This is a genomic window from Neorhizobium sp. 05N33 (genome assembly GCF_056397445.1).
Window position 1 is genome coordinate 57,205 of the sequence record NZ_JBFTNK010000014.1, and the last position, 57,537, is coordinate 114,741.

Here is a 57,537-nt window from a genome sequence, read left to right on the forward strand (position 1 = left end):
CTTGTCGCTGGTGCGGCACCACTTCCGTGGCAAGGCGGCGGTGAACTTCCTCATCCTCGCACCATTTCTCGTGCCGCATATCGTTCTTGCGGTTGGCATCATGCTGGTGATCGCACCGCTCGGCCTGCTGGATAGCTATCCGGGGATCGTGCTGGCCCATCTCGGCATCACGATCCCCTACACCGTCAGAACGATCACCATGAGCCTGATGGCCGTGGATACCCGTATCGAGGAAGCGGCCCTCGTCCATGGCGCATCGCCGCGCATGGTGTTCTGGCGCATAACCCTGCCGCTGGTACGGCCCGGCCTCATTGCGGGCGGCGTGATTGCCTTCCTCATCTCCTTCGACGAGGCGACGATCTCGCTCTTCATCGTGTCGGTCAAGGCTTCGACGCTGCCGACGGAAATCTACCATTATCTCGAATATTCCACCGATCCGCAGATCGCCGCCCTCTCCGTCGTCCTGATCCTGATCTCGGTCGGGGTCGTGATGGTGGTCGAAAAGCTGATTGGCCTCCGCAAGGCACTCTGACATGCTCGTTGAGACAACTGCCGGCACCATCGAGGGTTTTAATGAGAACGGCTACGCCGTCTTTCTCGGCGTTCCCTATGCGGCGCCGATCACTCCCGAACGGCGTTTCGCAGCGCCGCAGCCGGTTCCACGCTGGTCCGGGATCCGGTCTGCCAAGGCGCTCAGCGAAGTGTGCCCGCAGATCCCGACCTACGGTCCCGTGGGAAAGGCGGCTGCATCGACGCTCGAGTTCGGCACCGACTTCCTGACCGTCAACATCCGCACGCCGTCCGTCACCGGATCGGCACCGGTCCTGGTGTGGATTCACGGAGGCGGTTACGCTGTCGGTTCCGCCAATGAGGCGGTGCTGCAAAGTGGCGCGTTCGCCGCCAGCGGCCTCGTCGAAGTGACCGTCAACTATCGGCTTGGGGCGCTCGGCTTTCTGCATCTGAACGACGGCTCGCCGGACAATCGCGGGCTTCTGGATCAGATCGCGGCACTGGAATGGGTCCGCGACAACATCTCCGCCTTCGGAGGAGACCCGAAGCAGGTCACCTTTGCGGGTCGTTCGGCGGGGGGCTTTTCGATCGCGGCGGTCATGGCGATGCCCGCGGCACACGGATTGTTTGCCCGGGCGATGCCGCAGAGCGGCGCGAGCACCGGCATCTCAACGATGGACGACGCGCAGAAGCTCAACAGGCGCATGCTGGACTATCTACAGGTAACCGAAACGGAGCTTGCAAACGTTCCCTTCGAAAGACTGCTCATTGCACAGCGCGACCTCTGCAATCAGTCCTATGAAAATCATGATTTCGAGCGGGACGGCTCGGCCTCGATGCTAGGCGTGCCTTTTGTTCCGGTTGTCGATGGGGTCTCGCTTCCCGACCATCCGGAAGACGCAGCCGCGCGCGGAAAGACGGCCGGCGTCCCGATGATGATCGGCTGTACGACGGGCGAATACGTCACGCACGCGACAGCGCAGCCGGAAATGGATTTCGAACTCGCAGCCCGGCTGCTGCATCAGCGCGTGCTGCCTTTTGGGCTGACCGGCGTCGAGGTCGTCCGGCGATATCGTGAAGCTCTTCCGCAGCATACGGCGCGCGGCATCTGGAGGGCCGTCGGCGGTGACCTGGTATTCCAGAACCCTGCCACCCGGTTCGCGCGCCTCCATGCCGTGCATCAGCCGGTCTATAAATATCTCTATGGTCCCGTCGAGCCGGACGAGCTTGGCGCGCCACACGGTGCGGAGGTCGGTGAGGTCTGGTATCGCCAGGGGATGGACGTCAGTCATCTGCCGGCCCGCCAGTCCGTCAGCGATAGGGCCTTCGCGACAGCGGTTCACGACGTCTGGGTCTCGTTTATTCGCGACGCGGCGCCTGAGACGCCTGCAGGCAGGTGGCCGCGTTATTCCGGCGCCAAACCACAGGTCTTGCACATGGAGAAGGGCATATTCCACCTCCCGATCGATCCCTTCGACGGCCGAACCGCGCTTTGGGAAAGGCCGCCCGCCTGACCAGGTTTCCTTGGGGTGAGCCTGCCCCTTTATGGACTTTCGCTTCGATGATGGAGATTGCCGATCTTGTTCAATCCACCTCTAGCTTCCACTGAGCAAATCGACCTATGGGTGTTATCGGGCAATCCGAGCCGGTCTGAGAAGACAACCAGCCGGCTTGCAACAATTGCTGCGCTCTGCGGTCTTGCCGAATTCAGGATTTTGGATGCCCCCTGACTATCTGGATACGAAACAGCTCGAGGCGTTCGTTGCCGTGATCTCGATCGGCAGCATGACCGGAGCTGCCAAGGCGCTGGGCAAGTCGCAGCCGGTGATTACCCGGCTCATACAAGATCTTGAGCAGGAACTCGGATTTCCGATCCTGCATCGCAACGGTCCGCGGATAGCGCCGACGGAACATGGCGTGGCCTTCTTCGCTCAGGCGGAGCTGTTCTTGAGCGGATTGCGCACGATCAGCGAACGTGCCCGGACGATCGCAACAGCGCGGGCGACGCCCATCGAAGTGGCATCGATCCCTGCCATCGCCGCGAGCATCGTCCCGCTCGCGCTCAGCGACTTACCCGCGGACCAGTTTCCGGATCATGTCCATCTTCGAAGCACGTCGGCTGAAGATGTCGTGCAGGCGGTCGTGGCGCGAACCGCTGATATCGGCATCGCGAGCCTTCCGCTGGATAATCCGGGGGTGGATGTGCATTGGGTGGGCGAAGTGCCCTGTGTTGCCGTGGTCGCCGCAAACGATCCCTTGGCCGGCCTCGATCTGCTTTCCGCGGAAAACCTGAAAGGCCGCCGGCTGATCGCTTCCGCCAACCCCTATCGGTTGAGGATGAGGATCGACAAGGCGCTTGCGGAGCAGTCGATCGAGACGGGTGGAATTATCGACAGCAATGCGACTTATGTCTCGCTCGCGCTGGCTCGATCGGGACTTGGCGTGGCGATCGTCGAGTCCGTTACCCTCACGGGCCTCCCGGTCAAGGATGTCGTCATCCTGCCGCTCGCCTTCCACATTCCGTTCTACTGGGGCGTCATCACGGCAACCGGCGTACCGCTGCCTGCGACTGTTGAGCGGCTGATCTCCTCGATCGAGCGCCGGGCAATGGACGTGCCGCATTTTCGCAGGCTCAAAGGAATACCACCCGTTTAGGAAGCTGATGCCGATTTGGTGCTGAAGCGTCGTCTTCAGAATGCGTCGCTCAGGAGGATGCCGCAAACAAGTTCAGGAGATTTGATGCCGAGGTCGACTGAGAGAGATCCAGGAGATTGTCATAGAGATCATCGGTCGCCTGTCCGGAGCCCCAATGAACGCAATCGAAGAATTTGCTTCGCCGCTGGCCGGCGTCGAGAGGAACCTCGATCGATCCCTTGGCATGAAGCCGTTGGCTGGAGAGGCGCGTACCGTTCCGCAGTGTCACAGTCAGCACATGCGGAAGACGATCATGACCGTGCTCCTCGCCTGATGTGTAGGAATGCATCTCGATCCGCGGCATCAGCGCAAGGACGTCTGTCTGTCGGAGGGCGGCGGGCGCGAAGTCCGACAGGCTGAGCGTGTCCTGCAGCATCGCCTTTGCAAGGCAATACGGCATCGAGAAGCGAGCCTGCATCTCGTTCTCCGGCCGCGGATAAGCAAGATTGCGGGCGGCCGAAATCCCGACCTTGACGTCGATACGGTCGATATCACCGGCGCCCAGCTGATGCTCCTGTTTCAGGTCGAAAAGCGCGTCGATTGCTCGATGCGTCGAGGCGCAGCAGGGATGGCGCTTGGTGACAAGGCCGCGGGTTTCAATGACATGGGCTTCATCCAGCCGCCAATCTGTCCAACCTCGGGCTTCGCCGCCGCCAAAGAGATCCAAAAAACCCTGCGGTCGCTCGAGGATGTCGAGCCGGCCGCCGCTGCCTGACATCGCCAGCAAGGCGGCTTCGACTGCGTTGCGCGCTGCAATTCCGGCATGCAGCGGTTTGGCCAGGGTGCCGAACTGGCCTTTGGGACCGGATGCCATCGAGGTGGCCAGGCTCATGGCCTGCGCCGTCTCCTCGATGTTGGCGCCGAGCAGGCGCGCGACGCCGGCGGCCGTTCCGATCGCGCCGACCGTGGAAGTGCCATGCCAACCTCTGTTGTAATGGGAAGGATTGACCCCGAAGCCGACCGCCGCCTGGGCCTCGAGCCCAGTGAGATAGGCTTCCAGAAACTGCTTGCCGCTGATCGGGCGCTGCGGACGTAGGGTGGCGAGCAGGGCCGGCACCAGAACTGCGGACGCATGAGCCCGGGCGGGATGAAAATTATCATCGAAATCGAGGGCATGGGCCGCCGTGCCGTTTACAAGTGCCGCCACCGAGGGCGATGCGTATCCGCCCGTGACAAGCCATCCGGAACCGCCGCCGGATATCTCATTGCCGAATGCCGCGATAACCGCCGCTACGCTTGGATCCTTGCTGCCCGCGACCATGCATCCGAGCGTGTCGATAACCGCGTCGCGGGCGCGCTCCATGGCAAGAGATGAAAACTCCGTCCGCGCTGAAAGCTGCCGGGCGATATCGAGGAGGATCGTGGTCATTGACGGATGTCTTTCGCTGCGCTTGGTACACGGGCGAAAGTGTTCGACTTCGACGAAGGCCGCAATCTTATGCGGTTTTCGAATAAGTCTATCGAAGGAAGGGGTTCTCCATGGTGAAGGCGGCGATCAGCCTCAAGCATATCGAGGCCTATGACGCGATCGCCGCCACCGGCTCGACGGTTGCCGCAGCATTGGAGCTCGGCATTTCGCAATCGAATGCAAGCCGGCTGCTGCAGCAGCTGGAGGATTATCTCGGCGTTCGCCTGTTCGAGCGTGACAAGAACCGCCTGGCGCCGACGCGTGAAGGCCTGCAGCTCGGACCGGAAATCCGCGCCATCGCCGACCGCCTGCGTGTGCTTAAGACGGCGGCCATCGAATTGGAGAACGGGCGCTCCCGCGACATGCTGCTGAGGCTTGCTTTTCCGGCCAGTCTGTCGTCGAACCGGATACCTAAAATGATCCGAGATTTTCTTGCGGCCAACGGCCCGATGCGGGTGGAACTGGCCTCCGGCAATTATCTGGCGCTCGAACGCATGGTAGCCGATGGCGAAGCCGATATCGGTTTCGCGCGCCTGCCGCTGGCAACTCCCGGACTGCGGCAGGAAAAGCTGCTGCCGTCGCGGATCGTCTGCGTAGTGCATCGGGATCATCCGCTTGCCGAGCGGTCGTCGCTGACGATCGCCGAGCTGAAGGGCCACGATCTCATCGTCCTCAATCGCGAACGGCCCGTCCGCCATCAGCTTGAGGCGCTGTTCTATCAGCACGGCTTGCGACAGCGGCCGTTGCTGGAGGCGCATTCCGTCGCAAGCGCCTGCGCACTGGCCGCCGAGGGTCTTGGCATCGCGCTGGTCAGCGAACTGATCGCCCGCGAATACGCGGCACTGCCCTTGCGGTTCGTCGTGCTTGAACCGGAGCTGCCGGTCACATATTGCCTGCTCAGCGGCGAAAAACATCCGCTGTCACGGGCCGCCAGCCTGTTCCTGCAGAGCATTGCCGGCTGGTCGTGAGCGAAATGTTTTCCCACGGGGCACGGCCAACAATAGCAGGCAGCCGAAGTCGTCGCTGCACTACAAGCCGGCAGCGCGAATTGTCGACCGCTGGCGATCAATTGCCAGGCTGCGGGCTACCCTCGATAGGGCATCAAGCCGAATCCCGGCATCCGGGTTTGCGAATGCAGCATCGAGCGTGTTGGCATATCCATCAAACCTCGACAGTTCCTGGTCGAAAACAGCGGCCTCGACCGGTTCGGCATAATATGTTTCGGCGACTTCCTGCGCCGCGAGACCGAGCATGAAATAGCCGACCACGCGATCCGGATCGTCGATGGCGGCCTGCCCGGCGGCCACAGCCGCGGCGCGATAAGCGCGCACCGCATTGCCCTTCTGGCGGATGATGTCTGTGATGTTGGAGAACATGGGACCAGTTTCCTTCGCTGATTGGCCGCCGACTGACGTTTCATGGGGATTGCCGAGGAACTCATAGAGGATGGCTGTGGCGATTTCGAAATCGCCGATCTCCATCGCCTCCTGCGGATTATGCGATCCGTTGCGGTTGCGGATGAAGATCATGCCCGACGGAATGCCGGCCGCGGAAAAGACCGCGGCGTCATGCCCACCGCCGGACGGGATCAACGTCGGCTGCACGCCGACGGTTTCCGCCGCCTCGGTCAGTCGGGCGATCAGCGACTGGCTGCAGAGCGCCGGACTGGTCCATAGCGCCTGGCCAAGATCGAAACGGACGGCGCGTTCGTTCTCGATACGCGTCACGTGCTGGAGGACGAGTGCGTGCATTGCCTCCAGCATATCGCGGTCCTGGCTGCGAACGTCGAGGCTGAATTCGACACTGTCCGGAATGCGGGAGAGGGCATGCTTCTGCTGATCGGTTGAGACCATGCCGCTGGTAACGACGAGGTCGCGGCCCTTGGCGACGAAATCATGCCAGGCGGCGTCAAGCACGTTCAGGAACTCCGCCATTGCGAGCACCGGATCGTGCCGATAGGCAAGGGGAACCGCGCCGGAATGGCCGGCTTCGCCGAAACAGGAAATTTTCTTGAAGCGGAAGTTGCCGCGAATGCCAGAAACGATCGCCGCCGGCACATTACGCTCGATAAGCACAGGCCCCTGTTCGATATGCACCTCGACATAGGCTCTGACCGCCGAGCGATCCAGGAGGGGTTTGCCGGCCCGGATCGGCGCCATGTCGATGCCGACCGCTTCCATGTGTTCATCGAGTGTGCGGCCGTCGCTTTTGTGGCGAGCGGAAAGTTCATCCTGCGAGAGCACGCCGAGCAGCGCCTTCGAGCCGATGTAACATGGGCCGAACCAGGCGCTCTCCTCGCCGCGCATGGCGATGACCTTTACCGGTTCGGGGAAACGAGCGCCTTCGCGCTTCGCCCGGACGAGACAAAGCAGCCCGGCCAGCACGCCGGCAAGCCCGTCGAAATTGCCGCCGCTGGGGACGCTGTCGACATGCGAGCCGACGAGGACATAGTGCCCGGCCCCGGCATGTTGGGGCAGCGAGAAGACGAGGTTGCGACCGGCATCCCATTCCGTCACGAGGCCTTCCGAATGGGCGAAGTCGACCAGGAAATCCAGCGTTTCAGTCTCCGCCCTGGAAAAAGCCGGACGGCTCACGCCCTCGACATCTGCGGTACGCTCGGCGATCTCGGCAAACAGCTGGGCGGCGACACCGGCAAGGTCAAAGCATGCGGGTCTTTCGAGAACGGCGGCATTCATCACGCATACTCCGCAAGGGTAATGGCTTCGTCGGCGATGTCGACCGAACCGATCAGGGCGTCGACGGAGGCAAGGCCGCGTCTTTCAAGTTCCTGTTCGAGTTCGCCGATGAGGCGGGGCATGGTAATGGGACTGATGAACGTGGCGGTGCCCACTTGCACGGCGCGGGCGCCGGCGATCAGGTATTCCAGCACGTCGTCCACCGTCGAGATGCCGCCGCAGCCGATGACCGGGATGGAAACTGCCCGGGCACATTGGTAAGTCATGCGCAACGTAATGGGCTTCAGAGCGGGACCGGAAAGTCCGCCCATGACATTGCCGAGGCGCACGCGGCCGGTGGCGCTGTCGATCGCCATGGCAAGCATCGTGTTGGCGGTGACGAGTGCGTCGGCGCCGGCCGCCTCGGCCGCCTGCGCGACCTCCACCACCTCGCCGGTATTGGGCGAAAGTTTTGCCCAGAGGGGAAGGCCGGTGGCGGAGCGCATCTTGCGGATGACGTCGCCGGTCGGGCCCGGCCGCATTGCGAAGGCTTTGCCGTGATCCTCGACGTTAGGGCAGGAAATGTTGACTTCGATCGCCGCGACACCCGGCACGCTGACCTCTTCGGCGAAACGTGCGAATTCGTCGGCGGAATTGGCGGATATGCTGACCACCAGCGGCGCATCGTAGCCTGCATAGAACGGCACGGTGTTCTGCAGAAACCACTGAGCGCCCTTGCTGGGGATGCCGATCGAATTCAGCATGGCGCCGTTCACCTCGCAGACCCGCGGCACCGGATTGCCGGCGCGCTTGCCTTGGGTAATGGTCTTCGTCACGTGTGCACCCAGGCATTCGAGATCGAAAACCTCCGCCATCTCTTCGGAAAAAGTGCCGGATGCCGGCATGATCGGGTTCTTGAGCGTCAGCGCGCCGATCCGGGTGGTGAGGTCGGCCATTACAGCACCTCCTGGAGATCGAAGACCGGTCCTTCGCGGCAAACCCGGAGATTCACGGCGCCGTCCTCGCGCCGAAAAGGTCGCACGCAGGCCTGGCACATGCCGATGCCGCAGGCCATATGCTGTTCGAGCGCCACTTGTCCGCCAATGCCGTGGCGGGCGCCGATCTTCTGCAGCATGCGCATCAGTCGCGCCGAGCCGCAGGTGAAGAAAGCGTCGATGCCGCGGCTCCGGATCAGGTCCTCGATCAGGGGCGTCAGGCTTTCGGTATCCGAATTGCCTTCAGTATCCGTCACGGTGATGACTTCCGCGCCGAAGGAGCGGAAGAGGTCGGTCGACATCAGCAGATCGGGTGCGCGGGCGCTGCAGATTGCCGTCAGCGGCAGTCTGAGGCGAGCGCATTCCTGCGCCAGCGGGGCGAGTGTCGCAAGCCCCACGCCGCGGGCGATGAGCAACGGGCGGCGCCATTCTGGGCGGATCTCGAACCCCTGGCCGAGGGGACCGACGATGTTCAGGACATCGCCGGTTTCAAGGCCGGCCAGAGCGCCGGTGCCTTCGCCTGCGACCTTGTAGAGGAACGCGAGTTCGCCGTTTTCGCGATCGTAGGAATAGATGCTCATCGGCCGGCGCAGATAAGGATGAAACCGATCCGTCTGCGGGCAGAGCAGGTGAAAGAACTGCCCCGGCTGGCAATCCAGCACCGAACGCGGCGCGGAAAGCGTAAGAAGGCGATATTGGCCGTTTACCCATTCATGCGCTTTGACCCGGCAGTCTACCTCATGGACGGAGTGACGCACGGGAGCGGCGGTGGGAGCAAAATCGGAGACGACGCAAAGGCTTGCTGGCATGGCGGTGTCCGGAATCAAGAAAAATAATGCCCTCGGCGGATGGACCGCCTATCGGATCGGAATGTCGGTTGGTGGGCGACGTCGGGCTTCAGCACTTCGCCCTGACCGTCGCACGGAGTCGCTCGCCTTGGATCAGCGTCGGAGAAGGTGGCGGTCGGACATCATAGGGTGCTCCCTGCGTTCGGGGTCCAAAAACAGAGCCTATTGTGGAAATGCGAAAGCTGTCAAGACTATTCTCAAAAATGAGAATTATCGCATGAAGATTAACTACATTGCGATTATTCCAGTTTTTGTTTAAGGAGTCGAAGGTTTGGCAACAGGATGACGGGAGGAATCGCCTTGGACTTCGTGAGTTCCACAGAGGATGTCGGTCGTCGCCTTCGCGCGTTCCGGATGGGGGCGGGGTTTACCCCGGAGGAGCTCGCCGCCAAGGCCGGCGTTTCACGGGCTGCGATCTATCGCTACGAGTCCGGCAAGCCGCCGAAGGTGGATACGCTTGGCAAGATCGCTGATCTGCTTGGCGTCTCGCTGCCGACCCTGCTCGGCGTCGGCGTCGAGTATATTGCTTCTGCTGTCAGTTTTTTCGAGCGGATGCGCCAGCTTGAGGAGGATGTGGACCAGATCACCGTAATGTTCGGGCCGATCTCCTATCTGCTGACGACCGACCGCTATGACGAGCTTCTGCCGACCGTACTCGATGAAAGCATTCCTCAGGACGTCAGTGACCGAAAGACGGCGATCCGGGAAATCTCAGCTTTGATGGATATCCTGAAGGCCCGCAAGGAGACGTTCCGCAGGCGCAGCCCGAGCATCGTCAGCTTGGTTTCTGCCGCTGAACTGGAGGAGTTCGGCCGTGTGGGGTTCGTCGGCGCCCATGATCATCCGGGTGTCAGACTGTCGGAACGGCAGGCCGCCGCCCGCGCCGAAATCGAGCATATCGTGCATATGCTGCGGGAGCAGCCGATCGGCGTTCAGATCGGCGTTGTGATCGATTCCATGCCGGGCGCAAGCTTCCAGATCTTCAAGCGGGCCGACAGGGCACAGGTGGCGGTCAGCCCCTTCCGGCTTGGTTCGTTCGCCAATATCCGCGTTGGCGTCGCCACCATTACTGCGGCCGCGGAGGCGGTTCAGCTCTATGGTGGCATTACCGACCAGCTCTGGCGGCGTAGCCTCAAGGGCGATCAGGCGGCCGATTTCATCGAGAAAACCGTCCTCAAGAGACAGGCTGCTGCCTGAGTTCTATCAGGACGCGAAACACAATTGCGGACGCAATTTTGATACAAATCTCATCTTTGAGATTTTTGTTGCGCGCCTGAAAGTTTTGTGAAAGCTTGACGTCTTTCCGGGGCAGGCGGGCGGTCCACGGGGATTTATCTCCTCGCGGATCAATTGTTTCCCCAGCAAGGCAGGGAGTTTTTGGGTGGCGCAATCGGAGCGGATGATCGATATCGCGGGTGTTCACAAGACATTCGTGGCTGACCATGGGACGGTGACGGCGCTGGAGCCTGTCAGCATCGCCATCAGGGAAGGCGAGCTCATCTCGATCGTCGGGCCGTCCGGCTGCGGCAAGTCCACGCTCCTGCGGTTGATTTCCGGCCTCGACCAGGCGACCGGCGGTTCGATCACGCTCGATGTCTCCGGCCGCAAGCGCCCCGTCGGTTTTGTCTTCCAGGAGCCCGTGCTGCTGCCGTGGAAGACCATTGTCGACAACGTCCGTTTCCCGCTCGATACAGCCGGCGTTGCCAGGGCTCAGGGCGACAAGACCGCCCTCGACCTGATCAAGATGGTGGGGCTCGCCGGTTTCGAAAAGGCGTTGCCGCGCCAGCTGTCTGGCGGCATGCGCCAGCGTGCGGCGATCGCCCGCGCGCTTTCCGACGATCCGCCGATCCTGCTGATGGACGAGCCCTTTTCTGCCGTCGATCTGATGACCCGCGACAATCTCAACGACGAACTGCTGCGCATCTGGCAGTCGACCGGCAAGACGATCCTGCTGGTCACCCACAGCGTCGACGAAGCCGCCTATCTGGCCGATCGGGTGATGGTCATGACGGCCCGTCCGGGCAAGCTGAAATGCGTCCACAATGTCGAGCTTGCTCGTCCCCGTGGTGAACAGACCAAGCTCGATCCGGCCTATCATGCGCTGGTCGCCCAGCTGCGCCGCGATCTGCGGACGCCGGCCGGGGAGGGGCATTGATGAACAGGCGCTTTTCCGCGGCGGTCGACTACACGCTGGCGCTTGCCGTGCTCCTGTTTGTCTGGTGGTTTGCCACGGGGCCGATGGCCCTGCCGACCTTTCTTCTGCCGTCGCCGCTGCGCACCTGGAACGCGCTGGTCACCATTGCGCTCACCGGCGAGCTCTGGCTGCATCTCGGCTTCACGCTCCAGAACATCGTCCTTGGCCTAATCCTCGGCTGCATTGCCGGCATTGCGATCGCCTATATCATGACCCGCTTTCCGAAGCTCGCTGTCTGGCTCGACGGGCCGCTGGTCATCCTGCAGACGGCGCCGAAGATCGCGCTTGCGCCGCTCTTCGTCGTCTGGTTCGGCTTCGGCGTGCTCTCCAAGATCATCCTGATCTTTTCGCTGGTCTTCTTTCCCGTCTTCGTCGGTGCGGTCGCCGGCTTCCGCACGCTCGATCCGAAGATGAAGGATCTTTCGAAGCTGCTCGGTCTCAGCGCCGTGCAACGCTTTCGCCAGATCGAACTGCCGGCGGCAATGCCGGAGATCTTCGTCGGTCTGAAGATCGGCGCGGTGCAGGCGCTGGTCGGTGCGGTTCTGGCGGAATGGATGTCCGGAAAGGTCGGGCTCGGTTACCTGATGACCTTCGCATCGGCCACTTACAAGACGCCGCTTCTGTTCGCAGCCGTCCTGATGACCGTTGTACTCGGCCTGGTCCTGCATGTCGCGCTGACCATTCTCGAACGCCGGCTTCTCTCCTGGAAGGGTGCGAAGAATGGCTAGGACCAGCGCTGCCTTTCCCTGGAAGAACGGCCGCCCGCCGCATCTGCCTTGCGGTCCCGGCGACATTGCCGAAAACGTGCTGACGCCTGGTGATCCGGATCGCGTGGCGCTGCTCGCCGACATGCTGGAAGATGTGCAGGACTTCGGCCGCAAGCGCGAATTCGCCGTCATCACCGGCAGTTATGAAGGAAAGCGGCTGACCATCTGTTCGACAGGCATCGGTGGCCCTTCGACCGAAATCGCCCTTGTGGAACTCGCCATGCTTGGCGCCAGGCGTGTCATCCGGATCGGTGGCATGTCAGCGCTCGTCGCGGAATACACCGTCGGCTCCTTCATCGCGGTCGACAGGGCGATCGGCGATACCGGCACTGCCATGACATATCGGGCAGCCGGAGGCGAAGCAAAGGCTTCACCGCAGATAACCCAAGGCCTCGTCGCCGCCGCGGCCGAGTTGGGCCTGACCTGCCGACCGGGCATGGTCGCTTCGACCGACAGCTACTATTTCGGCCAGGACCGCCGTTATCGTCCGCTCGACGATGGCGCCGATATCTCCGCCAATTTCATCGACCGCTTCCAAGCTCAAGGTGCCGTCGGCGTCGAGATGGAGAGCGAGATCACGCTGACCGTCGGTGGGGCGATCGGCCTCGAAACCGGCTGCCTACTTGGTGTCCATGGAAATCGCGCCACCGATGATTGGCTCGACGACTATGAGGCAACCCAGCGAAACCTTCTGCGCATTGCAGGAAGGGCATTTTCCTCCACAGAATGGGAACTCGGGAGCCAACCATGATCCAGTTTCGCGTGACAACCGCGGCAAGCCTGCTCGCTCTTCTTACCTCGCCCTTCTTTGCTTCGATCGCGGGAGCGGCCGACAAGGTCGTGCTGCAGATCGATGGCGCAGCCGCCCCTTTCTACTCGCCGCTTTATGCCGGCGTCGACAAGGGCATTTTCGAGAAGAATGGCATCGAAGTCGAATTCATCTATGCTGCTGCCGCCGACATCCTGACGAACATCGCCGCCGGCAATGTCGATTTCGGTTTCCCGAACGGTGATGCGGTGGTCGCGGCTGCCGCTAACGGCCTGCCGGTCAAGGTCGTCCACACGACCTATCAGCGCGGCATCGGCGCGCTTCTGGCCAAGGAATCCAGTGGCATCAAGACCTACAAGGACCTGAAGGGCAAGAAGATCGCCGTTACCAGCCTTGCCAGCCCTAACTATCTTCAGCTCCAGGTCGGCCTCAAGCAGGCCGGCCTCAGCCTCGACGATGTCAGCGTCGAAGTTGTCGCGACCGGCGCCATCGTGCAGTCGCTTCAGGCCGGCCAAGTCGATGCGATCGTCTTCTCCGAGCTTCGCAAGTACAATCTCGAAGCCGACGGCACCAAGGTCACGATGATCCTGTCGAACGATTTCCTGCCGTCCTTCGGCAACGTCGTTGTCACCAGCGCGAAGAAGCTTTCGGCAAACCCGGATCTCGTGAAGCGCTTCACGACCGCCGTGACCCAGTCCTATGAATGGGTCATCGATGGTCATATCGGTGACGCGCTCGACATCTCGCTTGCCAAATACACGCCGACCTGGCCGAAAGACCAGAAGGCCATTCTGACGACCGCCTTCGAACAGACCTTCGTGCCGTCCGTCTGGCAGAGCGCGCTGACCAAGCAGAAGGGCCTGGGTGCCGCCGATCTGGCCGCTTGGCAGAAAAACGCCGATATCCTGGCGCAATACAAGGTCATCGACAGCGCCCCCAAGGCGGCCGACTTCGTCGTCGATCCGTCGACGATCGGTAAGTAGACATGATCCTGCGTGGCATAGCGGGTTTGATCGCAACCCTCGTCCTGTGGACGGCGATCGTCGTCATCTTCAGGGTTCCGGCATTTCTTCTACCGGGACCGCTGGAGGTGTTCGCCCGTCTGCTCTTCCTGTTCGAAAACGCCAAGCTTTTCCGGCACATCGGCGTTACGCTCACGGAGATCGTCGCAGGTTTCGTGATCGGGACGGCGGTCGGTATTCTTGCCGGAGTCGTCTTCGCGCGGCTTCCCCGGGTCGAACGTTTTGCCACGCCGCTCATCCTGCTGCTACAGACAGCACCGAAGATCGCGATCGCGCCCCTGCTGCTGTTGTGGCTGGGAATCGGGCCAACGCCCAAGATCGTACTGATCGCGATCGTCACCTTTTTCCCCGTCATGTCCGGCATGGTGACCGGTCTGCGTTACGGGGAAGGCAGTTTTCGCGATCTCGCCGCCGTACTGAAGCTCAGCCCCTGGCAGAGCTTCTGGCATATCGAGCTGCCGTCGGCGCTGCCGGCGGTGCTTGCCGGCATGGCGGTTGCAACGACGCTCGCGATGACCGCCGCCGTCATCGGCGAATTGATGGGCGCCAATGAGGGCATCGGCTATCTGCTGTCCTCCGGCCAGGAAAACAGCGATACTGCCGTCGTCATCGGCATGGTGCTCCTGCTGTCGCTGATCGGATGGGCCTTCTACGAGGTCATCGAACTGATCCGCCGCCGTTCGCTCGGCCGGTTTCAACTGAGCTGACGGGTTAGGTCATGGCGCGCGTTTTCCTCTGTGTCCTCGATTCCGTCGGCTGCGGCGGCGCGCCGGATGCGGCCCGTTATGGGGATGAAGGCTCGAATACCTTGCTTCATATTGCCGAGGCCTGTGCCGCTGGGCGCGCGGAAGAGGGGCGCAGCGGACCGCTGAGAGTTCCGAACCTCGACGCATTGGGATTGGGTGCCGCAATTCGGCTCGCATCGGGCAGGACGGCTCCCGGTCTCGGCGCTGCACCGATCGGTCGTTGGGGTGCGGCGCAGGAAATCTCTGCCGGCAAGGATACCCAGAGCGGCCATTGGGAACTCGCCGGCCTGCCGGTCACCCGTGACTGGCATTATTTTCCGCGCACGATACCGGCATTTCCGGATGATCTGATGGCCGAACTCGAAGCACGCTCCGGCATTTCCGGAACGCTTGCGAATTGCCATGCTTCGGGCACCGAAGTGCTCGACCAGTTCGGTGCCGAGCATATCGCAACCGGCAAGCCGATTGTCTACACCTCCGCCGACAGCGTCGTGCAGATCGCTGCCCATGAGACCCATTTCGGCCTTGAGCGTCTGCTCGATCTTTGCCGTATCGCCGCCGAAATCTTTCATCCGTTGAATGTCGGCAGGATCATTGCCAGGCCCTTCGTCGGCGAGGCGCCAGGCGCCTTTGTCCGCACCGCAAACCGCAAGGATTTCGCCATCGCCCCTCCGGACGGAACGATCTGCGACCGGGTTGTAGCCGCAGGCGGCGCGGTCCATGCGGTCGGCAAGATCGGCGACATCTTTGCCTACAAGGGCATTACCGACGTCTCCAAGGGCAGCGACGACATGGCGCTCTTCGAGCATGTGCTTGGCTGGTGCGGCCGTGCCGAGCCGGGCGATCTGGTCTTTGCAAATTTCATCGAGTTCGACAGTCTCTGGGGCCATCGCCGCGACGTTTCTGGCTATGCCCGCGCGCTCGAAACCTTCGACGCTCGCCTGCCGGAACTCACACGGCGCCTGCGCATTAATGATCTGCTGATTATCACCGCAGACCATGGCAACGACCCGACCTGGGCGGGCACCGATCACACCCGCGAGCGTGTCCCGGTGCTGGCGACCGGGCCGGGCATAAAACCCGCGGATCTGGGTATCCGCGGGTTTGGTGATGTGGCGGAGATGATCGCGGCGCATCTCGCACTGCCCAAAAGGGGTTGACTAGCCGCCGATGCCGAAGGTGGCTCCCCGCGTCGCCCAGCCGGTCATGCGGCGTTCTATGAAGGCGAAGATCATATACATGAGGACGCCCATGAGGGCGATGACGACAAGGCCTGCAAACACAAGCGGGATCCGGAAATTGGCGGACGCCTGGGTCATCAGCGTTCCGATGCCCCGGTTGGAGGCAAGCGTTTCCGAGATGACGGATCCGACAAATGCAAGCGTGATAGAGATCTTCAGCGACGCGAACAGGTAGGGCATGGAACGTGGAATGCCGACCTTGCGGACGATATCGAGTTGGCTTGCGCCCAGCGAGCGCAAGACGTCGCGCAGGTCGGTCTCGATGGTCGCGAGACCTGTCGCGACGTTTACCGCGATCGGGAAGAAGCTCAGCATGAACGCGGTGATCACGGCGGGTATGGTGCCTATGCCGAACCATACGACAAGGATGGGTACGATCGCCACCTTCGGCACGGAATTGAAGCCGACGAGCAGCGGGTAAAGGCTCGTGTAGGCGAGCCTGGACGATCCCACCATCACACCGAGAACCGCGCCGAATCCCACCGCGACCGCGAAGCCGATGACCGTCGTCAGCAGCGTCTGGCTCGAATGAAACCAGATGATATAGGCGTTTTCATAAAGGGCCGCCGCGATCATCGTGGGTGCCGGCAGGACGAAAGGCGGGATATCAAAGGCTTTGCAGGAGAGCTCCCACAGGACGAGCAGGATAACCGGCAAAGCCACAGGGCCGACACGTTCCAACATGCTCATCGTGCCTTTCCTGCTGGTTTTGCCGGTGCGATTTCAATCGGCATTCTTTGCGAGCGGATATCCGAGCGCAGGTCCATGACGTTTGCGTTGAACGCGGGATTCAGGAAGGTCTGCTCGCCTCTCGGTCGGCTGAACGCCGACGTGTCGACCGTCCGAACAACCCGGCCCGGCCTGTTGGACATGACATGGACGCTGTCGGCGAGATAAAGCGCCTCCCTGAGATCATGGGTCACCAGAATGGCGGTGAAATGTCGTTCCAGCCAGATCGCCTGCAGCACATCCCACAATTCCTCCCGCGTGAATGCATCGAGTGCACCGAAGGGCTCGTCGAGCATCAGCAGCCGCGGCTGGTGGATCAACGATCGGCAGAGAGACACGCGTTGCTGCATGCCGCCGGAAAGCTGCCACGGATAATGACTTGCGAAACTCTCCAATCCCACGATCCGCAGAAGATCCATGGCCCGGTCGACGAATTCCTGTTTCTTCGCACGGAACTGATGGCGCTCGGGACGAACGACTTCGAGAGGGAGCAGGACGTTTTCCAATGTCGTCCGCCAGGGCAAAAGATTCGGATTCTGAAACGCCATTCCGACGATGCTGACCGGGCCTGAGATTTCGTGCTGGTCGACCAGAACGGCGCCGGTGGTGGCGGGCATCAAGCCCGTCACCAATTTCATCAGCGAGGATTTCCCGCAGCCGGACGGTCCGACCACCGCCGCGAAGGACCCTTCTTCGACCTTCATATTGAGGCCTGATACCGCCGGCGTCTTGCCGTAAGAGAGGCTGACGTCAATCAATTCGACGAGGTTCTTCATCCGGGCCGCCAGAAATGTCGTTTCGGAACGATTTATGAGATGCTTGCTGGGAATTGCTTACTTCGGCGGCATCCGTTCAGCTGACGGCGGGAGGTATTCGGTCGTGTAGACCTTGTCGGCAGCGGGTGCCGCGATCTTGTAGGCGTCGCTGTTCGTCTTGATCGTCAGCGCCATGCGGGCAGGATCCACGTAACCGAGACCATTCGTTTCGAACGAAGGGGATTTCAGAACACCCTTGTCCAACAGGAATTTCAGGCGTGCCGCCTCGAGTTTGACGTCATAGAGTGGTTCGATTTCCTTCATCGCCTGCATGCCGGCCTCCGGGTTTTTCAGGAGAGCGATTGTGCCGGCGATCGAGGCCTTGACGAAGCCCTTGATGACGTCCGGGTGCTTGGCGATATAGTTCGGGGTTGCAACCAGCGCGCTGCCATAAAGGTCGAGCCCATTGTCGGCATAACCGAGCACGGTGATGTCTTTTTCCGGTACGCCAGCCGAAATGAGGTTGAAGACCGACGTCGAGGAGAAGCCGGAGATCGCATCCACCTGGCCCTGCACCAGCATCGTCTCACGCAGGTTCGGCGCGATGGTGACCCAGTTGATCGAGGCGGGGTCAATCTTGTTTGCCTGGGCAAATGCGCTGAACATCAGGCGGCTTGAATCGGCTTCCGGAGCGCCGATCTTCTTGCCGGCAAGGTCTGCAGGCGACTTGATGCCGCTCTTGGCTAGAGCAATGATCGAGTTGGGGGTCCTGTCGAACACCTGATAGAACGCAATCAGATACCGATCGGGATTTTCGGCATTGAACTTGATGAGCGAGTTGATGTCGGTGAACCCGATGTCGTAGGCGCCCGCTGCGACTTTAACGATGGTATCGCCCGAGCCGTAGCCCCGGTCCATGGTGACGTTCAGCCCATTGGCCTGGAAATCTTTATTCTTGAGGGCAAGACCCCAGATGGCATGGTTCCCCTGCAGGGTCCAATCCAGCGAGAACTTCACCGGCGTCAGGTTCTGCGCGATACCGGAAACGGCGGAGCTGACCAGTGTCCCTGCGGCAAGCAGGATTGCTGCAATTGCTTTCATCATTATCACGTCCCCTTTTTTGATGTTGTAAACGGGCTATCTCAAAATTTAGACGATGTCCATAATATTTAGACAAGGCATATAAAATGAAGTATCCCTCGTTCTCAATGAGGAGAATCGCTGATGTCGGAAAGGCGAACGATGCCAGCGGAGGAGGCCGGCATACTGAAGGATATCGGCCAGCGGCTGAATGCGTATCGCCTGGGGCACGGCCTGTCTCCCGAAACGCTTGCCGACAAGCTCGGCGTTTCCCGTGCCGCGCTTTACCGGGCGGAAAAAGGAGAGATCCTCAAGATTGAAACCCTCGTTCGCATCAGCCGTGTGCTGGACGTCTCTCTGCCCAATCTCCTGGGGGTAGGTATCGAATATGTGGATACCGCCTTGGGTTTTTTCGAGCGAATGCGTCAGATTGAGGCCGAGAGCGAGCAGATCATCGGCTTCTTCGGTCCTCTTTCGTATCTCCTGACCTCTCCCGCATATGACGAGATGCTCGCGCTTGCGATGGATGACCTGAGATCCAAGGACGACGAGACCGCGACGGCCATCGACAGGCTTCTGTTGGTCCTCCGGGAGCGTAAGGAAGCCTATCAACGCCGCCGCCCCCTGCTGGTCAACCTGATCGCAGCCTCCGAGCTGCGACGGTTTCTGTCGAATGGGCTGATTGGGCGCGATGATCTCTCAGCTTCGGACCGGCGAAATCGACAGTCCATGGCCAGGTCCGAGGTCAAACACATTGTCGAGCTCGTCAAAAAGCCGTCGATCGGCGTTCAGATAGCGGTTGTGCCCGGCCTTGTTCCGGCGACGAATTTTCAGATCTTTAGGCAGGCGGAGCGCTCTGTCCTCGCGATCAGTCCGTTTCGCCTTGGAGAACAGCCAAACGTCAGGGTCGGGGTCGGGATCATCACCGCATCGCTCGAAGGCGTGAAACTGCATGAGGAAATTGCCCGCAGGATGTGGGAAAGCGCCCTGAAGGGCGAGGATGCGATCGATCTCATCACCAGCATGATGGCTGAAACGCGCCATTGAAATGTTGCACAGGATCGATGTTTGCAGAACCGGGCGCCATCGATACGTCAGTTATTGAGCCTTTATATGATCGGAAAGTGAGTTTCCTTATGTCTTCGCCTTCAGCCATTCTTCTCGACCTCGATGGAACCTTGATCGACTCAGAGCCGGGCATCCTGTCCAGCTGCCGCGCGGCCTTGCGGGCTCTCGGCCATACGACAGATCCGGCAATGGACATCGCCTCGATCATCGGGCCGCCGATCGAAGACGTCATGCGCTATCTTCTCCAGCCATTCGGCGACAGTCGCGTGTCGGAAGCGGTCGAGGCATATCGTGAAGACTATGGGACGCGGGGCCTGCTGCTCAGCGAGCTCTACGACGGAATTGCAGACGCTCTTTTTGCAATGCGGGAAACGGGTGTGAGCTTATATCTGGCAACGTCGAAACGGGCGGTGTTTGCTCGGAAGATTCTTGAGAACAAAAATCTGGCTCCGCTTTTCGACGGCATCTACGGTTCGGTGCCCGGCCAGGATATCGACCACAAGCCGGAATTGATCTCCCACATTCTGGCGGAGAATGGTCTGACCGCGGATCAGTGCATCATGGTCGGCGATCGCAAATTCGACGTCGCCGGCGCTCATGCCAACCGCATGCGGGCGATTGGTGTCCTGTGGGGATATGGCAGCCGCGAGGAACTGGAGATCGCCGGGGCGGATCGCTTGATCGAGACGCCGGCCGAATTGATTGGCAGTCTTCGATGGTGACCCTGATGTCCATCATCCAAGGCGATGGGTCAGATTTTGCCGATGCGCCGGCAGGGCAACGGGCTCGTTATCGGGCAGCATGATGGCTTGAGCGGATCCGGTCGACATTACATCGTCGACCGTGGTTACGCCGCCTGGACATCGGTTTGAGAGAAGTCGTTACCCTTGAACAGCAGCGGTTCGCCAGTCGCTTTCGCTAGAGCATAAGCAAAGCAGTCGCCGAAGTTGAGACCGGCCTTGTGACGGCCTTTACCGAAATCTAGAAAAGCCTGTCGGGCCAGTTCGCCGTGATCAAGAGTGACAGGCTCGACGATGATGCCGGCGCGCCGGAGGAAAGCCTCCGCCTGGCGCATACCATCAGGGCCGAGCTGGCCTTCCACCACCATCGACAACTCCACGTAATTCGCTACGCTGATCCGCGTGAGCTCGACGTCATGGATGGCCTTAACAAACCCTGCCGCCTCGGGCTCACGATAAAGAATTGCGACCAGCGCCGAAGTGTCGACGATCATTTTGGCAGGCCGTTCTCGTCATAAAGGAAATCGGCATGATCGACATAGGGGCGTTTGACGTTCGCCGCAGCGCGATCGGCGATCGCGAGAAGCTCCTCGACGCTGGCCCGGCCTTTTCGGCGTTCGATCTTGGCAAAACGCTCACGCAACGCCTCGGTGACGACACGGGTCATGCTTTCTCCCGTGGCGTGAGAGATCGCCTGTGCCAGGCGATGGGCTTCCGGATCCTTGATGCTAAGGCTCATGTGGGATAGCTCCCGTATAGAAAAATAGCGTTATTTCTAGATTTCTACATAAAAATCTTGTCGCATTCAAGTAGGCAAGATATGTCGATAATGCAAGGGTTTTGTGTTCGGATCCGTTCAAGAACCACGACTAAGCCAATGTTCCGCCAACGTATTCGGCGTGTGCATGTTGTTATAGAGATAGTTCCAAAACTCACCTTTTTCTTCAACACGTATCTGAGACCAGACCGAGTGAACCGCCATCTCTCCGCACCAATATGCGTAGACAAAAGGAGCGCGCAGATCATGACGAAGGAAGGCGAGGCGGGATCGGGTAACGTCAGGAGATTGTAGGGAAGCAGCAGCGATACTCGGCACGACTTCATCAAAGGATTGCCCCTCGCCAAGCAGTTGCCAGGCGGCGCGACACCTGAGCGCGGAACGAAGGCGCTGCAGAAGGTGGCCGAGATGATCCTCCGGCGTTTCGATCCAATCGAGAAATTGCATGCCATTGTCGGCGATGCCTTCGAAAATCGCCGAACTTGCCGAACTCGTGACCACCTGAGCGGCATCAAGCGGCATCAGGCCTTCCGCCACGCGCCTCTCGCGCAGTTTCAGGTGAACGAGATGGCCCGGAAAAGCCTCGTGGACTGCCAGGTGCTTAAGTCCAAAAGCAGTGTAAGGAAAGTCGACATTGAGCAGCAGTCGTCTGCCGGGGAAATCGCAATAGGCCGAGTAGGGCACGTCCCGCTGGGCGATAGGTTTGATCCATTCGTCATTCACCCAATCGGCCCTTAACGCGGTTGCCAGTATGCCGCAGCGCGTTCGTGCCTGACGCTGAAAGTCCGCAAGCACGTCGAGCACCTTGTCCGATGGTATCCGGGCGTGCTGCTCCCAGCGCGCAAAATCCTCAAAAAGGCTTCCGTCGCGGAAGCCGAGTTCATCCAACACCTCACGAATTCCTCTGTGATATCCCGTGATTATCTCTTCGGGTATATCGCGGGCGCCGACACGGATCTGCCGCTCCAGCCTCTCACCAAAACTGATGGAATCGCCCCGGAAAGTGGCAATCAGGGCGAGTAACGAGTCGGACATCTCGTCGAGCCAATCCCCGCGCAGCGCGGTTTCGGCTTGCCCGAGACGATCGCGAAAGGACAGGAGCGCGGCTTCCGCTTCGTCATAGCTGTCAAATCGCAGCGGCGATATCTCGGCGACGGCGACGGGTATGAGCCCTTCGGCGTCCAGAATGCCGGCATTGCGATTGCGGCTGCGATAGAGCAGGTCAAGACCCGCCGTTATCGCCGCCAATTCTCTTCCCAGCTTCATCCACTTATCTCCGGTTCTTTACGAAATGACCGCCGCGAATGATGATTGGCATATGGGCGCCTTGGTCGGTGAGCAACGACATGTCGTCGAGCGGATTGCCGTCGATCACGATCACGATCAGGTCGGCGAAGGCGCCGGGGGCGATACAGCCGATCTTGCCCTCCATCCGGAGCAGCTTCGCCGCGACGTGGGTTGCCGAGGCGATCACCTCGTGGGCGGGAAGGACGCGGGAGCGGATCACGAATTCCTCGGACTGGTGCCGGTGCATTTCGCCCAGAAGGTCGGTGCCATAGGCCATTGGCAGCCCGGCTTCGCGCATGATCGTCAGCGATTCCATGCCGGCGAGCCGCACCGAATCCACCTTGGCGACGGAGGCGGGCGGCAAGCCGAGCGCCGGGCCCTCGACGCCGAGCTTTTCGTAGGTAACGAGCGTCGGCACCGAGATGCAGTCGTTTTCGACAGCGAATTTCGCGGTTTCGGATGTGATCAGGTTGCAGTGTTCCAGCGAATGAATGCCGCATTCGATCGCCCGGCGGATAGCCTTGTCCGTATAGAGATGCGCCGCGACATAGGTGCCGGCGTTTTCGGCCTCTTCGACAGAGGCGATCAGCTCTTCCCGCGAAAAGCCGAGAAAATGGATTGGGTCGGTCGGCGAGGCGATGCCGCCATTTGCCATGACCTTGATGAAATGTGCACCGGATTTCAATTCTTCGCGGGCGGCCTTGCGGACTTCCGGCACCCCGTCGCAGATGCGCCCGAGATTGCCGAGCGTATGGCCGGTCTTCGGCGTCGGCGTGTCGTCATAGGGGCCACGATAATCGGTATGGCCGCCGGATTGCGACAGCGCCTTGCCGCAGATGTTGAGCCGCGGCGTCGGCCACGGAGCTTCCTGCGTTGCCGCCAGCAGCCCGGAGGTCGCGCCGCCCAAATCACGGACCGTGGTGAAGCCGCGCATCAGCATCTCGCCCATGATCCTGAAGGCGCGCACGGTGACGATCGGATCGGGAAGTTTTGCGTTCTGGCCGAGGTTTGCCATGCCGGCGATGACATGCACATGGGCGTCGATCAGGCCCGGCATCAGCACCTTGCCGGCAAGGTTGATCCGCTGCGCGCTGGCACTGTTGATGGAGGGCGAGACCTCACGAACCATATCGCCCTCAACGAGAACCGACATCGGTTCGCTCGGCTCGGGGCTCGTTCCATCGACGATACGGGCGTTTTCAAAAAGAATGGTGGTCACGGGATTTTATCCTGTTCAGGCTTTTGAAGTGCCAGCGCGGCGGGCTTCGAGAAAGGCGGGGATCAGCAGCGGCGCGAATTGTCTGGCGAGCTGCACATGCTTTCCCTCGTAGAAGAATTCCTCGTGCAGCAGGTTGATCGTGCCGATCGTCTCGCCGTTGTAGACGACCGGAATATTGATCGCCGAATTGAGGCCGAGGCTCGCGATCAGCTCGTGATCGAAGAAAGCCCACCTGACCGCCTCCCGGTCGCGTCCGAGGAATGGTTGCTGTCGGCGCAGCACCAGGTCGCCCCAGGGCGTCATGCCCATCGGTTTGCGGCCGAAGACGGGATAGACGTCCGGCATGTTGGAATAGACGCGCGCCACCTCGTCGCCGTCCTTATAGAGCAGCGTCAGCAGCCGGTGCCCGACCCGGGTGGCGAGTGCGGTATCCAATGCGTCGAAGAAAAAGTTCGGCTGGCCCGGTTCTGCGAGAAGCTCGATCAGGTCTTCGGTCATCCTAAACTCCTTATCGGTGATGGCAGGCGACGGACTGGCCATCGGCCTTCCGTTCGAGCGGCGGTTCGGCTTGCCGGCAGATATCGGTCGCGAGGGAGCAACGGGTGTGGAAGGCGCAGCCCAAGGGTTTTCGCGTGGCGCTCGGAATGTCGTCGCTGACGGCGCTGAACTTGTGACGCTTGCGCGGATCATGTGCCGGCGCGGAGCGCAGCAGCAGCTCCGAATAGGGATGAAGGGGGTTCGTGAAGATCGCCTCTTTCGACCCGGTCTCGACGATCTTGCCGAGATACATGACGGCGACCCTGTGCGAGACGTGTTCGACCACGCCGAGGTCGTGCGAGATGAACAGATAGGAGAGGCCGAGTTCCTTCTGCAAATCGGCGAGCAGATTAAGGATCTGCGCCTGCACCGAGACGTCGAGCGCCGAGACGGGTTCGTCGCAAACGATGATATCCGGCCTCAGCGCCAGTGCCCGCGCAATGCCGATCCTCTGGCGCTGGCCACCGGAAAACTGGTGCGGGAAGTTGTCTGCCTGATCGGGTCTGAGGCCCACCAGCGACATGAGTTTCGCCACTTCTGTCCTTCGTTCCCCCACAGTGCCGATGCCGTGGATATCGAGCGGCGCGCGGATGATGTCGCGCACTTTCTGACGAGGATTGAGCGAGGAGAACGGGTCCTGGAAGATGATCTGCATGCGGCGGCGGTAGGATCGCGGGATGCTCCGCATCTGCGTGACGTCCTCGGCTCCCTGCATGGCGATGTGTCCCTCAGTGGCCTTCACGAGGCCCATCAGGGCGAGCCCGGTGGTCGACTTGCCGCAGCCGCTTTCGCCGACAAGGCCGAGCGTCTCGCCCGAACCGATCGAGAAGGAAACGCCGTCGACGGCCTTCACCTCGCCGACCTGCCGCTGGAAGACGCCAGAGCGGATGGCAAAATGAACCTTGAGGTTTTCGACCGAAAGGAGAGGGGCCGCGGCATCAGGCATTGTCATGCTCCCAGCAGGCGGCAAAATGACCGGGCTTCTTTTCGATGAAGGGTGGGCGTTCCTCCAGGCAGCGAGCCGAGGCGCCGGGACAGCGGGGCGCAAACGCGCAGCCCTTCGGCAGGTCCCAGAGCGGCGGCACGGTGCCGGGAATATCCGTCAGCCGTTCCGGGGCGGCTTCCGTTCTGTCGCGATGGGGGACGGCGCCCATCAGGCCGATCGTATAGGGATGGATCGGGTTGTCGAAGAGTTCGTAGACGCTGCATTCCTCCACCCGCCGGCCGGCATACATGACGATGACGCGGTCGGCGATTTCGGCAACCACGCCGAGATCGTGGGTGATCAGGATCTGCGCCGTGCCGAGCCGCTTCTGCAGGTCGGAAATCAGTCCGAGAATCTGCGCCTGCACGGTGACATCGAGGGCCGTCGTCGGCTCGTCGGCTATGATGATCTTCGGCTCGCAGGCAAGCGCCAGAGCAATCATCGCGCGTTGCCGCATGCCGCCGGAAAGTTCATGCGGGTATTGCCTTGCCCGCCGTTCCGGGTCTGGCATCTGGACCAGTTCCAGGCATTTGACGGCGCGCGCAAAGGCCTCGCGCCGTCCAAGCCTTCGATGCTGGCGGACGGATTCAGCGATCTGTTCGCCGATCGTCAGCACCGGGTTCAGCGCCGATAGCGGTTCCTGGAAGATCATGGCGATCTTGTCGCCGCGGAGGTTCTCGACCTGGCGCCGATCCATGGCGAGAAAGTCCTCGCCATGGATCCTGATCGAGCCGGAGGCGACACGGGCGCTGTCGGGCAGGAGGCGAAGCAGCGACAGCGCGGTCATCGATTTGCCGCAGCCGCTTTCGCCGACGATGCAGACCGTCTCGCCGGGGCGAACCGAAAGGCTCATCTCCGAGACGACGGGGAAGGCCCCGTTCTCCCCGAGGATTTCGACATTCAGGTCGCTGACGGCAAGCGCCGGTTCCATCGTCTTTTCCATTGCGCGATCTTGCATCCGTTCATTCCATCTGCCGGAGGGATCCGATCAGTCGGTAGACCCTTCGATATTGCCGACCATGAAGCCGTAATCGCCGGCTTCCACGAGATTGCGGGTCAGGTGTTGCATGACCATGATGCCGGTTTCGAAGGGCGTCGGGATTTCCTCGATCGTCTCGAAGTCGTAGGGACTGACGACACGGCCGAGCAACGAACCGCCCCTGATGATCTCGCCGTTTGCCGGCGAGAGCGGCTCCAGCCAACCGCCATGTTTCGGACGGATGCCGACGAGCTCGGTGATGACGACCTGCTTCGGATTGGGGATCACTTCGCCTTCGATCGAGCCGATCAGGCGGAGCTGGTTCAGCAGTCCATCGACGGTGCGCTTCGCATAGGGCGTCTGGTCGACGATACCGCCGCCGAGCTCGATGGTCACGACCTTGGTACCGTGGCGGTCCATCGAGACGGACTTGCTGGTGCCGGAATAAACCGTGCCGGCCTTACCCGTCGTTGGGCGATAGAGGATTTTCGAACCGAAAGCGCGCGATAGCGGCTCGTCGTTCCAGATGTAAACATAGTCGACCGTCGGCCGGTCCGTGCCGGAATGCAGGTCGAGATTATAGTCGATCTTCGCGAAGAATTCGTGCGCCAGCGCATCGGCAAGCTGCTGACTGTAAGTGCCGCGAGGATCGCCGGGGAACTCGCGGTTGAGGTTCATCTGATCGAGCGGATTGTGACGATGGTTGACCGCAAAGGAGCGCGGGTTTGCGACCGGAAGCAGGATGATGCGACCCCTGAGCGGCATGTCCTTGATGATGCGGAACAGGTCCAGGATCGCCTGCGAACCGGTATTTTCGTTGCCGTGGATCGAGGCGGAAATCCCAACCGTCGGGCCATCCTGTTCACCCACCAGTTCGTGCATGAAGATCACGGCATCACTACCGTCCGCATGGGTGGTGAATTTGGGACGGAGCTTGTTGATCGACTTGACCATGGATGTTTCCTTTCAGCGTCTTGTCGTATTGATCCGAGGAGTTGCCTATTTCTTCTTGCCCGCCGAGCGGGAGAGATGGCGGGGGTCGAACGCATCGCGCAGGCCGTCACCGAGCAGATTGAAGCCGAGCACGGTCACCATGATCGTGGCGCCGGCAATGATTGCCAGCCACGGTTCGTCGCGCATGAAGCGGGTGCCGTAGGCAAGCGTCCAGCCCCAGGTCGGCGTCGGCGGTGGCAGGCCGAAACCGAGAAAGCTGAGCGCCGATTCCGAGATGATCGCGGTGCCGAAGCCGAGCGAGGCGAGCACGATGATCGGCCCCATCGCATTCGGCAGGATTTCCTTGACCAGGATGCGGACCGGATGAGCGCCGAGCGCCCTGGCGGCCTGTACGTAATTCTGCTCGCGTAGCATCAAGGTGGTCGCCCGAACCACGCGGGCATATTCCGTCCAGGCGACGACGATGATGGCGATTGCCACGTTGATCATGCCGGGGCCAAGCACCGCGACGATCGCCAGCGCCAGTACGATCGCCGGGAAGCCCAGGAATATGTCCGTGATCCGCATCAGGATCAGATCCGTCCAGCCGCCGAAATAGCCAGCCGCGAGTCCGACCGCCGTGCCGATGACGGTGGAGACCAAAACGGAGATGCAGGCGATCGTCAGCGAGATGCGTGCGCCGTATATAAGCCGCGACCAGAGGTCTCGCCCGAAATTGTCGGTGCCGAGCCAGTGGGTGAGCGTCGGGCCGGAGAAGCGGTTGCGCATGTCCATCTGCTCGACGCCATGCGTAGATAGATAAGGAGCGAAGACAGCACAGACGACGATCGCCAGCACGATGATCGAGCCGAGGATGAGTGAAATATTGCGGAAACGCCTGAATAATCTCATGAGCCTCAACCCAAACGGATGCGCGGGTCGACGACCGCATAGAGAAGGTCGACGACCAGGTTCACCAGTGCAAAGATGATCGCGAAGGTGAGCACGATGCCCTGGATGAGCGGCAAGTCGCGCTGCGAGATCGCCGTGATAGTCAGTTGGCCGAGGCCCGGCCAGGCGAAGATGGTTTCAGTCAGCACCGCGCCGCCGAGCAGGGCGCCGAAGCGCAGTCCGATCACGCTTAGCACCGGCAGCAGCGCATTGCGCAATGCGTGGCGGATGATGACGCGATTGCGGCGCAGGCCCTTGGAATAGGCGGTGCGGATGAAATCCTCCCGCAGCACTTCGAGCATGGCGGTGCGCACCAGGCGGGAGATGATCGCCGCCGAGTTCGCGGCGAGCGCCAGCGCCGGCAGGAGGATGTGGGCTAAGCTGTCGAGCAGCACCTGCGGACGACCGGTCAGCGCCTCCCAGACCGCTTCGGGGAAGGGGGCCCCGCGGCCGATCGCCGGAAGCCAGCCGAGAGTCACGGCAAACAGCAACATCAATAGCAGGCCGAGCCAGTAGACCGGCATCGAAACGCCAAGCTGGGCGAAAATCATCGATACGGTATCGACGATCGAACCCTGTCGCGTGGCAGCCAGCACCCCGAGCGAGATGCCGACGAGACAGGCAAGGATCAGCGCCAGGACGGCCAACTCGATAGTCGCACCGAGCCTGCCGGCTATGATCTCCGACACGGCCTGGTTCTGGAAGATCGAACGGCCCATGTCGCCGCGCAGCAATTGCGCGAAATAGACGCCGAGACGGATATACCAGGGATCATTGAGGCCGAGCGCGTTGCGCAGGTTGTTGATCGCTTCCGCCGAGGCCTCTTGGCCCAGCAGCACCGAGGCAGGGTCGCCGGGGATCAGCAATAGCAGTCCGAAAGTGACAATGACCATGCCGGCGGCCATCGGGATCAACAGCAGGATTCGACGGACGATATAGGCTAACACGAGGCTGCTCCCCTGATATGTGCCGAAGCAAAGGTCATGACAGCACGATCTCCTCGAAGCGGCGGGGGAATTTGGTCAGCGAATCCGGACCCTGCTCGGTCACGAGAACTGTTTCGGCGAGGCTGAAACCCATCTTTCCGACCTCAGGAGATGACGATGTCGTCAAGTTTGCGGGGATAGACAGTCATGCTATCGGGCGCTTCGGCGGCGATCAGCACGGTGTCTGCGATGCGATAGCCGGCAAAGCCCGGCACGAAGATCGCCGGTTCGCTGGAGGTGATCATGCCGGGTTCCAGAATGGTCTGGTCGCCGCCTTCCACCCACGGCGCTTCATGGAACATGATGCCCATGCCGTGGCCGACACGATGCAGCAGGTATTCGCCCATGCCGCTGTCGCGGATATAGGCAAGCGCCAGATTGTCGGCAGAAGCGCAGGTATGCCCGGCGATCAGCGCTGCGGTTGCCATTCGCTGCGCCTCGTAGGCGACGGCATAATGCTGCTCCTGCACCTTGGACGGCTCGCCGATGAAGAAGGTGCGCTCGCTTTCCGAAGCGCGGGCACCAACCCGGCAGCCGAGCGACAGGATGATGCTTTCGCCGATCTTCACCGGATGGCCGGTCGGCATGCCGTGCGGGAAGGCGGATCTCGGCCCGGAATAGACGAGCCCGCTCGCAAGCCCCTGAACGAGCATCACGTCCTCATGCTCTTCGTGCATGGTGCGCATGGCGTGGCGCGACACGTAGGATTCGATCTCGACCTCGCTCGGAAGCGTGCCGCCCTTGCGCATCGCATCGCGGATCATCTCGACGCCGACCTCGACCATGCGGTCGGAAAGCCTGGCGGCCTCGCGATGCAGTACGATCTCTTCCGGATGTTTACGAAGCCGCATCTGCTGGACGATGTTGCTCGGGATCACCCGTTCCGCATTCGGAAAGGCGCCCTCGATCGGCTTTATCCGGGCAAGCGAGATCGCATGGCCATAAGCGACCGTTCCCTTGAAGTCAGCAAACTTGCGGCCGAGCACTGCATTCCATGGATTGATGCCAGGAAACTCGAAATAAATGATCGGCTCAGCCGCAATATGCTGGTGTTCCGCATGGGTACGTTCCAACTCGGGAAGCAGAAGGAAGGCATCGGTCGCGGTGATCGCGAAAACCACCGGCCGCTCTGTCGTATAATGCGAAAAGCCGGTCGTATAGATGACGTCGTCATTGGAATCGAGAAGCAACAGATCGATGCCCTCAATCGCCATCCGTTTGCGGATTTCGGCCTGAATTTTCGCATAGAAGCCCGCGCCGAGACGCTGTGAGAAAGCCATCGATCTATCCTGGAACTGCAATTGGGTCTTCAGGCGCGGACCGGATGAGCCGGCCCGCGCGAGCTGTCTCAGTCCTTGAGACCGATCAGGCCGCGCATATTGCCGCGCGAGGTCGCCTGCACCTGGAAGGGCAGCTTCTTGGAATAGAAGAGCTGATAGCCCTGATAGGAGACGATGTAGTAGGGAAGGTCGCTTGCCAAAGTCGTCGCGGCCTTCTGATAGGCGGCGGCACGGTCGGGCTGGCTGGTCGCTGAACGACCCTGCTTCAGCAGATCGTCAACCGCCGGGTTGGAATAGCCACCCCAGTTGGTCGAACCGCCGGTGGTCAACTGTGCGAACAGGAGGCGATCCGGATCGACGATGTTCAGCCAGCCAAGCAAAGCGATCTGGTGCTGGCTCTTTTGCACGTAGTTGGTGGAGAAAGACGGCCAGTCGCTGATCTGCGTCTTGGCCTCGACGCCGGCGGCCTGGAAATTCGCCTGCATGAATTCGATCGTCTGGACGCGGTTGCTGTCTTCGCTATGGGTGGACAAAACAATCGTCAGCGGCTTGCCGCCCTTGTCGAGGATGCCGTCGCCATTGGTGTCCGCCCAGCCTTCCTCCTTGAACAGTTTCTTGGCGCCGTCGATATCGAAGCTGGGCTGTTTGATATCCTTCGAATAGGCCCAGGAGGAGGGCAGGATGATCGAGGAGGCGACAGCATCGACGCCCTGGAAGATATCGTTGACGATGGTCTTCTGGTCGATCAGCATCGAGAAGGCCTGACGCATCTTCGGGCTCGAAAGCAGCGGGTCCTTGGTGTTGAAGTTGATGTAGGTTACGCCGAGGCCGGGCTGGACCACCGCGCCGAAGCGCTTGTCCGCCTGTAGGCGCTTGATGTCCTGTGGCGCGAGCGGCGATTGGATGACGTCCAGGTCACCCGCTTCGAATGCCTGAGCACGGGCTGAACCGTCGCCGATAATCTTCACGACCACCTTGTCGGCCTTTGACTTTTCCCCCCAGTAATTCGGGTTCGGCGCAAGTTCGATGGCACTGCCGCGCGTCCAGGAGGTGAACTTCATCGGTCCGGAGCCGACCGGCTTCAGCGCGATGTCCGTGCCGCCTTCCACCAGCGCTTTCGGCACGATGCCGATGTCGAGATAGCTGAGCAACGGTGCATAGGGAGCCGAAAGCGTGAACTTCACCGTCTGCGCGTCGACCGCTTCCACCGCCGAAATCGGTGTGTAGAGCGCCCGTTGCGGCGCGTTGAAATCCTTGTTCAGAATGGTGCTGAAGGTAAAGACCACGTCGGCCGAGGTCAGGGGGCTTCCGTCGGAGAATTTCAGGTTCGGCCGAAGCTTGAAGATCCAGGTGGTCGGGTTCGGGTTTTCCCAGCTTTCTGCGAGATCAGGCTTGGCTTCCAGGCTCGGCGTCAGATGAACCAGGCCCGAATAGATGAGGTCCGCAACGCGATAGGCGGTTGTGTCTCGCGCGAGGCGCGGGTCGAGAGTGCCGGCATCGACGTCGGTGCCGATCGTGATGGTCGCGGCCTGGGCGGAGTTCAGGGCGGTGAAGGAAAGCCCTGCGAGAAGGGCGGTTGCTGTGATCGAGAGTGCTTTGCTCATGTCTGTTCCCTTATTGGTTTTGGTTCATTCAAAGCTTGGCATAGGTCGTCAGCGGGCCTTGGTCCTCAGCGAGGTAATATCGGCGACCTTTGGCCGAGCTTCGCCATCAGCGATCTTATTGTGGCGCAGCTCGGCGAGCGCCGGCGCGAGGAGGTTTTCGAGCACACCGGGATCCGGCGAGTGGCGGTATTCGAAACAGCGCTTGTTCGGGCCGGCCAGATCGGCGACATGGTCGGCGCCGGAAGCGTAGATCACGACGTCGCAGCGGGCGACGATGTCCGCAAGATCATCCGCATAGGACCATGCGACCGTGATATCGGAAATATGCGGCGCGAATTCGCGCACGCTGGGACGCATGATGGCGATGTAATCCTTGAGCTGCGTGACGGCCGCGACGCGGGTGCGCGGATCGAGCAGCGCCAGCGCCTGCCGTGTGCGTTCCGACGGAATGAACCGCAGCGACAGGATATTGGCATCCGGTACGAGGCTGCGCATTTCGACTTCCCGATGCACAAAGGTGAGCACCAGGTCGGCGTTGCGACACTTTTCGCGCGCTCCCTCGTTGTCGCGGATATGGTCAAAGGTTAGGAGCGAGATCAGGTCGTTGGCAGAAAGCGTCGGGCGGATCTGTTCGACATAGTCGCGTGCCGGCGCCTCGAATATGCCGACGAAGACGATGTCGAGGTGGACGCGCGGTTTGCGCAGCCGCGCCTGCGCCTGCACCATCGAGGCGAGAGTGATCGGCGAAATGCCGAGCGCTTCGGCTTTCTCCAACAGACTATCGATATCGGGCCCAAGCACGCTCGCAGGCGCGATCACGCCATCCCGGCGGCGCGGTTCGTAAACCGTGAAGGCGCCGAGGCCGGGGCGGATTTCGACAAGGCCGTCCGCGCGAAGCCGCTTGTAGACTTCCGCCACCGTCATCGGCGCGATGTCGAGCTCGGCAGCGAGCTGGCGCACGGACTGCAGCTTCACACCCTTCGGCATGTCGCCGAAAGACAGCACGTAGCTCAGTAGCCCGTAAAGCTGCTTGCCCACCGGAACGGGCAGGGAGCGGTCAATGCTGGACGCGTCGATAGTGAACATACGCGTATTACTCGATTGATACACTGACCGTAACAGGAGATTCCAATTTGACAATCCCTTCTGCAATTTTTTGCATAATTTAGCAGCAAGCCCATTGAGTGCCTCGATAATCTCCAATTATATCATTTGCGGACGCAGAAAATGCGGTATGTCGCCGCTTAAACTGCACGAGGTGTATCAATGGAATATATCAATCTAGGTCGGACCGGTCTAAAAGTCTCTCGCCTTGCCCTCGGCTGCATGACCTTCGGTTCGAGCGAATGGGCGCCCTGGGTCCTGGATTTCGAGGACAGTGCCAAGATTCTGAAGCAGGCGGTTGAGCTCGGCATCAACTTCTTCGACACGGCCGACATGTATTCGCTCGGCAAGAGTGAAGAGATTACCGGCAAGGTTCTGCTAGACCTTGTTCCACGCCACAAGCTGGTGATCGCGACAAAACTCTTCCATCCTATGAGCAGCGACATCAACGATCGCGGCCTGTCGCGCAAGCATATCCTCGATGCAGTCGACGGCAGCCTCCGGCGTCTTGGCACCGACTATATCGACCTCTATCAACTGCACCGCTTCGACTATGGCACACCGATCGAGGAAACACTGGAAGCGTTGAACGATGTGGTGCGGGCCGGCAAGGTGCGATATCTCGGCGCGTCTTCCATGCATGCCTGGCAATTCATGAAGGCAATCGGGTTGCAACGGCAAAATGGCTGGGCGCGGTTCGTATCGATGCAGCCTCATTACAACCTCATCTACAGGGAGGAGGAGCGCGAAATGTTGCCACTCTGTTTAAGCGAAGGGATCGGTGTTGTTCCTTGGAGCCCGCTCGCTCGCGGCCGTCTCGCTGGCCGGGCCGAGGGAGCAACCACGCGCGGCCAGACGGACGGCACGGCGCGGGCGCTCTACGACCGGACAAAGGCCGCCGACGATGCGGTTGTCGCCGGCCTGAAGGCGGTGGCCGAGCGTCACGGGCGGCCGATGGCGCAGGTCGCATATGCCTGGGTCGCGAGCCGCCCCGCCATCACCGCGCCGATCGTCGGCATTTCGAAGCCAGGACAGTTCGGGGATGCGGTCGAAGCGCTGGAGATCAGGTTGAGCGAGCAGGATGTTGCAGAGCTCGAACAGCATTACCTTCCGAAATCGATCGCCGGGCATGCCTAGCCGAGCCTCCGGTTGGGGTGCGTTTTAGTAAAAAGAACATCCCGTCAAGGTTTCCGCGGCTCGCGCCCTTACGAGCATGCACTCCAGTAAGCAAGCCGCCGTTAACGGCAGGATGCCCGTCGCTTCAACCACGACGGCGGCTATCCGTAGAACCTTCCTCAAGCGCCTGCCGCAAAGAGAGACAACCGGGTCGATGAGAGGGACATTTGATCGGTTCATAAAACCGGACCCCTCTCGATGATGTTCCAATCTTTGCGGGGATTTCTTTCGGCACAAAGGCAGGATTACGGCTTCATCCCACCCAGCTTCGTCAAAAGCGCCGCCCCCGTCTTGATGCCGGCAATGAACAAATCCAGCTTCAGGTTCTCATTCGGCGCATGGTTCGCTTCATCCGCATTGGCGTAAGGCACGACGAACGCCGGTTTCTTCAGGATCTTCGTGAACACGTAGTCCGGAAGCGAGCCGCCAACGGTCGGGTAGAGCAGCGGCTCGACGCCGCGGGCGGTAAAGATCGCGTCCCGGATGACCGGCGCGAACGGGCTGTCCATCGGCGTCTTCGACGGCAGCATGGCGTTGAGAGGCACGAATTCCACGTCCGGTGCATGGGCGGCGACATGCGCCCGCACCTTCTCGAACACGTAATCCGGCGTCAGGCTTTCGACCAGGCGGATGTCGCACTTGGCAAACGCCTCGCAGGGCAGAACCGTCTTCTGGCCCGGGCCGCCGTAACCGCCATGCAGGCCGTTGATCGTCAGCGTCGGATGGAACATCAGCCGGTCGAAATAACCGCGGTCGAGCGGAGCGTCGAGTTCCTTGATGCCGAGATCGGCCTTGATCGCATCGAGATCGAGCGGCAGCTTCGAGACCGCCTCGCGCTCCATATTGGTCGGCGGCACGACGACATCATGCAGGCCGTCGATGGTGATCTCGCCCTTGTCGTTCTTCATCGTCGCCATCAGATGCACGAGCTTCCAGATCGCATTCGGCATCACCCCGCCGAAATTGCCGGAATGGGCATCGCGATTGGCGGTCTTCGCGCGCAGCTCGAAGGATGCGACACCGCGTACGCCAAAGGTGATGATCGGCGTGTCGGATTCGTGCAGCGGGCCGTCGGAGGTGACGACCAGATCGGCATTGAGCTTCTCGGCATGTTCGGCAACGAACTCGGCGATATGCGGGCTGCCGATTTCCTCTTCGCCTTCCAGCAGGAAGATGACGTTGCAGGGCAGTTCGCCGGTCACCTTCAGATGCGATTCCAGCGCCATCAACTGGGCGAAATGCTGACCCTTGTTGTCGCCGATGCCGCGCGCATAGATGCGCCCATTGCGGATCGTCGGCTCGAAGGGCGGGCTGTCCCAGAGTTCGTAGGGCTCCGGCGGCTGCACGTCGTAATGGCCGTAGAGAAGCACGGTCGGTTTGCCGGGCTGCTTTTCCATGCGGCCGAGCACCATCGGATGGTTCTTGGTCGGGATGGTGATCGCCTCCATGCCCATGCCGTTCAGCATCTCGACGAGGATGGCCGCCACTTCCGCGATGCCCTTGTTCTGGGCGCTGATCGAGGGATGGCGGACATAGTCCATCACCCGTTCGATGAAGCTTTCGCGGTTTTCCTCGATATGCGCGAAGACGCGCTCCAGATCGGTCTTTTGCTCAGTCATCTCATGCATCCTGCTTGGTTGTCAGAAGGAGGGCGCCGGAGCCATGCACCGTGCCGGTCCATCCTGGTGCGACCAATGTGGTTGTGTCGAGCTGGGTGAGGATCATCGGACCCTTGAAGGTGGCGCCTGCACCCAGCGTCGAGCGGTCGACGACCGGAACGCTGGTGACGCCGCTTTCGAAATGGACCGGCACATGGTCGAACGGGGTGACATCGGAGCCCTTATCGAGGATCGCCGGCGGTGGTTCCATCGTTATGCCGGCGGCCTCGACGCGCAGGGTCACGAGTTCGATCGCCGCTTCCAGCGCAAAACCATAGAGCGCCTTGTGCTCGGCGGCGAAGGCCGCCTCGACAGCCTCGCGGGTCTCGCCCCAGGTCACGGCAAGCTCGCCGCCCTGGCCGTGGTAGCGCAACAACGCGACGGTCGCGATGCGGCGGTCCTTCTCGGCAACGCCTTCGGTGTCGAACCAGGCAGAAGCCTGGGTCTTGAGTTCAGCGATGATGCCATTGGCGATCACCACATCCACGGCACCGGCTTTCGGCAGTGTGCGGCTGAACTCGGCCTTGAGGTCGGCGGCAAGCAGGCCGTCGGCGCAGAGAATGCCGGGAGCCGGCGCAATCATGACGCGGGAAATGCCGAGCAGTTCGGCAAGCGCGCAGCCATGCAGAGGGCCGGCGCCGCCGAACGGCACCAGCGTGAAGTCGCGCGGATCATGGCCGCGTTCGACCGAAACGACGCGCACCGCGCCGACCATGTGGTTGTCGACGATCGCCAGAATGCCCCGCGCCGCCGTCGCCGTCGAAAGACCGAGCGGGTTAGCAACCTTGCCGTCGACCGCCTTGCGGGCAGCTTCGACATCCAGCGCCATGCGACCGCCGAGGAGACGGGCCGGCAGGTGGCCGAGCACGACATGCGCGTCGGTCACCGTCGGGTTCTCGCCGCCATGACCATAGGCGGCTGGCCCCGGACGGGCGCCGGCACTCTGCGGACCGACGGTCAGCGTGCCATCCGCCACCTTGGCTATCGAACCACCGCCGGCGCCGATCGTCACCATGTCGACCATCGGCAACGGCAAAGGCCATTCGCCGACCTTGCCATGTTGGGTTAGCCCGATCTTGCCATCCTTGATGAGGCAGATGTCGGCACTGGTGCCACCGATATCGACAGTGATGATATCCTTGATGCCGCAGGCGGCGGCAACCGAGCGCGCGCCGACCACACCGGCGGCGGGACCGGACAGTGCCGTCAGCGCCGGAGCCTGGCGGATGGTGGCCGCACCGGCGACACCGCCATTCGACTGCATCAGCAGCAGGGGGGCTGTGACCTTCTCGTCCTCAAGCCGCTTTTCGAGGCGTCCCACATAGGTGGTGACGCCGGGCATGACGGTGGCGTTGAGCACGGTCGTCAGCGTCCGTTCGAACTCGCGCACGACAGGCAGAACGTCGGTCGAGGTGGTGACGGCGAGATGCGGCAGTTCTGCGCGAAGAATCTCTGCCGCACGCTTCTCGTGGATCGGATTGGCAAAGGCATGCAGCAGGCAGATGGCGACCGCCTCGACGTCCATGCCGCGGATCGCTTCGGCCGCAATCCGCACGCTATCCTCGTCCAGCGCATCGAGAATGGCGCCGCCGGCGGCGATGCGCTCGTCGATCTCGACGATGCGCGAGGCCGGCACGGGCCGCGCCGGCTTCACCCAGGTATAGAGGTTCGCCTTGCGGGGAATGTCCTGACGGCCAATGTTCAGCACATGGCGGAAACCCTTGGTGGTGACCAGCGCGGTGGGAGCGCCCTTGTCTTCGAGGATCATGTTGGTCGCAACCGTGGTACCGTGCAGCACCTGGCCGAGCGAGGATGCCTCGCGGCCGGCATCGGTCAGCGCCAGGCGGATGCCGGTCAGGAACGCCTCCGAAGGATCGGAGGGCACGCTCGGCGTCTTTGCCCGCCAGACCTTGCCGGTGGCGCGGTCGAGAAGCGCAACGTCGGTGAAGGTGCCGCCGATATCGACGGCGACGGAAAGGGACGTATCGACAAAAGTCTCAGGCGAGGACATCGACATACTCCTGACGATGGAATGCACGGGTAGCGGGGCGGTTGGCGCGAAGTGTGGCCGTAGCCGCGTGGTCAACCTTGGTGCCCTTCACGACGACGCCATAGAGGCGCTCGGCCGACTCGACACTGACGAAACCGCCGAGCACGTCTTCCAGAATCGCATCGAGATTACGGTCGAAGGGATGGCCGAAGCCTCCGCCCCCGCCGGTCTCCATGCGCAGCACGTCGCCCTTGACCAGCCTGTTGCCGTCCGAAAGCGGGGGGACCATGCGCTGGTCTGGCCGGCCCGGATTGATGGTGACGCGGCCGGTACCGCCGCCCATGCCGCCATTGATGCCCCAGGGCGGGTTCTTGACGCTGTCGATGCGCACGGCCAGCATCATGTCTTCGGCGAGGATTTCGTACTCGCGGATGATGCCGCAGCCGCCACGGAACTTGCCGGCGCCGCCGGAATCCTTGACGATGCCATAGGTGCGCAGCCGCACCGGATAACCGACTTCAAGAAACTCGACCGGGTAGTTCTCCTGCGCCACGAAATAGACCGCGTCGATGCCATCCGAATCCGGCCGCGCGCCGTAACCGACGCCGATGCCGTCGGCGAGCAGGAAGCGCTTCAGCTCGCCTGCGTCATCCTTGTAGTTGCCGCGCATGATGGTGATGACATAGGCCGAGTTGGAGGCCGGCGCCTTGCCGCCCGCCGTGTTGACGAGACCGTTGAGGGCCGACAGCACCCGCATCATGGTCAGACCGCGCATGCCGAGCGACGCCGGGAAGTTCGGCTGCAGGAACGATCCCTGGCGCAGGTTCACGGCATCCAGCGCCTGCGGGCCGCCGGCATTGCACACCTGGCCCGGATCGCCACCGAGATAGAAGAGACCGAGCGCCATGCCCGGCACGCCGCGGTTCATCAGGAAATTGACCGGACCGGGCGCCTGATCGTCGGACTCGGTCGCATCGAAGGTGAACTTGTCTTCGCCATTCGCCAGCTTCTCGCGGGTCAGTGCGAGGCGCATCTTGAACGGGCCATTACCATGGCCGTCGCTGTCGATCGCGTCGGTGAATTTATGAGTGCCGTAGTCGAAGGTCTCGGCCAGCTTGGAGCGCACCAGCTTGCGGGTGCGGGTGAGCAGCTGCGCCAGCGCATCCTCCACAACATCGGAGCCGAAGCGGTCGAGGATTTCGCCGATGCGCTTCACGCCCACATCGACGCTCGCCATCAGCGCCCGCATGTCGCCGATACTCTGTTCGGGGAAGCGGGAATTGCGGTGGAAGATCGACAGCGTCGCTTCGTTGGTGACACCCTGGTCCATCAGCTTGGTGACCGGAATGATGATGCCTTCCTGGTAGATGTCGGTCGCATCCGGGCTGATCGAGCCCGGCCGCATGCCGCCGATATCGGCGAAATGCGCCCAGCTCATCACGAAGGCGCAACGCTTGCCGTCCTTGAAGACCGGCGCCAGCAAAACCTGGTCGTTGGAATGCGAAACCGCGCCGCGCGAACCGTAGCAGTCATTGTACCAGTAGAGATCGCCGGGCTTCATCGTATCGGCCGGGAACTTGTCGAAGACCGGGCCGGTCATGTCACCGAAGACCGGCACCATGGAACCGACCGCCATTACGCCTTCGCCGTCGAACAATGCCGTATAAAAATCCTTCTTCTCGCGAATGAAGGCGGAGATCGCGGTGCGCTCGAGCAGCGCTTCCATTTCCGACTGGGCGGCGGCAATCGCGCCGCGGATGATTTCGAGCGAGACGGGATCGCAGAGGGACTCTTCCGGTTTTACCGCCCTGGCGGGCGTGCTTTCGCTTTCCTTGGGATCGTACATCTTGGAATCCTCGTTGGATGCTGTGGAATGGATCGACCGGGGGTTCATCACGCGCCTCCGATCAGGACGACGACATTGCCGAGACCGCCGCGCTCGACGCGCTCATGGGCCTTGGCGATGTCCTCGAGTGGGAATGTCGCGCCGATGGCGACCTTGAGCCTGCCGGCATTGGCAAGTTCGGAGATCATCCTTTCACCCGCCAGCCGCTGATCCTCGGGGATCAGAAAACCCTGGATGAAGCGCAGGTTGGCGCCCTTGGCTGCGAAGGCGTAGTAGGGAAGCACGGGCGTCGGATTGCTGCTCGACGAATAGGAGGCAACGGTACCGTTGCGCTTGAGGACGGCAGCATCGAGTTCCAGGTTTGCCCCGAAATCGACCTCGACGACACGATCGACGCCCTGAGGCCCGGTCAGTTCGAGAATGCGGGCCGAGACGTCTTCGCGCTTGCGGTCGATCGTCGCAAAAGTGCCGGCTTGCCTCACGTGCACTGCGGCTTCCGGCGTGCTCGCCGTACCGATCACCCGCGCTCCGCCGGCAACCGCCATCTGCACTGCGAAATGGCCGACCGCACCGGCCGCGCCGTTCACGAGTATTGCTTGCCCGGTAACCGGGCCATCGGAGAAGACGGCGCGATAGGCGGTCATCGCCGGCACGCCGAGATTGGCGCCGTCGGCGAAACTCAAGGCATCGGCAAGTTTCACCGCCTGATGGGAGGCGATTGCGATAAACTCGGCGGCGGTGCCGAAGGCACGGCCCGCCTCACCGTATCCGCCCTGAGCATTCCATATCCAGACCCGTTCGCCGATGCGCGCCAGATCGACGCCCGCGCCGACACCGATGATCTCGCCTGCGCCATCCGTATGCGGAATGATCAGCTTGTGATCCATGCCCATGCCGCGCCAGCCGCCGCGGCGTTTCACGTCGGCCGGGTTGATGCCGGATGCATGCACGCGCACCAGCACCTCGCCGGGACCGGCGACAGGTGCAGCCATCTCACCGACGGAGAGAACCTCCGCGGCAGGACCGGTGCGTGTGTAGGAAGCGGCAAGCATCAACAACTCCAATTAGTACAGGTGACAGGCGACGGTGCGGGTACCGACCGGTTTCGGGTGGGGCACCTCGGCCGCACAGCGCGCATGGGCTGCCGGACAGCGGTCGCGAAAAACGCAGCCGGAGGGTGGATTGCGCGGGTCCGGCGCCCCGCGGCCGATCGGCAGCGGCTCGTGGCTCTGGTCGGGATTCGGCACCGGCACCGCGGCGACCAGCGCCTTTGTGTAGGGATGCAGCGGTTCGCGGACGATATCCTCGGTCGGCCCGTCTTCCATGATCCGGCCGAGATACATGACGATAGTCCGCTCGCAGACGTAACGCACCAGCGCCAGATCGTGGCTGATATAGATGGCGGTGAGGCCCAGCCGGTCGCGCACGTCGCGGAAAACGTTGAGCACGCCGGCACGCACCGAGACGTCGAGCATCGACACCGGTTCGTCGGCCACCACGAATTCCGGCTGCAGGATCAGCGCCCGCGCCATCACAACGCGCTGCAACTGGCCGCCGGACAGGTGATGCGGATAACGGTCGAGAAACTGCGCAGGCTCCGGCAGTTTCACCAGTTCGAGCGCCGTGATGATCCGGCCCTCGCGCTCGCGCCTCGGAATGTCGGCATTTTCCAGCGGCTCGGCCAGCGTCTGGCGAATGGTGAAGCGCGGATTGATCGCATCGAACGGGTTCTGGAAGATCAGCTGCGCCTTGGAGCGGAATTTCTTCAGCCCGCTGCCGCGCACGGCGCCGATCTCCTCGCCGTCGAAATGGATCGTACCGCCGGTCTTTTCCTCGAGCTTCAGCAGCAGCCGGCCCATGGAAGTCTTGCCGCAGCCGGATTCACCAAGCAGACCGACGCTTTCACCCCGCCGGATGTCGAAGCTGACGCCATCGACTGCCTTTACCACCGTCGATTTGCCGCGCATCGCCGCGAACGTGCCGCCAACGGCATAATGCAGCTTGGCATCGAAGACCGAGACCAGGACATCCGGTTTCTTGGTGATCATGTTCATGCTGGGGCCATCCATGTCTCCGTCTTGGCGGCTTCGATACGCAAGGCAGCACTCTCATTGGCGCGGTGGCAGAGCACCGGATGATCCGGAGCGACGGCGATGACCGGGGGCTCTGTGCCGCAGATGTCGAGCGCGAAAGGACAGCGCGGCTTGAACCGGCAGCCGGCCGGCGGATTGGCAAGGTTCGGCGGCGCGCCTTCAATCGGGGTCAGGATGCCGGAGGCGGCTCCCTGCAGATCCGGAAACGCATTGCGCAGGCCCATCGTATAGGGATGCGACGGTGCCGTCAGTGCGGCCTGCATCGTGCCGGATTCGGCCACCTTGCCCGCATACATGACGACGGTGCGGTCGCAGATATAGGCGACGACCGAAATATCGTGGGTGACGAGAATGACCGAGACGCCGAGGCGCGTCTGCAGCTCCTTGAGCTGATCGAGGATCTGCCGCTGCACGATGACGTCGAGCGCCGTCACCGGCTCGTCGGCGATGATCAGCTTCGGATCGAGCGCGAGCGCCAGGGCAATCGCGACGCGCTGGCGCATGCCGCCGGAGAACTGATGCGGATAGTCGGCCAAGCGATTGACATCGATGCCGACCATCTCGAACAGTTCCTCGGAACGGGCACGGGACTGTTTTCGACCCAGGCCGCCGCGGCGGCGCAGCACCTCGTCGAGCTGGTATTCGACCGTATAGACCGGATCGAGCGAGTTCATGGCGCTCTGGGGAATGAAGGCGATGTCGCGCCAGCGCAGCGCATTCATCTCTTTTTCGGGGATCTTTGCGAGATCCTTGCCGTCGAACAGGATCTGGCCACCGGTGATCGCCGCATTTTCGGCAATCACCCGCGTCAGTGCTCGGGCAACGGTGGTCTTGCCGCAGCCGGATTCGCCGACGAGGCCGGTGATCGAGCCGCGCGGAATGTCGAAGCTTGCGCCGTCCACAGCATGGACGAAATTGCGCCCCACCTGATAGCTGACCCGAAGATCTCTCACGGAAAGAAGGGGTTCGCTCATCGGCTCAACTTCGGGAAGAGGATGTTTTCATAACCGCGGGTGATGAAGAAGCCCGCGCTGACGACGAGGATGATGCAGATGCCCGGAGGCACGAACCAGTAGAAGGCCTGTTTGGCGAGCGCCTGGCTGGCAAACGCATCCTGCAGCATATAACCCCAGCTGATCGAGTTGGGGTCCCCGAAGCCTAGGAAACTGATCGACGCTTCGGTCAGGATCGCCCAGCCGATGGCGATCGATCCGTAGAGGAAGGAAAGCGGCAGGATGTTCGGCGCGATATGGCGCAGGATGATCTTGACGTCGGAGGATCCCGCCACCCGCGCCGCCTCGACATAACCACGGGTGCGCAGCGTCAGCACCTGGCTGCGGATGACGCGGGCGGTATCGCGCCAGAGCACCAGCGCCATGGCGATGACAACGTTCCAGATCGAAGGTCGCAGGAAGGCGGCCAGCACGATGACGAATGGCAGAAATGGAATGCCGAAGGCGATATCGGCAAGCCGCATCAGGATGGCGTCCACCCAGCGACCGAAATAACCGGCGACGAGGCCGATGATCGAGCCGATCAGAGCCACCATGAAGGCGGCGGTGATGCCGATCAGCAGCGCCGAGCGGCTGCCATAGACGAGCTGCGAGAAGATATCCCGGCCGAGGCTGGTGGTTCCCATGAGGAAACCATCTTGCCCCGGCCGGAGGTCCGCCGCGAGATCGTAGGCCGGCGTGTAGAGGATTTCGGTCGGGTCATGCGTGGCGATCTGATCGGCAAACACCGCAACGACGATGAACACCAGATAGATGAGAAGACCGGCGACCGCGAACGGGTCGTTCATCGGCAGTCTCAGCGCGCGGAACATCCGGGCAAGGATATGGGGGCGTCTCGGCTTGATGATGGCGGGTGCGGCGATCTCAGGCATGGGAAATCCTTGGATCGAGGAAAGCATAGAGCAGGTCGGCGAGTAGGTTCATGAAGATCACCACGAGCGCGATCATCAGGAAGGCGCCCTGCGCCAGCGGATAGTCGGAAGCGGCAACGGCGTTGACCAATTCGCGGCCGAGGCCTGGCCAGGAGAACACCGATTCCACCACGACATTGCCCTGCAGCTGGTACCCGACGGCGATCGCAAACGATGTCATCACCGGCAGCAGCGCGTTACGGGCCGCATGGCGTACCACCACGGTCCAGTTCGACAGCCCCTTGATGCGGGCCATGGTGACAAAGTCCTCCTTCATCACGTCGAGCATGTTGGAGCGCATCAGCAGAAGCGGCAGGCCTTGGCTGTAGATTGCCAGCGTCGCCGCCGGCAGTGCCAGATGAGCGAGAAAATCGCGCGAGGTATAAAGGTCGAGGAAGCCGGAATATTCGTTGCCGGGAGCGCGCGTGCCGCCCGCCGGCAGCCAGCCGAGCGAAAACGAGAAGATCGCCAGCATCACCATGCCGAGCCAGAATTCGGGCATGGCGCGGGTGGTGAGCACCAGCGGAATGGCCGCCTGCTCCACCCAGCTTCCGCGGCGCCAGGCAAGATAGGCGCCGGCGAGAATGCCGAAGACATAAGCGACGATCAGCGAGGAGAATGTCAGGATCAACGTGTTCGGCAACAGGATCCAGATGCGCTGGCCGACCGGCTCGCGGTAGCGAAAGCTCTGGCCGAGCTCGCCCTGCAGAAGATTGCCGAGATAGATCAGGTACTGGTGCCACAGCGGCTTGTCGAGGCCGAACTGGGCCATGAGCTGCTGCTGCTGCTCGAGCGTAAAGGTCGGATCGATATAAGCGGCCATCGGATTGCCCGGCATCAGCCGGAACATCAGAAACAGGATGGTCACTACCGCCCATAAAACGAGAGCGAGCTGCAGCAACCTGCTGCCCACAGCCTTGAAATTCTTCATCTGAAAAAATTCCTTCTCTTGGCTCGGCGCCGCCTTGGGAGCACAAGGCGAGGCTGCCGATGTCAAGCGTCGGGCAAAAAGGGGAGGCGGCGCGTGGAAAATCCACCGCCTCCGTGAAGATTACTTGGCGGCGATGGTTTCCTTGGCGTCACCGGGATAGCGCAGCTTGCCGCCGTCCAGCGTATAGCCGGCATCCTTCAAGGTCTTGGCCGCAACGGCCTGACCGGTCTTGAAGCCATCGACGACCGACTTGTCATGCCAGAATTCGAGCGCCGGGGAGACGATCGAGTTGGAACCGACAGCGAAGCTCTTGTAGGCAGCCTTGACGATCAGCTGGCGGTCGACCGCTTCGGAAAGCGCGCGACGGAAGGCCGGGTCGTTGAAAGGGGGGCGACGTTCGTTGAAGGCGATGTAACGGAAGCCCATGTCAACGGTGGAAACGACTTCCAGGTCGCCGTCCTTCTTGGCGGCGTCGATCAGCACCTGCGGATCGCCGGTGAACTCGCCCATGAAGTTGATTTCACCCGAGCGCAGCATGCCGAGTGCAGCTTCTGCATTCGGTACGATACGCAGGATCCAGCGATCGACCTTCGGCGCGGCGAAGTGATCCTTGTTGGCGGCAAGCGTGACGGACTCGTTCTTCGCCCAGCTGGAGAACCTGAACGGGCCGGAGCCGATCGGCATCTGCTCCTGATAGCTTTCCGCAGTCTCCGGCTTGGTGGCGAGATCCTTGAGGATCGGCTCCCAGATATGCTTCGGGATCAGGTTGACCTTGGCAAGGCTGGAGGTGACGAAGGAGGCGGCCGGCTTCTTCAGCTTGAAGGTGATGACGTCGCCGTTGATGGTGATCGCATCGATATTCGTCGCGAAAGGCTTGTACATCGGGGCTTCGCCGCCGACTGCCGCTTCGAACGAGAACTTGACGTCTTCCGGGGTGACCGGCTTGCCGTCATGCCATTTCATGCCGGACTTCAGCTTCACGTCGACCGTGGTGCCGTCCTTCCAGGTGAAACTCTCGGCGGCCCACGCCTTCGGCAGGCCGTCCGGACCGACGCGCAGCAGGCGGTCCCAGACGAGTTCGGTGATCCAGCTGTCGACGCTACCCGAGATATAGAGCGGGTTGATCGCCTTGATATTGTCGGACGAGTTGATGATCAGGTCCTTCTTGGCGCCCGCCGGCTCGATGCCGAGGAAGGTCCAGGTGTTGCGGATGCCGATGCCGCTCTGGTTGACGACCGATTCCGGCTTCCAGACGGTCTTGTCGAAAGCGAAGGTCGATTTCGGATGCACGAGCATCATGTAGGGCTGATCCTTGGAGAGGATCTCCTGCGCCTTGAAGACCAGCGCCTTGCGCTTGGCCGGATCGATCTCGCCGCGCTGGGCTTCGGCGGTCGCATCGTAGTCTTTGTTCAGGTAGCCCGCGAAGTTGTAGCCATCCTTGGCGGTAGAAGAATGAAAGAGGTTGAAGATGAGCTCGTCCGGATCGGAGCGCTCAGGCCGGCCGACCATCTGCCAGGCAGTCGAGTCCCACTGGTCGCGCTTGTACCAGACTTCGTCGGACATCTGCTCCCAAGGGATCGCCCGGACTTCGACGTCAAGGCCGAGCTTGCGCCATTCCTGGGCAATCAGCTGGACGGACTGGAATTCCGCCTGCTGGCCGGCCTGCGGACGGGACAGGATGGTGATCTTGCGGATCGGATCGCCGGCCCAGGCGGGCAGAGCGATGGCCGTTACCACAAGAGCTGCAAATGCACTTCTCAAAACGGACTTCATGATCGTTCTCCTCTGAATAGCTTGACTATTCTCTTTGTTGGCAAAGGGTTTTCTCCCTCCGCATCGCAAATCCGAAATCGGCCTTCGAACACGTTTCCCGCGCGTTCAATGCCGACACTCAATCCACAGAATAAATTCACGAGCGCCTTCGAAGGGTTTGCAACCCGGCTCTCAATGTTTTATTGTGTGAAACATCGTTTCGCATTGATGGCGAGTAAAACACATTCCAAGAAGATTGCAAGAAGCTTCAAGCAATCCAAATCACATGCCGGAGGAGACCATCCGATGACCGAACCAAAAGACTACAAGATCGCGGCCGTGGACCGGGCGCTCGCCCTTCTCGAAGCCCTTGCCGATCGTCCGGACCAGGGCGTGACGTCGCTTGCAAAATCGCTGGGGATGACCAAATCGCTGGTCTTCCGCCTGCTGCACACGCTGGAGGAGCGCGGGTTCGTATCGCGCGATCCGGAGCGTGCCGAATTCTCGCTCGGCTACCGCATCGGCGTACTCGGCGAACGCCTTGGCAAGGACGGCGCCCTGCTTTACGCCGCCCGGCCGGTCATGGATGCGCTCCGCGACCAGACATCCGAGAACGTCAACCTTGTCGTGCGCGAAGGCCTGAAGACCTACGTTCTGGCGACCCGCGCCGGCCGCCATTCGATCCGGCTTTTTGCCCAGGCGGGACGCAATGGCCCATTGCATGCGGGCGGTGGTTCGCTGCTTCTGCTGGCTTACGCCGATCCCTCGGTCATCGATGCGGTACTTTCCCAGCCGCTCGAAGCCTTCACGCCCTACACAATCACCGACCGGGCGAAACTGCGCCAGGCACTCGAACGCATCCGCGCCAACGGCTACAATATCGTGCTCAACGATCTCGATGAAGGCGCCTTCTCCGTCGCCGTCCCGATCACCGGCGCCGACGGCACCATCATCGCCTCGATCTCGGTCGCTGGCGCTGTCGCCCGTTTCGACGAGGAGCGGCGCGAAAGCCATTTGAAGGCCGCCCTCGACGCCGCAGCGGAAATATCCGAGCGACTTTCGATCCACGGCCCTGGCGAAAACGGCCTCGTGAAATCAAGGGCTTGAGGCCCGATAGAACCTGTCTCCAATCATCCGGAAATTCGCGGGCGCTTCGGCGCCCGTTTTGTCAGTGCGATTTCTAGCCCTTCGAAGCCGCTTGCGGGGTCCCTCAACCTCTGTTAGCGTTTTCAAGTTTTGTGAAACATCGTTTCACTAGATAAAACAAATTGGGGAGTGCCGGATATGAACGAGATCGAATCTGCCGTTCTGGGAGCGGTGACGCTGGATGAACCCTGGGCTCTGGTGGAGAGCTTTGCGACCTACAAGCGCGAGCATCCGACCGATGTGAACCGCGCCATGGACGAGGTTGCCGCGCGGCTCGCCAAGCACGGTGTCGAAGTCAAGATGCATGAGGCCGACCTCTTCCTCAGTCTGCCGGGCCTCGCCCGCGTCGAAGCGGGGGATAAGACCTTCCGCGCCAAGCCGCCATCCTATTCGTTGGACGCATCGAAGGGCGTGAAGGGCGAGATCGTTTATATCGCCAGTCTGCAGCCGAAGGCGATCTCGACCATGTTCGAAAAGACCGTCGACGGCACCGGGGAACTCGCTGCCCGGGTCCGCGGAAAGGTGGTTCTCTCGGAAGGCTTTGCCAATCCGGGTCTCGTTTCGCAGTTCACGGAACTCGGCGCGATCGGCGTCATCGCCATCAATCCGGGTGTCGACATTCATTGGGGCACCTGCACTACCGTCTGGGGCACGCCTGACCTTGACGACCTGCCGCGCAAGCCATCGATCCCGGCCGTTGCCGTCAACCGCGAGAGCGGCGATGCGCTGATCGAATTTGCCAAGACCGGCACGGAGGTCACCATCTTTGCGGACATGGAAGAAGGCTGGTTCAAGTCGAAGCTGCCGGAAGTGTTCATCAAGGGCACCGAGGAGCCGGACAAATACGTCTTCCTGCACGGCCATCTCGACAGCTGGGATGTCGGTGTTGGCGACAATGCCACCGGCGACGCAACGATGCTCGAAATAGCCCGCGTTCTCTGGGCCAACCGAGACAAGCTGAAGCGCTCGATCCGCATCTGCTGGTGGCCGGGACACTCGACCGGCCGTTATGCAGGCTCAACCTGGTTCTCGGACAATTTCGCGCTCGACCTCGACGAAAACTGCGTCGCCTCGGTCAATTGCGACAGCCCCGGCTGCCGCTGGGCGACGGAATTCATCAATCTCTGCATGATGACCGAAACGGAAGCTTTCCTCTCCGACGTCATCGAGGAAGTGGCCGGCAAGAAAGCCGAAGCCGAACGCCCGCACCGCGCCGGCGACTATTCCTTCAACAATATCGGGCTTTCGAGCTACCTGATGCTCTCTTCGACCATGACGGAACGCGACCGCGAGGAGAAGGGCTACTACACGGTCGGCGGCTGTGGCGCCAACATCGCCTGGCACACCGAAAACGACACGCTTGAGATCGCCGATAAGGACATCATGCTGCGCGACATCAAGGTCTATCTGCTGGCCGTGCTGCGCAATGCCAATGCAAAGATCCTGCCCTTCGACTGGCGTGCGACGGCACGAGAGTTCCTCCACACGGTCGACACCTACCAAAAGAAGGCCGGCGACCGCTTCGACCTTTCGCCGAGTCGCCGGGCCGTCGAGTCCTTGGCTGAAGCACTTGCCGCATTCTACGCCGGGATCGACAGCGGCAAGATCGAAGCGAAGAGCGCCAACCACGTGATCCAAAGGCTCGCCCGCATCCTGGTGCCGCTGAACTACACCCGCGAGCAGCGATTCCGCCACGACCCGGCCCTGCCGATCCCGGAACTGCCGGCCATCTCGACGGCAGCCGATCTCGACAAGCTCGGCCCTGAGAAACTCGGTTTTGCCAAGACCCAACTCGTGCGTGGCCAGAACCGCGTGATCTCGGCGCTGCGTCAGGCAGAACAGTTGGTTCGCGCTGCCTGATCGCCAACACCTAGTCAAAAACCCCATAAAGTTGATGTCCAACTTTATGGGGTCAGTTCATCCCTAACCGCTCCCTTTTGTCCCTGTAGTTTTATCTTCCGCTTCTCGTTTTTACCCATCGGTCGTTGTCGTCCTCCCGTTGGGCAAGCGGCCCGGGATCGGGATGAGCGCCGAGGGCAGGCTCTGCCGAAATCGGTCATAAGGATCGGGAAAATCGAGAAAAATCGAAAGGCATCATTTCACTGGAGATGATGGGCGACGGTCCCAATCCGTTCAAAGCAGCTAGATCCCTCCTAGCGCATTTCACCGTCAGCGCTGGAAATCCGCCCTGCGAAGGCGGTGCAAGGGGAGGGTTTGGCAGAGCTGTTGGATGTAGAGGTTACGGCCAGCACTTTCCGGTTCGCGTCGGCCATTGTCCGTTGCAATTTTGCGACCTTCCCCTCAATAAGATGAGTATAAGACTCATATTTGATTGATCGACGAAGAATCAGCTTTTATAGCTGCGCTCGGCGAACCATCTCGCCCAGCGACCTTCTCTCGCTGCTCCCTCACATCCGTGATCTGTCAGGATCACCACCCAGTTTGCAGCCGAAGGGATCGGGCAATGACGTTATTTTTCAATCGGTTTTGTGCCCGCCGCCATCTTCTCGGCTCCACCGTATTCGTTGGCGCCGTGGCTGCAGCCATCATGCCTATTGGGGCAGTTGCGCAGGACGCGACTACGCTCGAACCCATAATCTTAAGAGGCTCCGGCGCTCAAACAATCAGTGAAGACAACGACACCATCGTTCCCGAGCGTTCGGTTTCCGCCTTGAAGACCGACACGCCGCTCGTCGAGACGCCGCGCTCCGTTTCCGTGATCACACGCAAGGAGATGGAGCAGCGTGCCGTCACCGATATAATCCAGGCAACCCGGCACAGCTCCGGCGTGAGTACCGGTGGCTTCGGTTATGACCCGCGCTTCGATCAGATTTACATCCGTGGCATCGAGACCACCGTAAGCGGTGATTTTCGCGACGGTCTGCGCCAACCGGTGATGACCTACGGAACATTCACAACCGAAATATATACGCTCGACCGTGTGGAGGTGTTGAAGGGACCAGTGTCTGTTATGTACGGCGCGGCGAGCGCAGCCGGTATCGTCAACAAGATTTCCAAACTGCCGCTGCAGGAAGCTCACCATGAAGTCGAACTCCAATACGGGACGGTTGGCCGCAAGCAGGCCGCTTTCGATTTCGGCGGACCGATCGGCCAGAGCAACGATGCGTTTTACCGTGTCGTAGGTCTCGTCCGGGAAGGGGAGACTAACTACGATATTCAGGACGACCGTTACCTGCTGCAGCCGTCTTTTACCTGGGAGCCGACCGACAGCACCAAAATCACCATCTACGGCCTGGCCCAGGATACCGAAACCGCAGCCAGCGCCTGGACTTTCAAAAACGACGGCCAGATCTATCTCGTCAGCGACCCGGATTACGATTATCAGAAAATTCGGCAGTATCAGCTGGGCTACAAACTCGAACATGACTTTGGCAACGGCCTGACCTTCCGGCAGAACGCACGCGTGAGCGATCTGGACCTCAAGGCACGTTATCTCAACCGGATGACAATGTTCAGCGCTCCGGCCGATCCCTGGTCGACCGCAGCGGTTACGGACAAGATGCGTGCCTACCAGATCGACAACCAGCTCCAAGCCAAGTTCGAAACAGGCAATGTGTCCCATACCATTCTCGCGGGACTGGATTACACTGCCGTAAACTCGGATTTTGCCTTCGGCTACGGGTCCACATTGCCAGGCAACGTTGGTAACGCACCAACGCCAGCGCTGACGGGCTTCACTGGCAACGACCTGCGTCAGACGGGGCTTTATGCGCAGGAACAGGCAGAGATCGGAAACTGGCGCTTCGTCGGCGGCTTGCGCTACGATTGGCTGGATCAGACCACCACAGATAAGGTCGCTGGCACAAGCGACGAGAGGGAAGACGGAGCTCTGTCCGGTCAGGTCGGCCTTCTCTATCTCTTTGACAACGGGATCGCTCCCTATGTGAGCTACGGAACCTCCTTCGTCCCTTCGACCGAGCTCTCTGCCTCAGGGGCCGTGCTGGAGCCAACCGAAGGCCGTCAGATCGAAGTCGGCATCAAGTATCAGCCGGATGGCGAAAACTTCTCACTTAGCACGGCGGTTTATCGTTTGGTCGAAACCGGCAAGCCGCAATATGCCGGCACGCCGATCCTCGTCCCTATCTATGAAAACTCGGGTGAGAATACGTTCACGGGCTTCGAGGTTGAAGGTCGAAAGACTTTCGACAACGGCATCAGCCTGATCGCCGCCTACACTTACACTCACGGGGAAATCACGGACAATCTCGACAGCTCCATTATCGGCAACACGCCAACGACGACACCCCGGCACGTCGCATCGCTGTGGGTCAACTATGCAGCGTCTGAAGATACCGTGATCGACGGCCTCAGCGTCGGCGGTGGCATCCGCGCAACAAGCGAATCTTTCACCAGCGACGCCAACACCGGCAAGAACGCAGGAGTCGTGTATTTGGACGCTGCAATTTCCTATGACTTCGGTGCAAAAAATCCGGACCTGAAAGGTCTTTCACTCTCCGTCAGTGCGACAAACCTCGCCAACCGCGAAGAGCAGGTCTGCAACGGCGGCTATTGCTACTTCGGCCAAGGCCGCACGGTTCTCGGATCGCTGAAGTATAAGTGGTAGCAGGTGGGTCTGCTGGCGCCATGGCAAAAAAACTCAGCGAGTTGAGCGTGACTGAAAAACCTTACGCGTTGCCCGGAACTGTTTATTTTGACCTGGCACCAAAGGCGGGCGGCGAGCCCTATCGCATCTTCCTCTATATTCCCGCCGGCGAATCTCCCGCCGAGGGATGGCCGCTTCTGGTCCTGACCGACGGGAATGCAACCTTTCCCTTTGCCGTCGCCAGCCTGGTAACCCAAGCGCCTTACCCGACCGGAACCAACGTCGGTTGGGGCGTTATCGCGGCGATTGGCTACCCCTCTGACGAACCCTATAACGCACTCCGCAGGGCGTGGGACCTGGGGCCTCCGCCGATCAAATCCTATCCGCCCTATTTTGACGGTGGCCCTGCCGTCCGCATCGGCGGGACGGGCGAATTGCTCGACTTGATCGAGACACAACTGCTTCCGCGGCTTTCCGAAATGGTGCGGCTCGATGCGACGCGGCGATCGCTTTTCGGGCATTCTTTCGGCGGTCTTTTCACTCTCTACGCCCTTTTTGAACGTCCAGTCCTTTTTGCCAACTGGATCGCTGCCAGTCCGACCATTTATTGGGAAGGCAGTGAAATCCTGAACAATGAGGTGCGCCGCCAGAGCGTGGCGGGTCACGCGGCCTTCCTGCATCTGTCGGCCGGTGAGTACGAGGGGGATGAACTTGCTCCTTTCCAGTACCGAAACGAAGATGCAGCCTCTCGTCTGGAGAAGAGGAAAACCGAGCAGACGGTTGCGTTGGCGCAGGAAATGGCAGAGCGACTGAACCGTCCCGAGGACGGCATTCGCACACAGTTCGAGCTTTTTGCAGGGCAGACCCACATGTCCGTCCTCGGACCAGCCGTCAATCGCGCAGTGGGCATCGCTTTCGAAGTGGCGGACAAAGATGTGTGACAGACACCTGCGCTGTTGGCGCGACATTTCAGTATTGGCTTAGGAGGTAACGTGGTCTCGGCTCAGCTAGCGCAGGACGCTCCCGAAACGACGGATGCTTTTGCTGTCGACAAGGTCGGTCTTTCCATCGACGGGAACACGATCCTGTCAGACCTTAGTCTCGATTTCCCAGCAGGAGAGGTAGTGGCCCTGGTCGGCCACAATGGTTCCGGGAAATCCAGTCTCTTGAAAATTCTGGCACGGCAACTCACACCGACCGCCGGATCGGTCGCTTACGGTGGCCGCAACCTCGCGCATTATCACGGCCGTGACTTTGCACGGTCGGTTGCCTATTTGCCGCAGGATTTGGGTACAGGCTCAGACATGACGATCCGCGAACTCGTCGGTTGCGGGCGCTATCCGTGGCACGGCGCGCTTGGCCGTTTCTCCGATGCCGACAAGGCAAAAGTCGAGGCCGCCATAGCCGCCACGCATATCGAGACCTTTGCCGATCGTGTTGTAGGCACACTATCCGGTGGGGAGCGGCAGCGTGCGTGGATCGCCATGCTGATCGCTCAGGACGCCCGGTGCCTGCTGCTCGACGAGCCGACCGCGGCGCTGGATATCGCGCACCAGATCGAAGTGCTGTCTCTCGTGCAGCGGCTGGCCCGCGAAGGCGGCCGGAGCATCGTGATTGTTCTACATGATATCAACATGGCCGCACGCTTTTGCGATCGGATCCATGCGCTGAAAGGCGGACGGGTCGTCGCAAGCGGCACGCCGGACGAAATTGTAGTGCCTGAGACGCTCCACGCCATTTACGGGATCGATATGGATGTGATTTCGGTTCCGCACCTTTTGCATCCGCTTGCCTATGCCCGCTGAGACCTGTTCGGGGATGAAGATTTCAAGGCGTTCACTTCTGCACTATGCCGCGGCCGCAGCCGTGTCGATGCCGAAACCATTGTGGGCCGAAGTCGCCAGGCAACGGGTGGTCAGCCTCGACTACGGGCTGTCGTCCACGCTCCTGTCGCTTGGATTGCCTCCAGTCGGAATATCCGACCTTGCCGACTGGGGCAAATGGGTCGTCGAGCCCGCGATGCCGCAATCGGTCGTCGATATCGGGAGTTCTAATGAAGTCGATTTCGAGGTCCTGATACAGCTGAAGCCGGACATTATTCTGACGACGCCTTATCTCGACGAGCTTTTGCCCAGGCTCCAGCCGATTGCGAAGATTTTGCGGCTTGAGATCTTCACGCCCGACACTGGCCCGATCCTCCCGGCGGCAATGGTAGCGACGCGCAAACTGGCTGCCGAACTCGGCCGTGAAAGCGAGGCGGAGCTTTTCCTGGCGCGATCGGACGCATTCTTTGACAGATGCCGCCGACGGCTTGCCGGCCGGACTGTTCCGCCAGTTGTGCTGGTGAGCTTTATGGATGCCCGCCACGCTCGCGTCTATTCAGCCCCTGGCCTGTTTCACAATGCGCTCGAGCGTATTGGCGTACGTAATGCCTGGACGCGGCAATCGAACTATTGGGGCTTTGAGACTATTGGCATCGAAGAATTGTCCGTTATCACCGATCCGGACGCCCGGCTGATCGCCTTCGACCCCGTTCCGCCCGACGTGTTGCCGAAGCTCGTCGACAGTCCATTGTGGCAGGCGCTCCCGTTTTCCCGGCCGGGCCACCTGTCAGTGGTTCCGCCGGCACTGATGTTCGGCATGGTCAACGAGGCTATGCGTTTCGCCGGCCTGGTGACCGACGTTCTGGAACAAGACGCATGAAGACAATTCGCCGCGAAAATCTCGGGCCGGCGCTCGTATCTTTCGTCCTGCTCTGCGCCGGTTGCATGGCATTCTGGCTTCTCGCAGGACCGGTGCTCTCAGGATCGGCCGGGCAGGGCACCGACATCCAGCGCATGATGCTCTATTATTCGACGTTGCCACGGCTAGCCACGGCATTGGTTGCCGGTGCCGCGCTCGCATTGTCCGGTGCCTTGTTCCAGCAGGTCCTACGAAACCCGCTGGCCGATCCGACGACGCTCGGCGTGTCAGCCGGAGCCAATCTCGCACTGGTTGTCGTCTCGCTTTTTATTCCCAGCCTGCTTGGGGCCGGCCGCGACATTGTCGCTCTTCTCGGGAGCAGTGCCGCCGCTGCGATCGTCGTTGGCTTTGGCGCGCGACGCGGCTTCTCACCCTATTCGCTTGTCCTCTCGGGCCTTGTGCTGAGCCTCTGGTGTGGGGGCCTGTCGGCTATCCTGACCTACCTGAACCAGCGCTACCTGGCGAGCCTGTTCATCTGGGGTGCTGGTTCGTTGGCGCAGCAGAGCTGGGTCATTCCCCAGTCGCTCGTCTGGAAGGTAGGCACCGTCGCCATCATCTGCGCGCTGGTGATCAGGCCGCTGTCGCTGCTCGATCTGGGGGAGAGCAGTTCGGCCGCGCTCGGAGTGAGGCTCGCTCGCCTTCGCATCGTGGTCGTCGCCTGTGCGGTGGCGCTTGCCGCCTTCGTCACCAGTGCTGTCGGCGTCATAGGCTTCATCGGGCTGGTCGCACCGACGCTTGCGCGGCTCTCCGGAGCGCGTCGGCCGGTCCAGTTGATCTTCTGGTCTCCGTTGATCGGCGCGGGACTGCTCTTTCTTGCCGACTCCGTGCTCCAACTCGCTGCGGGCGGCTTTGGCGATTTTCTGCCAACTGGTGCAGTCACTGCCATCTTCGGTTCGCCGCTGCTCCTGGCGCTACTGCCGCGATTGAAGATCCGGCACAGGATGCAGCAGCCGGCGGCGCGGCGGCACCCGCCCACATGGAACACAAAAGTCCCCGTCGCCATTGCTGCCGTAAGTGTTCTGGTTCTCGTGACTGCCGGCCTTTTTGTCGGACGTGGGCCTGGCGGCGGCTGGACTGTCCTTTCCGGCGAATTCCTCGATGAGATCCTTGCGATCCGCGCGCCCAAGGTCTTTGCTGCGCTCGCATCCGGCGCGATGCTTGCCGTCGCGGGTTCGATCCTCCAGAGATTGACCGGCAACGAGATGGCAAGCCCCGAAGTTCTCGGGATCAGCGCCGGCGCTACCTTCGGCGTTGCTATCGCGCTTTTTGCCATCGCACCGGGGTTTTCCGGCCAGTTTGCCTTTGCGGTCGGCGGCGCCATCTCGGTTCTCACCGTCATTCTTCTGAGTTCACGGCGCTCCACCTTCGCCCCGGAACGGGTCTTGTTGGCCGGCATCGCGCTCAGTGCGATGGTCGATGCAATTGTCGGCGTCCTAAGTTCGACGGGAGATCCAAGGGCAGTTCTGCTCATGCGATGGATGAGCGGCTCGACCTATCTGGTCGACGGCACGATAGCCACGGCGGAAGCAGCAATAGGAGCCGCACTGATTGCCGTTGCTCTGGCAGCGCGCCGTTGGCTCGACATCCTGCCGCTCGGACCAGCCCCTTCGGCTGCGGTCGGCATACCGTTGGCCAGATCAAGGCTGGCGCTGTTTGGGCTTTCTGGATTTATGACCGCAGCCGCAACGTTGACGGTTGGCCCGCTATCCTTCGTGGGACTCATGGGGCCACATCTTGCGCGGGAGGCCGGCTTGACGCGCGCCCTTCCACAGATGATCGGCGCTGCGCTGATCGGCGGCGGACTCATGGTTGCGGCAGATTTCGTCGGCCGTACCATCGTAGCGCCCTACCAGATCCCGGCCGGGCTCGTGTCAGCCCTCATAGGCGCTCCTTGCTTGATGTTTTTGTTGAGCAGGAGGCGCTAGAACTATTTCCCGCGATCGGCGGGCGCGCAAGCCTTTTAACGGACTTGTCGGCGAGCCATCTAAGGCGGTCGGGCTTCCGGGAAAAGTCCCGCCAATCGACTTGGTAGAGGTGAACCCCCTGGTGCTTAATCTATCGGGTCTACGGTTCGGTTCCGTTCAAGACCTACAGCTATATGAGTGCTGGCGCATCGTGAATTTTATCCTGACCTTGACTGCTGCTACCTAGGGGCCACTCAGGTAAGAGAAACTTTTTTTTCACACTCCCTGTCTTGCTTACGCGGAAAGCGATCTGGCGCGTGGCCAAACTATAGGCGCCCGTACCAACCGCGGGTGCCGATTTTCCATGAGTAGAGGTGCTTTTTTTGCCCTCGTCTCAAGCCAGAAGGTCGTTTAACTTCCCGATTACCAATGAGAAATGGAACGCATCCAACGTTCCCGGTTGAATCATTTCGAGCGGGAATCTGCGCCATTTTTTCAAATGCCTGTTTTTGCAGCAGTTCGCTCGACAAATGAACATTCGCCGGGCTATGCAAATTAATTTTCAGATATAATCTAGTCTCATCAGTATCCGCTAAATGAGACGCCCTATGATCGCCCAAACTCGTCCTAACCACCCCTTTCAGCACGGTGATGTGCGTTTCGAGCGCATGTTGGACGGTTTCAGCCCCAGTTTCGAGTTCGAGCCGGTCGGTCCGCTCCCGGAAAGCGAATTCGTCGACAGGCTGCGCCGCATTCGGCGCGAGGCGACCGTCGCGGGGCATGACGTCATGCTTGTCCATGCGGATTCCATCGGCTCCTACCGCGTTTCCAACTCGTACCTTCGCTACATGTGCGACTGGGCACGCGAAGGCGTGCTGGTGGTCCCGACCGACGAAGACAAGCCGCTGACGCTGTTTTCCATCTTCA

General features: G+C 61.2%; 50 protein-coding genes and 1 pseudogene (2 of these 51 cut by a window edge). 22 read left to right on the forward strand and 29 right to left on the reverse strand.

Annotated features, from left to right (window positions below; genetic code table 11):
- From AC1DLT_RS25590 to AC1DLT_RS25600, 3 genes are all read left to right on the forward strand, one after another.
- Positions 1 to 532, forward strand: partial view of an ABC transporter permease gene (locus AC1DLT_RS25590; RefSeq protein WP_040124602.1) — the 3' portion only. It extends 263 nt beyond the left edge of the window; only the last 532 of its 795 coding nucleotides appear in the window; its start codon lies beyond the left edge, outside the window; its stop codon occupies positions 530 to 532.
- A 1-nt stretch (position 533) separates the two neighbouring features.
- Complete coding sequence (locus tag AC1DLT_RS25595; RefSeq protein WP_477488612.1) at positions 534 to 2,024, forward strand: carboxylesterase/lipase family protein; 1,491 nt, start codon at positions 534 to 536, stop codon at positions 2,022 to 2,024.
- Between the two features lie 205 nt (positions 2,025 to 2,229).
- Positions 2,230 to 3,165 (forward strand): LysR substrate-binding domain-containing protein, encoded by a 936-nt coding sequence (locus AC1DLT_RS25600; RefSeq protein ID WP_477488613.1) that lies wholly within the window; start codon positions 2,230 to 2,232, stop codon positions 3,163 to 3,165.
- 49 nt (positions 3,166 to 3,214) lie between these two features.
- On the opposite strand, the gene AC1DLT_RS25605 is transcribed toward AC1DLT_RS25600, so the two are convergent.
- On the reverse strand, positions 3,215 to 4,573 hold the full coding sequence (locus AC1DLT_RS25605; protein WP_477488614.1) for an MmgE/PrpD family protein: 1,359 nt from the start codon (positions 4,571 to 4,573) through the stop codon (positions 3,215 to 3,217).
- Positions 4,574 to 4,642: 69 nt separating this feature from the next.
- Between AC1DLT_RS25605 and AC1DLT_RS25610 the strand changes: the two are divergent.
- Positions 4,643 to 5,580 (forward strand): annotated as a pseudogene (locus AC1DLT_RS25610) (LysR family transcriptional regulator).
- Between the two features lie 60 nt (positions 5,581 to 5,640).
- Here AC1DLT_RS25610 and AC1DLT_RS25615 read toward each other — a convergent pair.
- The 3 genes from AC1DLT_RS25615 to AC1DLT_RS25625 are packed head-to-tail and all read right to left on the reverse strand — an operon-like array spanning position 5,641 to position 9,091.
- Positions 5,641 to 7,308: a hydantoinase/carbamoylase family amidase gene (locus AC1DLT_RS25615; protein WP_477488615.1), complete on the reverse strand. Its 1,668-nt coding sequence runs from the start codon at positions 7,306 to 7,308 to the stop codon at positions 5,641 to 5,643.
- A complete protein-coding gene (locus AC1DLT_RS25620) occupies positions 7,308 to 8,243 on the reverse strand; it encodes a dihydroorotate dehydrogenase (RefSeq protein WP_477488616.1) in 936 nt (311 codons plus the stop codon). The genes AC1DLT_RS25615 and AC1DLT_RS25620 overlap by 1 nt, the downstream gene beginning before the upstream one ends.
- Positions 8,243 to 9,091, reverse strand: coding sequence for a dihydroorotate dehydrogenase electron transfer subunit (locus AC1DLT_RS25625; protein ID WP_477488617.1), 849 nt, complete (start codon positions 9,089 to 9,091; stop codon positions 8,243 to 8,245). The genes AC1DLT_RS25620 and AC1DLT_RS25625 overlap by 1 nt, the downstream gene beginning before the upstream one ends.
- A gap of 348 nt (positions 9,092 to 9,439) precedes the next feature.
- Between AC1DLT_RS25625 and AC1DLT_RS25630 the strand changes: the two genes are divergently transcribed.
- From AC1DLT_RS25630 to AC1DLT_RS25660, 7 genes are all read left to right on the forward strand, one after another.
- Positions 9,440 to 10,327, forward strand: a complete 888-nt coding sequence (locus AC1DLT_RS25630) for a helix-turn-helix domain-containing protein (protein ID WP_477488657.1) — start codon at positions 9,440 to 9,442, stop codon at positions 10,325 to 10,327.
- Positions 10,328 to 10,511: 184 nt separating this feature from the next.
- Positions 10,512 to 11,285: an ABC transporter ATP-binding protein gene (locus tag AC1DLT_RS25635; protein ID WP_477488618.1), complete on the forward strand. Its 774-nt coding sequence runs from the start codon at positions 10,512 to 10,514 to the stop codon at positions 11,283 to 11,285.
- Complete coding sequence (locus tag AC1DLT_RS25640; protein WP_477488619.1) at positions 11,285 to 12,052, forward strand: ABC transporter permease; 768 nt, start codon at positions 11,285 to 11,287, stop codon at positions 12,050 to 12,052. Before AC1DLT_RS25635 ends, AC1DLT_RS25640 begins: the two co-directional genes overlap by 1 nt.
- Positions 12,045 to 12,842, forward strand: coding sequence for a nucleoside phosphorylase (locus tag AC1DLT_RS25645; RefSeq protein ID WP_477488620.1), 798 nt, complete (start codon positions 12,045 to 12,047; stop codon positions 12,840 to 12,842). The genes AC1DLT_RS25640 and AC1DLT_RS25645 overlap by 8 nt, the downstream gene beginning before the upstream one ends.
- On the forward strand, positions 12,839 to 13,843 hold the full coding sequence (locus AC1DLT_RS25650; protein WP_477488621.1) for an ABC transporter substrate-binding protein: 1,005 nt from the start codon (positions 12,839 to 12,841) through the stop codon (positions 13,841 to 13,843). The genes AC1DLT_RS25645 and AC1DLT_RS25650 overlap by 4 nt, the downstream gene beginning before the upstream one ends.
- Before the next feature lie 2 nt (positions 13,844 to 13,845).
- Positions 13,846 to 14,589 carry an ABC transporter permease gene (locus tag AC1DLT_RS25655; protein ID WP_477482293.1) on the forward strand — a complete coding sequence of 248 codons (744 nt, stop codon included), beginning with the start codon at positions 13,846 to 13,848 and terminating at the stop codon, positions 14,587 to 14,589.
- Positions 14,590 to 14,600: 11 nt separating this feature from the next.
- Positions 14,601 to 15,788, forward strand: coding sequence for a phosphopentomutase (locus AC1DLT_RS25660; RefSeq protein WP_477488622.1), 1,188 nt, complete (start codon positions 14,601 to 14,603; stop codon positions 15,786 to 15,788).
- Here AC1DLT_RS25660 and AC1DLT_RS25665 read toward each other — a convergent pair whose 3' ends face one another.
- From AC1DLT_RS25665 to AC1DLT_RS25675, 3 genes are read right to left on the reverse strand one after another with little or no spacing between them, the layout of a single operon-like run.
- Entirely contained in the window at positions 15,789 to 16,559 is a 771-nt protein-coding gene (locus tag AC1DLT_RS25665) for an ABC transporter permease (RefSeq protein ID WP_477488623.1), read from the reverse strand. It abuts the gene before it with no gap.
- The gene (locus AC1DLT_RS25670) at positions 16,556 to 17,374 is read right to left on the reverse strand and encodes an ABC transporter ATP-binding protein (protein WP_477488624.1); all 819 of its coding nucleotides are present in this window, start codon (positions 17,372 to 17,374) and stop codon (positions 16,556 to 16,558) included. Before AC1DLT_RS25670 ends, AC1DLT_RS25665 begins: the two co-directional genes overlap by 4 nt.
- Before the next feature lie 57 nt (positions 17,375 to 17,431).
- Positions 17,432 to 18,457 carry an ABC transporter substrate-binding protein gene (locus AC1DLT_RS25675; RefSeq protein ID WP_477488625.1) on the reverse strand — a complete coding sequence of 342 codons (1,026 nt, stop codon included), beginning with the start codon at positions 18,455 to 18,457 and terminating at the stop codon, positions 17,432 to 17,434.
- 120 nt (positions 18,458 to 18,577) lie between these two features.
- Here AC1DLT_RS25675 and AC1DLT_RS25680 point away from each other — a divergent pair, with 120 nt between their 5' ends.
- Entirely contained in the window at positions 18,578 to 19,480 is a 903-nt protein-coding gene (locus AC1DLT_RS25680) for a helix-turn-helix domain-containing protein (protein ID WP_477488626.1), read from the forward strand.
- Between the two features lie 89 nt (positions 19,481 to 19,569).
- Positions 19,570 to 20,223: an HAD hydrolase-like protein gene (locus AC1DLT_RS25685; RefSeq protein ID WP_477488658.1), complete on the forward strand. Its 654-nt coding sequence runs from the start codon at positions 19,570 to 19,572 to the stop codon at positions 20,221 to 20,223.
- A 125-nt stretch (positions 20,224 to 20,348) separates the two neighbouring features.
- Here the strand turns inward: AC1DLT_RS25685 and AC1DLT_RS25690 are convergent, their stop codons facing one another.
- The 13 genes from AC1DLT_RS25690 to AC1DLT_RS25750 all read right to left on the reverse strand — a co-directional run bounded on the left by AC1DLT_RS25690 (position 20,349) and on the right by AC1DLT_RS25750 (position 32,866).
- Positions 20,349 to 20,735, reverse strand: coding sequence for a type II toxin-antitoxin system VapC family toxin (locus AC1DLT_RS25690; RefSeq protein ID WP_477488627.1), 387 nt, complete (start codon positions 20,733 to 20,735; stop codon positions 20,349 to 20,351).
- Positions 20,732 to 20,980, reverse strand: a complete 249-nt coding sequence (locus tag AC1DLT_RS25695) for a type II toxin-antitoxin system VapB family antitoxin (RefSeq protein WP_040124628.1) — start codon at positions 20,978 to 20,980, stop codon at positions 20,732 to 20,734. Before AC1DLT_RS25695 ends, AC1DLT_RS25690 begins: the two co-directional genes overlap by 4 nt.
- 117 nt (positions 20,981 to 21,097) lie before the next feature.
- Positions 21,098 to 22,285 carry a hypothetical protein gene (locus AC1DLT_RS25700; RefSeq protein ID WP_477488628.1) on the reverse strand — a complete coding sequence of 396 codons (1,188 nt, stop codon included), beginning with the start codon at positions 22,283 to 22,285 and terminating at the stop codon, positions 21,098 to 21,100.
- A 4-nt stretch (positions 22,286 to 22,289) separates the two neighbouring features.
- Positions 22,290 to 23,525: a metal-dependent hydrolase family protein gene (locus tag AC1DLT_RS25705; RefSeq protein WP_477488629.1), complete on the reverse strand. Its 1,236-nt coding sequence runs from the start codon at positions 23,523 to 23,525 to the stop codon at positions 22,290 to 22,292.
- 15 nt (positions 23,526 to 23,540) lie between these two features.
- Positions 23,541 to 24,023, reverse strand: a complete 483-nt coding sequence (locus AC1DLT_RS25710; RefSeq protein WP_477488630.1) for a GAF domain-containing protein — start codon at positions 24,021 to 24,023, stop codon at positions 23,541 to 23,543.
- Between the two features lie 10 nt (positions 24,024 to 24,033).
- Positions 24,034 to 25,008, reverse strand: coding sequence for an ABC transporter ATP-binding protein (locus AC1DLT_RS25715; RefSeq protein ID WP_477488631.1), 975 nt, complete (start codon positions 25,006 to 25,008; stop codon positions 24,034 to 24,036).
- Positions 25,001 to 26,005, reverse strand: coding sequence for an ABC transporter ATP-binding protein (locus AC1DLT_RS25720; RefSeq protein ID WP_080719332.1), 1,005 nt, complete (start codon positions 26,003 to 26,005; stop codon positions 25,001 to 25,003). Before AC1DLT_RS25720 ends, AC1DLT_RS25715 begins: the two co-directional genes overlap by 8 nt.
- 30 nt (positions 26,006 to 26,035) lie before the next feature.
- The gene (locus AC1DLT_RS25725) at positions 26,036 to 26,980 is read right to left on the reverse strand and encodes a succinylglutamate desuccinylase/aspartoacylase family protein (protein WP_477482282.1); all 945 of its coding nucleotides are present in this window, start codon (positions 26,978 to 26,980) and stop codon (positions 26,036 to 26,038) included.
- A 45-nt stretch (positions 26,981 to 27,025) separates the two neighbouring features.
- Positions 27,026 to 27,871, reverse strand: coding sequence for an ABC transporter permease (locus AC1DLT_RS25730; RefSeq protein ID WP_040124652.1), 846 nt, complete (start codon positions 27,869 to 27,871; stop codon positions 27,026 to 27,028).
- A 5-nt stretch (positions 27,872 to 27,876) separates the two neighbouring features.
- Entirely contained in the window at positions 27,877 to 28,857 is a 981-nt protein-coding gene (locus tag AC1DLT_RS25735) for an ABC transporter permease (protein ID WP_477488632.1), read from the reverse strand.
- Between the two features lie 143 nt (positions 28,858 to 29,000).
- Positions 29,001 to 30,176: a M24 family metallopeptidase gene (locus AC1DLT_RS25740; protein WP_247136675.1), complete on the reverse strand. Its 1,176-nt coding sequence runs from the start codon at positions 30,174 to 30,176 to the stop codon at positions 29,001 to 29,003.
- A gap of 68 nt (positions 30,177 to 30,244) precedes the next feature.
- Entirely contained in the window at positions 30,245 to 31,780 is a 1,536-nt protein-coding gene (locus AC1DLT_RS25745; protein WP_477488633.1) for an ABC transporter substrate-binding protein, read from the reverse strand.
- Positions 31,781 to 31,828: 48 nt separating this feature from the next.
- Positions 31,829 to 32,866: a GntR family transcriptional regulator gene (locus AC1DLT_RS25750; protein WP_477488634.1), complete on the reverse strand. Its 1,038-nt coding sequence runs from the start codon at positions 32,864 to 32,866 to the stop codon at positions 31,829 to 31,831.
- Positions 32,867 to 33,046: 180 nt separating this feature from the next.
- Here AC1DLT_RS25750 and AC1DLT_RS25755 point away from each other — a divergent pair, with 180 nt between their 5' ends.
- Positions 33,047 to 34,021 carry an aldo/keto reductase gene (locus AC1DLT_RS25755; RefSeq protein WP_477488635.1) on the forward strand — a complete coding sequence of 325 codons (975 nt, stop codon included), beginning with the start codon at positions 33,047 to 33,049 and terminating at the stop codon, positions 34,019 to 34,021.
- Positions 34,022 to 34,305: 284 nt separating this feature from the next.
- On the opposite strand, the gene AC1DLT_RS25760 is transcribed toward AC1DLT_RS25755, so the two are convergent.
- The 9 genes from AC1DLT_RS25760 to AC1DLT_RS25800 form a co-directional block, all read right to left on the reverse strand.
- Positions 34,306 to 35,679: a M20/M25/M40 family metallo-hydrolase gene (locus AC1DLT_RS25760; protein ID WP_477488636.1), complete on the reverse strand. Its 1,374-nt coding sequence runs from the start codon at positions 35,677 to 35,679 to the stop codon at positions 34,306 to 34,308.
- 1 nt (position 35,680) lies between these two features.
- Positions 35,681 to 37,729, reverse strand: a complete 2,049-nt coding sequence (locus AC1DLT_RS25765) for a hydantoinase/oxoprolinase family protein (RefSeq protein ID WP_477488637.1) — start codon at positions 37,727 to 37,729, stop codon at positions 35,681 to 35,683.
- A complete protein-coding gene (locus tag AC1DLT_RS25770; RefSeq protein ID WP_477488638.1) occupies positions 37,716 to 39,602 on the reverse strand; it encodes a hydantoinase B/oxoprolinase family protein in 1,887 nt (628 codons plus the stop codon). The genes AC1DLT_RS25765 and AC1DLT_RS25770 overlap by 14 nt, the downstream gene beginning before the upstream one ends.
- On the reverse strand, positions 39,602 to 40,606 hold the full coding sequence (locus AC1DLT_RS25775; protein WP_477488639.1) for an NADPH:quinone reductase: 1,005 nt from the start codon (positions 40,604 to 40,606) through the stop codon (positions 39,602 to 39,604). The genes AC1DLT_RS25770 and AC1DLT_RS25775 overlap by 1 nt, the downstream gene beginning before the upstream one ends.
- 12 nt (positions 40,607 to 40,618) lie before the next feature.
- Complete coding sequence (locus tag AC1DLT_RS25780) at positions 40,619 to 41,602, reverse strand: ABC transporter ATP-binding protein (RefSeq protein WP_477488659.1); 984 nt, start codon at positions 41,600 to 41,602, stop codon at positions 40,619 to 40,621.
- Positions 41,603 to 41,604: 2 nt separating this feature from the next.
- Complete coding sequence (locus AC1DLT_RS25785; RefSeq protein WP_477488640.1) at positions 41,605 to 42,621, reverse strand: ABC transporter ATP-binding protein; 1,017 nt, start codon at positions 42,619 to 42,621, stop codon at positions 41,605 to 41,607.
- Positions 42,618 to 43,532, reverse strand: coding sequence for an ABC transporter permease (locus AC1DLT_RS25790; RefSeq protein ID WP_477488641.1), 915 nt, complete (start codon positions 43,530 to 43,532; stop codon positions 42,618 to 42,620). Before AC1DLT_RS25790 ends, AC1DLT_RS25785 begins: the two co-directional genes overlap by 4 nt.
- Complete coding sequence (locus tag AC1DLT_RS25795; RefSeq protein WP_046605852.1) at positions 43,525 to 44,502, reverse strand: ABC transporter permease; 978 nt, start codon at positions 44,500 to 44,502, stop codon at positions 43,525 to 43,527. Before AC1DLT_RS25795 ends, AC1DLT_RS25790 begins: the two co-directional genes overlap by 8 nt.
- Positions 44,503 to 44,622: 120 nt before the next feature.
- Positions 44,623 to 46,275, reverse strand: coding sequence for an ABC transporter substrate-binding protein (locus AC1DLT_RS25800; RefSeq protein ID WP_477488642.1), 1,653 nt, complete (start codon positions 46,273 to 46,275; stop codon positions 44,623 to 44,625).
- Between the two features lie 285 nt (positions 46,276 to 46,560).
- Between AC1DLT_RS25800 and AC1DLT_RS25805 the strand changes: the two genes are divergently transcribed.
- From AC1DLT_RS25805 to AC1DLT_RS25840, 8 genes are all read left to right on the forward strand, one after another.
- A complete protein-coding gene (locus AC1DLT_RS25805; protein WP_040124670.1) occupies positions 46,561 to 47,361 on the forward strand; it encodes an IclR family transcriptional regulator in 801 nt (266 codons plus the stop codon).
- A 177-nt stretch (positions 47,362 to 47,538) separates the two neighbouring features.
- On the forward strand, positions 47,539 to 49,260 hold the full coding sequence (locus tag AC1DLT_RS25810) for a M28 family peptidase (protein WP_477488643.1): 1,722 nt from the start codon (positions 47,539 to 47,541) through the stop codon (positions 49,258 to 49,260).
- Positions 49,261 to 49,864: 604 nt separating this feature from the next.
- Positions 49,865 to 51,985: a TonB-dependent siderophore receptor gene (locus AC1DLT_RS25815; RefSeq protein WP_477488644.1), complete on the forward strand. Its 2,121-nt coding sequence runs from the start codon at positions 49,865 to 49,867 to the stop codon at positions 51,983 to 51,985.
- A gap of 20 nt (positions 51,986 to 52,005) precedes the next feature.
- Positions 52,006 to 52,905, forward strand: a complete 900-nt coding sequence (locus tag AC1DLT_RS25820) for an alpha/beta hydrolase (protein WP_477488645.1) — start codon at positions 52,006 to 52,008, stop codon at positions 52,903 to 52,905.
- 51 nt (positions 52,906 to 52,956) lie between these two features.
- The gene (locus AC1DLT_RS25825; protein ID WP_477488646.1) at positions 52,957 to 53,769 is read left to right on the forward strand and encodes an ABC transporter ATP-binding protein; all 813 of its coding nucleotides are present in this window, start codon (positions 52,957 to 52,959) and stop codon (positions 53,767 to 53,769) included.
- 13 nt (positions 53,770 to 53,782) lie between these two features.
- Positions 53,783 to 54,667, forward strand: coding sequence for an ABC transporter substrate-binding protein (locus tag AC1DLT_RS25830; protein ID WP_477488647.1), 885 nt, complete (start codon positions 53,783 to 53,785; stop codon positions 54,665 to 54,667).
- A complete protein-coding gene (fhuB, locus tag AC1DLT_RS25835; protein ID WP_477488648.1) occupies positions 54,664 to 56,631 on the forward strand; it encodes a Fe(3+)-hydroxamate ABC transporter permease FhuB in 1,968 nt (655 codons plus the stop codon). The genes AC1DLT_RS25830 and fhuB overlap by 4 nt, the downstream gene beginning before the upstream one ends.
- 587 nt (positions 56,632 to 57,218) lie before the next feature.
- Positions 57,219 to 57,537, forward strand: partial view of a M24 family metallopeptidase gene (locus AC1DLT_RS25840; protein WP_477488649.1) — the 5' portion only. It continues 1,118 nt past the right edge of the window; only the first 319 of its 1,437 coding nucleotides appear in the window; its start codon is at positions 57,219 to 57,221; its stop codon lies off the right edge, out of view.

Bases quoted from the DNA above. Each gene is read 5' to 3' on its own strand.
- AC1DLT_RS25595 (WP_477488612.1), top strand. From the start codon at position 534: ATGCTCGTTGAGACAACTGCCGGCACCATCGAGGGTTTTAATGAGAAC.
- AC1DLT_RS25760 (WP_477488636.1), bottom strand. From the start codon at position 35,679: ATGACTGAGCAAAAGACCGATCTGGAGCGCGTCTTCGCGCATATCGAG.
- AC1DLT_RS25655 (WP_477482293.1), top strand. From the start codon at position 13,846: ATGATCCTGCGTGGCATAGCGGGTTTGATCGCAACCCTCGTCCTGTGG.
- AC1DLT_RS25620 (WP_477488616.1), bottom strand. From the start codon at position 8,243: ATGGCCGACCTCACCACCCGGATCGGCGCGCTGACGCTCAAGAACCCG.
- AC1DLT_RS25800 (WP_477488642.1), bottom strand. From the start codon at position 46,275: ATGAAGTCCGTTTTGAGAAGTGCATTTGCAGCTCTTGTGGTAACGGCC.
- AC1DLT_RS25670 (WP_477488624.1), bottom strand. From the start codon at position 17,374: ATGAAGAACCTCGTCGAATTGATTGACGTCAGCCTCTCTTACGGCAAG.
- AC1DLT_RS25640 (WP_477488619.1), top strand. From the start codon at position 11,285: ATGAACAGGCGCTTTTCCGCGGCGGTCGACTACACGCTGGCGCTTGCC.
- AC1DLT_RS25720 (WP_080719332.1), bottom strand. From the start codon at position 26,005: ATGCAAGATCGCGCAATGGAAAAGACGATGGAACCGGCGCTTGCCGTC.
- AC1DLT_RS25725 (WP_477482282.1), bottom strand. From the start codon at position 26,980: ATGGTCAAGTCGATCAACAAGCTCCGTCCCAAATTCACCACCCATGCG.
- AC1DLT_RS25645 (WP_477488620.1), top strand. From the start codon at position 12,045: ATGGCTAGGACCAGCGCTGCCTTTCCCTGGAAGAACGGCCGCCCGCCG.
- AC1DLT_RS25675 (WP_477488625.1), bottom strand. From the start codon at position 18,457: ATGATGAAAGCAATTGCAGCAATCCTGCTTGCCGCAGGGACACTGGTC.
- AC1DLT_RS25810 (WP_477488643.1), top strand. From the start codon at position 47,539: ATGAACGAGATCGAATCTGCCGTTCTGGGAGCGGTGACGCTGGATGAA.
- AC1DLT_RS25815 (WP_477488644.1), top strand. From the start codon at position 49,865: ATGACGTTATTTTTCAATCGGTTTTGTGCCCGCCGCCATCTTCTCGGC.
- AC1DLT_RS25665 (WP_477488623.1), bottom strand. From the start codon at position 16,559: ATGAGCATGTTGGAACGTGTCGGCCCTGTGGCTTTGCCGGTTATCCTG.
- AC1DLT_RS25755 (WP_477488635.1), top strand. From the start codon at position 33,047: ATGGAATATATCAATCTAGGTCGGACCGGTCTAAAAGTCTCTCGCCTT.
- AC1DLT_RS25820 (WP_477488645.1), top strand. From the start codon at position 52,006: ATGGCAAAAAAACTCAGCGAGTTGAGCGTGACTGAAAAACCTTACGCG.
- AC1DLT_RS25770 (WP_477488638.1), bottom strand. From the start codon at position 39,602: ATGAACCCCCGGTCGATCCATTCCACAGCATCCAACGAGGATTCCAAG.
- AC1DLT_RS25750 (WP_477488634.1), bottom strand. From the start codon at position 32,866: ATGTTCACTATCGACGCGTCCAGCATTGACCGCTCCCTGCCCGTTCCG.
- AC1DLT_RS25600 (WP_477488613.1), top strand. From the start codon at position 2,230: ATGCCCCCTGACTATCTGGATACGAAACAGCTCGAGGCGTTCGTTGCC.
- AC1DLT_RS25710 (WP_477488630.1), bottom strand. From the start codon at position 24,023: ATGACCGAAGACCTGATCGAGCTTCTCGCAGAACCGGGCCAGCCGAAC.
- AC1DLT_RS25765 (WP_477488637.1), bottom strand. From the start codon at position 37,729: ATGTCCTCGCCTGAGACTTTTGTCGATACGTCCCTTTCCGTCGCCGTC.
- AC1DLT_RS25745 (WP_477488633.1), bottom strand. From the start codon at position 31,780: ATGAGCAAAGCACTCTCGATCACAGCAACCGCCCTTCTCGCAGGGCTT.
- AC1DLT_RS25685 (WP_477488658.1), top strand. From the start codon at position 19,570: ATGTCTTCGCCTTCAGCCATTCTTCTCGACCTCGATGGAACCTTGATC.
- AC1DLT_RS25660 (WP_477488622.1), top strand. From the start codon at position 14,601: ATGGCGCGCGTTTTCCTCTGTGTCCTCGATTCCGTCGGCTGCGGCGGC.
- AC1DLT_RS25680 (WP_477488626.1), top strand. From the start codon at position 18,578: ATGTCGGAAAGGCGAACGATGCCAGCGGAGGAGGCCGGCATACTGAAG.
- fhuB (WP_477488648.1), top strand. From the start codon at position 54,664: ATGAAGACAATTCGCCGCGAAAATCTCGGGCCGGCGCTCGTATCTTTC.
- AC1DLT_RS25605 (WP_477488614.1), bottom strand. From the start codon at position 4,573: ATGACCACGATCCTCCTCGATATCGCCCGGCAGCTTTCAGCGCGGACG.
- AC1DLT_RS25730 (WP_040124652.1), bottom strand. From the start codon at position 27,871: ATGAGATTATTCAGGCGTTTCCGCAATATTTCACTCATCCTCGGCTCG.
- AC1DLT_RS25795 (WP_046605852.1), bottom strand. From the start codon at position 44,502: ATGAAGAATTTCAAGGCTGTGGGCAGCAGGTTGCTGCAGCTCGCTCTC.
- AC1DLT_RS25780 (WP_477488659.1), bottom strand. From the start codon at position 41,602: ATGATCACCAAGAAACCGGATGTCCTGGTCTCGGTCTTCGATGCCAAG.
- AC1DLT_RS25715 (WP_477488631.1), bottom strand. From the start codon at position 25,008: ATGCCTGATGCCGCGGCCCCTCTCCTTTCGGTCGAAAACCTCAAGGTT.
- AC1DLT_RS25785 (WP_477488640.1), bottom strand. From the start codon at position 42,621: ATGAGCGAACCCCTTCTTTCCGTGAGAGATCTTCGGGTCAGCTATCAG.
- AC1DLT_RS25700 (WP_477488628.1), bottom strand. From the start codon at position 22,285: ATGAAGCTGGGAAGAGAATTGGCGGCGATAACGGCGGGTCTTGACCTG.
- AC1DLT_RS25830 (WP_477488647.1), top strand. From the start codon at position 53,783: ATGAAGATTTCAAGGCGTTCACTTCTGCACTATGCCGCGGCCGCAGCC.
- AC1DLT_RS25650 (WP_477488621.1), top strand. From the start codon at position 12,839: ATGATCCAGTTTCGCGTGACAACCGCGGCAAGCCTGCTCGCTCTTCTT.
- AC1DLT_RS25805 (WP_040124670.1), top strand. From the start codon at position 46,561: ATGACCGAACCAAAAGACTACAAGATCGCGGCCGTGGACCGGGCGCTC.
- AC1DLT_RS25690 (WP_477488627.1), bottom strand. From the start codon at position 20,735: ATGATCGTCGACACTTCGGCGCTGGTCGCAATTCTTTATCGTGAGCCC.
- AC1DLT_RS25740 (WP_247136675.1), bottom strand. From the start codon at position 30,176: ATGGCTTTCTCACAGCGTCTCGGCGCGGGCTTCTATGCGAAAATTCAG.
- AC1DLT_RS25625 (WP_477488617.1), bottom strand. From the start codon at position 9,091: ATGCCAGCAAGCCTTTGCGTCGTCTCCGATTTTGCTCCCACCGCCGCT.
- AC1DLT_RS25775 (WP_477488639.1), bottom strand. From the start codon at position 40,606: ATGCTTGCCGCTTCCTACACACGCACCGGTCCTGCCGCGGAGGTTCTC.
- AC1DLT_RS25615 (WP_477488615.1), bottom strand. From the start codon at position 7,308: ATGAATGCCGCCGTTCTCGAAAGACCCGCATGCTTTGACCTTGCCGGT.
- AC1DLT_RS25790 (WP_477488641.1), bottom strand. From the start codon at position 43,532: ATGCCTGAGATCGCCGCACCCGCCATCATCAAGCCGAGACGCCCCCAT.
- AC1DLT_RS25695 (WP_040124628.1), bottom strand. From the start codon at position 20,980: ATGAGCCTTAGCATCAAGGATCCGGAAGCCCATCGCCTGGCACAGGCG.